Source organism: Thalassospira profundimaris (genome assembly GCF_003326755.1).
GTDB classification, from domain to species: domain Bacteria; phylum Pseudomonadota; class Alphaproteobacteria; order Rhodospirillales; family Thalassospiraceae; genus Thalassospira; species Thalassospira profundimaris_B.
Window position 1 is genome coordinate 1 of the sequence record NZ_JPWH01000029.1, and the last position, 52,728, is coordinate 52,728.

General features: G+C 55.5%; 43 protein-coding genes and 1 tRNA gene. 31 read left to right on the top strand and 13 right to left on the bottom strand.

Going from position 1 to position 52,728, the window contains the following annotated elements:
• The 5 genes from TH25_RS21640 to TH25_RS21660 form a co-directional block, all read left to right on the top strand.
• Positions 1–3,239: beta strand repeat-containing protein (locus TH25_RS21640; RefSeq protein ID WP_147253067.1), on the top strand; the 3,239-nt coding region annotated here is incomplete at its 5' end.
• A 234-nt stretch (positions 3,240–3,473) separates the two neighbouring features.
• Complete coding sequence (locus TH25_RS21645; RefSeq protein WP_181847769.1) at positions 3,474–5,015, top strand: TolC family protein; 1,542 nt, start codon at positions 3,474–3,476, stop codon at positions 5,013–5,015.
• Between the two features lie 57 nt (positions 5,016–5,072).
• The gene (locus TH25_RS21650; protein ID WP_147253069.1) at positions 5,073–5,966 is read left to right on the top strand and encodes an efflux RND transporter periplasmic adaptor subunit; all 894 of its coding nucleotides are present in this window, start codon (positions 5,073–5,075) and stop codon (positions 5,964–5,966) included.
• Positions 5,966–7,309, top strand: coding sequence for an efflux RND transporter periplasmic adaptor subunit (locus tag TH25_RS21655; protein WP_114090359.1), 1,344 nt, complete (start codon positions 5,966–5,968; stop codon positions 7,307–7,309). Before TH25_RS21650 ends, TH25_RS21655 begins: the two co-directional genes overlap by 1 nt.
• An 11-nt stretch (positions 7,310–7,320) precedes the next feature.
• On the top strand, positions 7,321–9,441 hold the full coding sequence (locus tag TH25_RS21660; protein ID WP_114090360.1) for a site-2 protease family protein: 2,121 nt from the start codon (positions 7,321–7,323) through the stop codon (positions 9,439–9,441).
• 279 nt (positions 9,442–9,720) lie between these two features.
• Here TH25_RS21660 and TH25_RS21665 read toward each other — a convergent pair.
• Positions 9,721–9,796: transfer RNA gene (locus TH25_RS21665), tRNA-Ala, on the bottom strand.
• Between the two features lie 119 nt (positions 9,797–9,915).
• The gene (locus TH25_RS21670; RefSeq protein ID WP_114090361.1) at positions 9,916–10,218 is read right to left on the bottom strand and encodes an FYDLN acid domain-containing protein; all 303 of its coding nucleotides are present in this window, start codon (positions 10,216–10,218) and stop codon (positions 9,916–9,918) included.
• A 452-nt stretch (positions 10,219–10,670) separates the two neighbouring features.
• On the opposite strand from TH25_RS21670, the gene aroA reads away from it, so the two are divergent.
• The 9 genes from aroA (at position 10,671) to pyrF (ending at position 19,420) form a co-directional block, all read left to right on the top strand.
• On the top strand, positions 10,671–12,017 hold the full coding sequence (aroA, locus tag TH25_RS21680) for a 3-phosphoshikimate 1-carboxyvinyltransferase (RefSeq protein WP_114090363.1): 1,347 nt from the start codon (positions 10,671–10,673) through the stop codon (positions 12,015–12,017).
• 92 nt (positions 12,018–12,109) lie between these two features.
• The gene (cmk, locus tag TH25_RS21685; RefSeq protein WP_114090364.1) at positions 12,110–12,754 is read left to right on the top strand and encodes a (d)CMP kinase; all 645 of its coding nucleotides are present in this window, start codon (positions 12,110–12,112) and stop codon (positions 12,752–12,754) included.
• A gap of 211 nt (positions 12,755–12,965) precedes the next feature.
• A complete protein-coding gene (rpsA, locus tag TH25_RS21690) occupies positions 12,966–14,669 on the top strand; it encodes a 30S ribosomal protein S1 (RefSeq protein ID WP_114090365.1) in 1,704 nt (567 codons plus the stop codon).
• A gap of 189 nt (positions 14,670–14,858) precedes the next feature.
• On the top strand, positions 14,859–15,551 hold the full coding sequence (locus tag TH25_RS21695) for a helix-turn-helix transcriptional regulator (RefSeq protein ID WP_114090398.1): 693 nt from the start codon (positions 14,859–14,861) through the stop codon (positions 15,549–15,551).
• A 159-nt stretch (positions 15,552–15,710) separates the two neighbouring features.
• On the top strand, positions 15,711–16,085 hold the full coding sequence (locus TH25_RS21700; protein ID WP_114090366.1) for a VOC family protein: 375 nt from the start codon (positions 15,711–15,713) through the stop codon (positions 16,083–16,085).
• Positions 16,086–16,255: 170 nt separating this feature from the next.
• On the top strand, positions 16,256–17,167 hold the full coding sequence (gene sppA / locus TH25_RS21705; protein ID WP_114090367.1) for a signal peptide peptidase SppA: 912 nt from the start codon (positions 16,256–16,258) through the stop codon (positions 17,165–17,167).
• Between the two features lie 78 nt (positions 17,168–17,245).
• Positions 17,246–17,521, top strand: coding sequence for an integration host factor subunit beta (gene ihfB, locus TH25_RS21710; protein WP_073957097.1), 276 nt, complete (start codon positions 17,246–17,248; stop codon positions 17,519–17,521).
• Between the two features lie 443 nt (positions 17,522–17,964).
• Positions 17,965–18,351, top strand: a complete 387-nt coding sequence (locus tag TH25_RS21715; protein ID WP_114090368.1) for a lipopolysaccharide assembly protein LapA domain-containing protein — start codon at positions 17,965–17,967, stop codon at positions 18,349–18,351.
• Between the two features lie 337 nt (positions 18,352–18,688).
• On the top strand, positions 18,689–19,420 hold the full coding sequence (gene pyrF, locus TH25_RS21720; RefSeq protein WP_114090369.1) for an orotidine-5'-phosphate decarboxylase: 732 nt from the start codon (positions 18,689–18,691) through the stop codon (positions 19,418–19,420).
• A gap of 79 nt (positions 19,421–19,499) precedes the next feature.
• Here the strand turns inward: pyrF and TH25_RS21725 are convergent, their stop codons facing one another.
• Positions 19,500–20,567: a LacI family DNA-binding transcriptional regulator gene (locus TH25_RS21725; RefSeq protein ID WP_114090370.1), complete on the bottom strand. Its 1,068-nt coding sequence runs from the start codon at positions 20,565–20,567 to the stop codon at positions 19,500–19,502.
• Between the two features lie 123 nt (positions 20,568–20,690).
• Between TH25_RS21725 and TH25_RS21730 the strand changes: the two genes are divergently transcribed.
• Together TH25_RS21730 and TH25_RS21735 are read left to right on the top strand one after the other, a co-directional pair.
• On the top strand, positions 20,691–21,932 hold the full coding sequence (locus TH25_RS21730; RefSeq protein ID WP_114090371.1) for a phytanoyl-CoA dioxygenase family protein: 1,242 nt from the start codon (positions 20,691–20,693) through the stop codon (positions 21,930–21,932).
• 247 nt (positions 21,933–22,179) lie between these two features.
• A complete protein-coding gene (locus TH25_RS21735) occupies positions 22,180–23,388 on the top strand; it encodes an MFS transporter (protein WP_114090372.1) in 1,209 nt (402 codons plus the stop codon).
• Positions 23,389–23,425: 37 nt separating this feature from the next.
• Here the strand turns inward: TH25_RS21735 and TH25_RS21740 are convergent, their stop codons facing one another.
• The 3 genes from TH25_RS21740 to TH25_RS21750 all read right to left on the bottom strand — a co-directional run bounded on the left by TH25_RS21740 (position 23,426) and on the right by TH25_RS21750 (position 26,091).
• Entirely contained in the window at positions 23,426–24,670 is a 1,245-nt protein-coding gene (locus TH25_RS21740) for a type II toxin-antitoxin system HipA family toxin (protein WP_114090373.1), read from the bottom strand.
• The gene (locus TH25_RS21745; protein ID WP_114090374.1) at positions 24,651–24,914 is read right to left on the bottom strand and encodes a helix-turn-helix domain-containing protein; all 264 of its coding nucleotides are present in this window, start codon (positions 24,912–24,914) and stop codon (positions 24,651–24,653) included. The genes TH25_RS21740 and TH25_RS21745 overlap by 20 nt, the downstream gene beginning before the upstream one ends.
• Before the next feature lie 373 nt (positions 24,915–25,287).
• Complete coding sequence (locus tag TH25_RS21750) at positions 25,288–26,091, bottom strand: TSUP family transporter (RefSeq protein ID WP_114090375.1); 804 nt, start codon at positions 26,089–26,091, stop codon at positions 25,288–25,290.
• A gap of 165 nt (positions 26,092–26,256) precedes the next feature.
• Here TH25_RS21750 and mutM point away from each other — a divergent pair, with 165 nt between their 5' ends.
• The 8 genes from mutM to gyrB all read left to right on the top strand — a co-directional run bounded on the left by mutM (position 26,257) and on the right by gyrB (position 35,696).
• The gene (gene mutM, locus TH25_RS21755) at positions 26,257–27,099 is read left to right on the top strand and encodes a bifunctional DNA-formamidopyrimidine glycosylase/DNA-(apurinic or apyrimidinic site) lyase (RefSeq protein WP_114090376.1); all 843 of its coding nucleotides are present in this window, start codon (positions 26,257–26,259) and stop codon (positions 27,097–27,099) included.
• Between the two features lie 206 nt (positions 27,100–27,305).
• A complete protein-coding gene (locus tag TH25_RS21760; protein ID WP_114090377.1) occupies positions 27,306–28,082 on the top strand; it encodes an enoyl-CoA hydratase in 777 nt (258 codons plus the stop codon).
• A 151-nt stretch (positions 28,083–28,233) separates the two neighbouring features.
• Complete coding sequence (rpsT, locus tag TH25_RS21765) at positions 28,234–28,494, top strand: 30S ribosomal protein S20 (protein ID WP_114090378.1); 261 nt, start codon at positions 28,234–28,236, stop codon at positions 28,492–28,494.
• Positions 28,495–28,991: 497 nt separating this feature from the next.
• The gene (gene dnaA, locus TH25_RS21770; protein ID WP_220151479.1) at positions 28,992–30,509 is read left to right on the top strand and encodes a chromosomal replication initiator protein DnaA; all 1,518 of its coding nucleotides are present in this window, start codon (positions 28,992–28,994) and stop codon (positions 30,507–30,509) included.
• 18 nt (positions 30,510–30,527) lie between these two features.
• Positions 30,528–30,842, top strand: a complete 315-nt coding sequence (locus TH25_RS21775; protein ID WP_114090380.1) for a hypothetical protein — start codon at positions 30,528–30,530, stop codon at positions 30,840–30,842.
• Positions 30,843–30,871: 29 nt separating this feature from the next.
• Positions 30,872–31,990, top strand: a complete 1,119-nt coding sequence (gene dnaN, locus TH25_RS21780) for a DNA polymerase III subunit beta (RefSeq protein ID WP_114090381.1) — start codon at positions 30,872–30,874, stop codon at positions 31,988–31,990.
• A gap of 62 nt (positions 31,991–32,052) precedes the next feature.
• Positions 32,053–33,210 carry a DNA replication/repair protein RecF gene (gene recF, locus TH25_RS21785; protein WP_114090382.1) on the top strand — a complete coding sequence of 386 codons (1,158 nt, stop codon included), beginning with the start codon at positions 32,053–32,055 and terminating at the stop codon, positions 33,208–33,210.
• Between the two features lie 26 nt (positions 33,211–33,236).
• Complete coding sequence (gene gyrB / locus TH25_RS21790) at positions 33,237–35,696, top strand: DNA topoisomerase (ATP-hydrolyzing) subunit B (protein ID WP_114090383.1); 2,460 nt, start codon at positions 33,237–33,239, stop codon at positions 35,694–35,696.
• A 100-nt stretch (positions 35,697–35,796) separates the two neighbouring features.
• On the opposite strand, the gene TH25_RS21795 is transcribed toward gyrB, so the two are convergent.
• Positions 35,797–36,462 (bottom strand): O-methyltransferase, encoded by a 666-nt coding sequence (locus TH25_RS21795; protein WP_114090384.1) that lies wholly within the window; start codon positions 36,460–36,462, stop codon positions 35,797–35,799.
• Positions 36,463–36,560: 98 nt separating this feature from the next.
• Here TH25_RS21795 and TH25_RS21800 point away from each other — a divergent pair, with 98 nt between their 5' ends.
• The 3 genes from TH25_RS21800 to TH25_RS21815 all read left to right on the top strand — a co-directional run bounded on the left by TH25_RS21800 (position 36,561) and on the right by TH25_RS21815 (position 41,778).
• A complete protein-coding gene (locus TH25_RS21800) occupies positions 36,561–37,205 on the top strand; it encodes a TetR/AcrR family transcriptional regulator (protein ID WP_114090385.1) in 645 nt (214 codons plus the stop codon).
• Between the two features lie 184 nt (positions 37,206–37,389).
• Positions 37,390–39,330, top strand: coding sequence for a transglycosylase domain-containing protein (locus TH25_RS21805; protein WP_114090386.1), 1,941 nt, complete (start codon positions 37,390–37,392; stop codon positions 39,328–39,330).
• A 567-nt stretch (positions 39,331–39,897) separates the two neighbouring features.
• Entirely contained in the window at positions 39,898–41,778 is a 1,881-nt protein-coding gene (locus TH25_RS21815; RefSeq protein ID WP_258549266.1) for a transglycosylase domain-containing protein, read from the top strand.
• Positions 41,779–42,012: 234 nt separating this feature from the next.
• Here TH25_RS21815 and argE read toward each other — a convergent pair whose 3' ends face one another.
• Genes argE through TH25_RS21835 form a run of 4 tightly spaced genes read right to left on the bottom strand, consistent with a single transcriptional unit; the run spans position 42,013 to position 46,267 of the window.
• Entirely contained in the window at positions 42,013–43,188 is a 1,176-nt protein-coding gene (gene argE, locus TH25_RS21820; protein ID WP_114090389.1) for an acetylornithine deacetylase, read from the bottom strand.
• Between the two features lie 25 nt (positions 43,189–43,213).
• Positions 43,214–44,704, bottom strand: coding sequence for a tripartite tricarboxylate transporter permease (locus TH25_RS21825; RefSeq protein WP_114090390.1), 1,491 nt, complete (start codon positions 44,702–44,704; stop codon positions 43,214–43,216).
• Between the two features lie 13 nt (positions 44,705–44,717).
• A complete protein-coding gene (locus TH25_RS21830) occupies positions 44,718–45,242 on the bottom strand; it encodes a tripartite tricarboxylate transporter TctB family protein (protein WP_114090391.1) in 525 nt (174 codons plus the stop codon).
• A 35-nt stretch (positions 45,243–45,277) separates the two neighbouring features.
• Positions 45,278–46,267 (bottom strand): Bug family tripartite tricarboxylate transporter substrate binding protein, encoded by a 990-nt coding sequence (locus tag TH25_RS21835; protein WP_114090399.1) that lies wholly within the window; start codon positions 46,265–46,267, stop codon positions 45,278–45,280.
• 148 nt (positions 46,268–46,415) lie between these two features.
• On the opposite strand from TH25_RS21835, the gene TH25_RS21840 reads away from it, so the two are divergent.
• Positions 46,416–47,321, top strand: a complete 906-nt coding sequence (locus TH25_RS21840; RefSeq protein WP_114090392.1) for a LysR family transcriptional regulator — start codon at positions 46,416–46,418, stop codon at positions 47,319–47,321.
• A gap of 26 nt (positions 47,322–47,347) precedes the next feature.
• Here TH25_RS21840 and TH25_RS21845 read toward each other — a convergent pair whose 3' ends face one another.
• The gene (locus TH25_RS21845; protein ID WP_114090393.1) at positions 47,348–47,980 is read right to left on the bottom strand and encodes a LysE family translocator; all 633 of its coding nucleotides are present in this window, start codon (positions 47,978–47,980) and stop codon (positions 47,348–47,350) included.
• A 108-nt stretch (positions 47,981–48,088) separates the two neighbouring features.
• On the bottom strand, positions 48,089–48,805 hold the full coding sequence (locus TH25_RS21850) for a M48 family metallopeptidase (protein WP_114090394.1): 717 nt from the start codon (positions 48,803–48,805) through the stop codon (positions 48,089–48,091).
• Positions 48,806–49,033: 228 nt separating this feature from the next.
• Between TH25_RS21850 and TH25_RS21855 the strand changes: the two genes are divergently transcribed.
• From TH25_RS21855 to TH25_RS25660, 3 genes are all read left to right on the top strand, one after another.
• Positions 49,034–50,254, top strand: a complete 1,221-nt coding sequence (locus TH25_RS21855; RefSeq protein WP_114090395.1) for an argininosuccinate synthase — start codon at positions 49,034–49,036, stop codon at positions 50,252–50,254.
• Between the two features lie 81 nt (positions 50,255–50,335).
• A complete protein-coding gene (gene truA / locus TH25_RS21860) occupies positions 50,336–51,076 on the top strand; it encodes a tRNA pseudouridine(38-40) synthase TruA (protein WP_114090396.1) in 741 nt (246 codons plus the stop codon).
• Between the two features lie 267 nt (positions 51,077–51,343).
• Positions 51,344–52,728 (top strand): methyl-accepting chemotaxis protein (locus TH25_RS25660; RefSeq protein ID WP_114090397.1); only part of this gene is annotated, 1,385 nt, incomplete at its 3' end.

Genomic DNA, 52,728 nt, shown 5'->3' on the forward strand with positions numbered 1-52,728 from the left:
AAACCGACAGCTTCAAGGCGGTGCGGATTGACAGCCTGCCTGCCAGCGGCACGTTGAAGTTTAATGGTACAGAGATCACGGCGCCGGGCAAGGTGGTCTCTGTTGCCGATATTACCGATGGCAAGCTGGTTTACAGCCCGGCGGAAAATGTCAATGGCGACGCGGTGACGACCTTCACCTTCTCGGTCCAGGACAGCCGGGACGGGTTTGACTCCACACCGAAAACGGTGACGGTGAATATCACCCCGTTGAACGATGCACCGACCTTCAACAACACGGTTGGTGTTGTCACCAGCGTGAATGAAAGCACCGATGCCAATAAGGGTGTACCGGCAACGGCGATTATTACCGGTGCGAATATCGGTGATATCGACCTTTCGACGACGGGTGCACTGTCGAGCACGGTTTATGGTGAAGGCACGATCACGGTTGCGATTACCGGTGCCGATGCCAGCGAACAGCTGACGATTGACAGCTCGTTTGTCCTGCCCACCGGTGTGACGCAGAGCGGCGGTGCCGATGGCAGCAACCTTGTGATCACACTTGATAAAGACACGACGGTCGCCCAGGTGAATGCGATCCTGGATGCGATCCGTTACAGCACCAATTCGGATACCTTTACCGGTGGTGAACGCACGATCACAACGACGCTGAGTGATGGCAAGGTTTCGACCGATGACGGCAATGTTCAGGCTGGCGGTGATGCCGGTGGCCCGAATGCGCTGTCGGTTGATCTGGTCTCCAAGATCACGGTTGTTGAGAAGAACGACCCGCCTGTGATTAGCGGATCACCTGCCGTCACCGCAACGGAAGATACGGATTACGCCTTTAAAATTGGCGATTTCCATTATGAACAAAAAGGTGGCGAAAGCACGGTTGATACGGATCTGAACAAGATCACGGTCAAGAGCCTGCCGGACAGCACAAAAGGCAAGCTGTTGCTGCAGACCGGCACCAGTGGTGGCAACCCGGTTTATACGGAAGTCGCCGTGGGCCAGGAAATTTCGGCAGCGGATATTTCGGTAGGCAAGCTGGTTTACCGTGCGGATGCCAACCTGAACGGGCCGGAAGCCCAGACCAGCTTTACCTATAGCGTCTGGGACAAGGGCCATGCCGCGAGCAACAATGTGCCTGCGGAATCTGCTACTGGTACAATGGATATCAGCGTTACGGCGGTGAATGATGCGCCGGTCGTGAGCGGCACGACCACATCACCGGCGATGGTGATCAAGGATGACGGAACAGGCACAACCAGCACGGCAGCCCTTGCCAGCGGTGTGGCGGTATCGGACATCGATATTACCACCGATGGCGATGTCAGCAGTTATGGGGGCGGTAGCATTACCGTCAACTTTACCGACGGGTATCAGCCGGGCGATCGTTTGTCTGTCAAGGGTGGTCTGTTGGCCGGGATGACCGGCGTAAGTGGCGGCAATGGCTCAGCACTGGTGATTTCGCTGGCCAATGATGCGACATCGGCACAGGTAAAGACGATTATTGAAGCCATTCGGTATGGCAGTGTTGATGCCGACCCGACAGCGAACAGGACCGATACCACGCGCGCCTATTCGATTGTTCTGAATGATGGCGACAATAATGCCGATGGCGGGGCCATTGACGGGGTTAACGATGCCGGTGGTCCGACCAGCCTGAATTCGGTGGCGCTGACGGGCACCATTACCTTCCGGTATCCGCCAACTGCAACCGACGATACGGTTACGGTATCGAAGAACACCACCACAGGAACGGGCAATGTCAAAACCAACGACAGTGACCCCGAACATACCGCTGATCCGGCCCATGAAGCTGATTTCAGTGTGACTGAAGTGGATGGTGCGACGGGCAATGTGGGTAAAACCATTACCGGCACCTATGGCACGATCACGATCAAGGCGGATGGCAGTTACAGCTATCAGCTTGATACGAATAACCCGGCTGTGATCCAGCAATTGCCGGGCGATGCGGATTTGACGGAGAGTTTCACCTATCAGATTACCGATAATGACGGGCAAACCGACACGGCCACCGTCCATATCAGGATTGTGGGTAACAACGAACCGCCTGAAGCAACCGATAACAGCAATTCCGTTAAGGTAGGAAATAACGAAACCGCAAGCGGCAATGTTATTTCAGATAATGACGGGGATGGTGTTGATAAAAATACTGAAAATGTCAGCCAGACCCTGTCGGTTGTCGGAATAAATGGCGGCACCGGCAATATTGGAACGGCGGTGACGGGAACCTACGGGACCCTGACGGTCAATGCCGATGGCAAATACAGCTATGTTTTGAATACCGGTAACAGTGCGGTACGAAACCTGCCGGTCGGTCAGACCCTGACGGATAGATTTACCTATACGCTCTCGGACGGGATCGATACCGATACGGCAACTGTGACCATCACCATTGAGGGGCCGAATGCCTCCAAACCGCCGACGCCGCCAAAGCCGCCAAGCCCGCCAACGCCGGGCCCTGGCGAGACACCCGGGACCCCTGACCCGGGTCCTGGCGGTAATCCCGGACCGGGCAATGACCCCTATACACGGGTTGACAATACCTTTGGCTCCAAGGTGGATCTTCATTCATCACTGATCAATCCGGTGCGTTTGACCCTGGAATTGCAGGACCGTGTTGCCACGGCAACGGGCATTCAGTTGTTCCCGCTGCCAGCGACGGCCTTCCAGCATACGGATCCGACGGAAACGCTTGATATTGATGCATCCCAGCCCGATGGATCGCCGCTGCCGCCTTATGTGAACTTCAATGCCCAGAATATGGTGTTTGTTGTTGACGGGGATGCGGCACGTGCTGCCGGGGCGAAAAGCATCGATATTCGGGTGACGGGCCGGGATACCCGCGGCAATGAAGCGACCACGACTTTCACCATCTTGTTTACAGATCGCAATGTGGATGCGCCTGGCGAGGAGAATGGTGAAAACGCCCCGAACCAGGAAGACGGTGCCAAGAATGGTCCGGAGAGCCCTGATGACGGGAATCCCGACAACAAGAACCTGGAAAACGGCAATGCTCCTGATGCGGGGGACACCCCGCCAGACAATGCGAACAACCGTGCCGAGGCCCCGGTGTCAGACGGTGATGCCCTGGCCGGCATGGCGGCAAAAGAACGGATGTTGAGCCGTATTGCGCTTGATGCGCAGGCGATGAATTACGGTCGTCATGCCATTTTGGCGGAACGCGAGGCTTTACTGGCCGATTTTGCCGCCCTGTTTCGGGGATGAAGATGAATAAGTGCATGTGAAAATAAAAAAGAAGGTGATCCGGAGGTCGTGCCAACGGCTTCCGGACAGGATTCGAGTGGGTGGGCCGCGTAAAACGCGACCTTTGAAAGGGGGAGTTCACAGCGTGTTAAAGACGGGTTGTCCGTGCAGCCAGTCGATGCGCTGTTGGACATGCTTCTTTTAAGGGGGAGAAAGAAGCCAATGGTTACGGAAATGCAAAAGAAGAAAAAATCTTTGGGTGAGACGTTTGTGAACAAGGGTTTGCCGGTGATGGCGGCAATCCTGTTTCTGAGCGGGTGTGCCGTGAAAATGGAACCGATCAGCGATGCCGATATTGCCGCTGCCGCGCAACATGATATGGAAATGATCAGGGCGTCGGTACCGCCGATCACCAAGCCGCTGACATTGTCCGACGCGATTGCACGGGCCTTGAAATATAATCTGTCAAACCGTGTCAAGATTATGGAATCCGCGCTTGCCACCAAGAATTTTGATTTGGCAAAGCTCGACATGATGCCGCTTTTCAAGGCGGATGGCGGTTATACCGCCCGAACCGGTAAAAATGCCACCAACAGCCGGGATTATCGGACGGATGTTGAATCCACGTCCTATTCCTATTCCGATGATCCGCAGCATTGGGACGGCAATTTGCGGTTCAGTTTCAATATTCTTGATTTTGGCATCAGTTACTTGCAGGCCAAGCAGGAAGCCGACCGTGCGGTGATTGCCCTTCATGCCCGTACCAAATCAATGGCGCGGCTGATTCAGGAAGTGCGCACATCCTTTTGGCGAGTGGTTTTGCTCGAGCGGATCGCCCCGCAGGTCGATGATTTGCTGGCGCGCGCTGATCAGGCGATGAAGGATCTGGAAACGGCCCGCAAGGAAGGGTTGCGTCCGCCACTGGCCGTGCTTGAAGACAAGCGCGCCCTGATCGAGATCATCCAGCAGCTTGAAACCATGCAGCAATCCATCGGCGCGGCGCGGATTGACCTGGCGTCCCTGATCAATGCGCCCAGTGGCACGCCTTTCAAATTGAAGGCTGCGGGCGATTTCCCGTCCCTGCCGCGCAACAAGCCCGATTTTGACAAGCTGGAACTTTATGCCCTGGTTCATTCGTCGGATTATACTGACGAGATTTATAATCTCCGTATCGCCCGGAATGAGTCGCGCAAGGCGATTGCCCGCCTGTTTCCCTCGCTCGAGGGGTTCGGCTCGTTTAATGCCGATACTAACCATTTTCTGGCCGATCCGTCCTGGTATGAAGCCGGGGCGCGGGTGTCGTGGAATCTTTTTAACGTGTTGCGCCTTGATGATGTCAACGAAACCAATGACGCGCGCCGCAACATGACCGTGGCGCGCCGGCTGGCGGCCAATATGGCGGTGATTACATCGGTGCATGTCTCGTGGCAGGAATATGCCGATTCCAATGCCCGTCTGGACCAGGCAAAGCGCATTGATGATCTGGACAAGGAAATTTCCAGGCTGACCGATCAATCGGTGGCAACCGACGCGGCAACCGGCATGGAACGGATCCGAAGTGAAATCCGGGCCTTGCGCTCGGCGGTGGCGCGCGTTCTGGCCTATTCGGATGCACAGGATGCCTATGGGCGTTTCCTGTTCAGCCTTGGTCTTGTCCCTGATGTCAGTGATTCCCTGAACGCGCCGGAGGCCCAGTTGTCCGCCCGGATCAAAGAATCGCTTGATAAGTGGGATGATGGTGATTTGCCGTCGATCGACACGGTCGGAACCATGCCCGATTTTATCGAAGAGAAATAGAATTTGAACAGGTCGTTCAGGCAGGTATGTGTTGCCTGAGCGCACGGAGAGAATAGCGTGAGCAGACGAAAAACGGGATTTTTCACAATGATGCTGGTGGTGTCTTTGGCACTGCTGCAAACGGTGTGGGGGCTTGGGTCTGTTGCAATGGCAGCCCAGGGAGATGGCATTGGCAAAATTGATTTGCCCGCCCTGGCCCCAATGCCGGATGTCAGTGGAAATTTTCCCGAAACCGACCCGGCAAATGACCGGTTTCAGGGCTCGGTTAGGGCGAAAATTCGCCCGATGCAGCACGCTGTTTTATCCGCCCCCCTTGCCGCAACCCTTTTGACCCTGGGCGCACGTGAAGGCAGCCGGGTAAAAAAGGGCGATGTGCTGATGAAGTTTGACTGCACCCCGCTGGAAGCGCAGTTGATTGTCGCCCAAACCCGCCGCGATGCGGCCCGGACCAAGCTGGATGTCAATGAACGGCTGGAAAAGATTCATAATGTCAGCAAGCTGGATCTGGCGCTGAGCCGTTCGGAAGTTGCCCTGAGCGACGCTGACATCAAGGGCATACGGGCGCAACTGGCGCAATGTACGGTGGAAGCCCCCTTTTCAGGTGTGGTGACACAGCAAATGGTTCAGGCCCGCGAATTTACCAATCCCGGTGATCCGGTTTTGCGGCTGGTGAATATTGATGATCTCGAAATTGAAATGGTCGTGCCCTCCAGCCTTATTCGCAAGCTCCATAGTGGGGATCACTTCATATTGCATGTCGATGAGCTTGATCGCGATATTGAATCGACCATCAAATATGTCGTGCGCGAGGTGGACCCGGTCAGCCAGACCGTGCGCGTGATTGGCATGCCGGTCAAAGCCGACCCCGATTTGCTGCCCGGTATGAGCGGCAATGTCCGGTTTGAATTTGGCAAACAGGTTTCCGCCCTGACGGGGGCGGATATAAACTAATGTCGACACAGGATAACGGGGCGGGCGCACGCGGGCTTGCCAATCTTTTGCTGTTGCAGGACCGCATTCGTGATGCGGACAGCCGGGCGGCCCTGGGCGCGGTTGTGGTGAATGATACGCGCATTATCGTCCCCTTTGATATTGCCGTATTCTGGCAGGGAGAGCGCGGCCGGGGGGATGTGCTGGCAGTATCGAACCTGCCCGAACCCGAACGGCAGTCGGCCTTTACGCTCTGGAGCAAAAAGCTGTGCGGTCATTTGTCGCGCGCCCGCCATCAAAGCCCGACCCGTGTTGAGGTAGAAGATATTGATCAAAGCCTGCAGGTGGACTGGCCCCATTATCTGCCAGCCCATTCGCTGTGGCTGCCTTTGCGCGCGCCAGGGGGCTATGATTTGGGCGGGCTGCTGCTCTCGCGGTCGAAAGCCTGGCAGGATGAAGAATTGCGTGTGCTGGATCGCCTGGCAAAAAGCACGGCGTTTTCGCTGGAATTTCTCATGCGCCGTCGGCGTCGTCGTCACTTGCTGCGCAATCGCAAACGGTTTTTGTTGGCCGGGATTGGTGTGGCTGCCATTGCCGCAGCCATGTTCATCAAGGTGCCATTGACCATTCTGGCCCCGGCCGAGGTCGTGCCCCTGGACCCGTATGTGGTGCGGGCCCCCTTGCGCGGTGTAGTGGAAACCGTGGATGTTGAGGCCAATCAAACGGTCAAGGCAGGCGACAGCCTGGTGCATATGGATGCGACCCAGCTTGAAACCGACCTGGCCGTGGCACGCCAGGAATATGAAATTGCCATTGCCGAATATCGCCGTGCCCAGCAGGCCGCCAGTTCGGACCGGGAATCATCCAGCCAGATGCAGGTTTTGCTCTCGCGCGTGCATCAGAAAAATGCCGAACTGGATTATATCACCAATCAGCTTGCCCGTGCCGACATCAAGGCCCCGCAGGATGGCGTGGTGATTTTACCGGGTAGAACGGAAATGGAAGGTCTGCCGGTATCCCAGGGGGAACGGTTGATGGTGCTGGCCGACCCCAAATCGGTCGAGATGGAGCTGTGGCTGCCGGTCAAGGACCGTATTCCCCTGCATGATGATAACCGGGTGGTGCTGTTTTTGAATGTCGAGCCGGACCATCCCTACGAAGCCAAAATTCATCTGGTGGATTTTCAGGCCAAAAATTCACCCGCCGGGGTACTGTCTTTTCGTGCCCGCGCCAGTTTTGAGGGCAAGGATCGCCCGCGCGTGGGCCTGCGCGGTGTTGCCAAAATATATGGCGACGATGTGCCGCTTTATGTGCTGCTGTTCCGTCGCCCGTGGGCGGCCTTGCGGCCGTGGCTGGAACTTTAGGGAGCCCCGGCATGGCAGCACCGGCACTTTCCTTTGGTCCGCCCGGTCCGCGTTCGGAACCGCCCCCGGTTTTGCGCCGCGATCTGGATATTGTACCGGGTGAGCCGGAGCGAAACGGACGACCGGTTTATATTTTGCATGATGCGGCAGCGGGGCGACATTTTCAGCTTGATCCGGTGACGGTTGATTTGTTGCCGCTGATTGATGGTCGCCCGGCTGATAAAATTTCGCAACTGGCGGAAAAATATCTCGGTCATACCGTCTCGGTCGAGGAAATCACCCGGTTGTTTGGCTTTTTGCGCGCCCATAATCTGGTGCTGTGTGATGATGTGCAGCATGGCCGCCATAAAACCCAGCTTAAAATGAAGCCCGGTATCGCGGCGAAACTGGTGAAATCCTATATTTCGTTTCGCATTCCGCTGGTGACACCCGACCTGTTTTTAAACCGCACCATTGGTTATGTGCGCTGGCTGGCCTCCGCGCCGATGGTGTTTTTGCATGTGTGTGCCGCCCTTGCCGGGATTTATCTGGTTTCGCGCCAGCCTGATATTTTCCTCCATACCCTGCGCGGGTTTTTGTCGTTTGAAGGCATTGTTGCCTATGGTTTGGCGGTAACAGCAGTCAAGGCCTTTCACGAGCTGTCACATGCCTATACCGCCAAGGCACATGGCTTGCGGGTGCCGGTGATCGGCGTGGCCTTTATCGTGTTTTGGCCGGTACTTTATACCGACACCACGGATGCCTGGCGCCTGCCCAGCCGACGTGACAGGCTTGAAATCGGCGCGGCCGGGGTCTTGTGCGAACTGGTGATTGCCGCCTGGTCGATGCTGCTATGGAATCTGTTTCCCGACGGGCCCATCGGTTCGATCCTGTTTTTGTTTGGCACCAGCACCTGGATTCTCAGCCTGTTTGTCAATTTGAATCCGCTGATGCGCTATGACGGCTATTACCTGTTTTCCGATCTGGTGCGCGAACGCAACCTTGAAAGCCGTGCCCATGCCGTTTGCCGCTGGAAACTGCGCGAGGTGGTTTTGGGCCTTGGCGCACCCCCGCCCGAAAAGCCGACTTTGCTGCTGTTGGGTTTTGGTTTTACCATTTGGGTTTACCGGTTCCTGCTGTTTTTTGGCATTGCGCTTGCGGTCTATCACCTGTTTTTCAAAACACTGGGGATCGTGCTTTTCCTGGTGGAAATCTATTTCTTCATCGCCCGGCCGATCATAAAGGAAATCGTTGTGTGGTTTTCATTTGGCAAATTGCTGAAATTCAATTTTGCGCTGATACGGTCGCTTGCGATATTGGGGCTGTTTCTGGCGTGGCTGTTCATTCCCTGGCAGGGCGAGGTCAGCGCGCCAGCAGTTTTGACCCTGCCCTATAATACGGTCTATGCGCCAATGGCAGCGAGGGTGGAACAGGTTTTGGTGACAAGCGGGCAGGTGGTGAAAAAGGGTGATGTAATTGCCCAATTGCAATCGCCGGAGCTTGATGAACAAATCCGCATTGCCGAACTCAAACGTGCCGAACTGGCCTGGGAAAATGCCAGCATTGGTGTGGATGCCCTGCGCCAGAATCGGGCGCTGGTGCTGGCAAGCCAGCTTGCCACCCAGGAACGGGTCTTGCGCGGCCAGCAGGCGCAAAAGGCACGATTGGAGCTGCATGCCCCGGTTTCGGGCAAAATTGTCGATATGAATCCCAACCTTAACCAGGGTGGCTGGGTGGCTGCCGATGAACAGGTTTTATCGGTGGTGGGGAACGGGGCGGAAATTATCGCCTATCTTGATGAAATCTCCCTGCCGCGGATCGAACCGGGGGCGAAGGCGCGGTTTTATTCCGAAGATGGCGTGATGAAACCGGTTTCGGCCACTGTGACCCGCATTGATGCCACCGGTGTCACCAACCTGACCGAGCCCTATATGCGCTCGCAAAATGGCGGGCCGATTGAAACACTGGAACAGCCCGATAAAAGCTTTGTTCCCGGCCGCGCCATTTATCGCGTCGTCCTGCATAACGATACCGGTGCCACCGTGCCCAGCGCTATGCGCGGCAAGGTCATCATCACCGCCCGTCCCGAAAGCCAGTTTGCCAAACTCTCGCGCCGGATGATGTCGCTGCTGCAACGTGAAAGTCAGCTTTAGGCGTTTGGTCTTCCGTGATTTGCTTCCTGAAGCGGCCACCAATCGGCGAATCTTCGTCGAATGTGAGAGGACATGTGAATCTGCCTGTGGTCATCCGGTGCGCGGACGTACTTTTGCATGCCGTAGCTTTGAGTATCTTGGCGGTCAGGGCATAGCGGCGGGAGGAATAGGTCTGCTGGCTGCGTGGGGAAATTAAGGCGTGTTCATGGACGATTTTCTGCAATAATCGCCAGACTCCGAAAACGACAAAACCCGTCGCTTTAGGCAACGGGTTTTGATTGGTGGAGCCGAGGGGAATCGAACCCCTGACCTCTACAATGCCATTGTAGCGCTCTCCCAACTGAGCTACGGCCCCATTATATAAACGACCTTTGGGAAGATCGTCCGCGCTGCAATTTTCAGTGTCTGTCCGTTGCAGCGCGGGGATATTTAGAAGGTTCTTTGATGCTTGGCAAGACCTAATTTCAAAAAAAATTAGCGGTCTTCGTCATCATTTTCGACATGTTCAAGAACCTCGCCGAGATCATCATCGTCTTCACCCAGATCGGATGCGTCTTCGAGAAGATCGTCGTCGATATCGGTATCGACATCATCGTCGAGATCCGAAACATCATCGATGTCATCGTCCTGTTTTTTCGGCTTTGCTGCCGCGACCCGTTTCGGTTTCGCAACCCCGTCCGGTGTGCCGCATTTCGGGCAGACCACCGGGGTGCGGTTAAGGTCGTAATATTTCGTGCCGCATGCGAGGCAATGCCGTTTCTTACCGCGAGCTGACATTACGGTAGACCCTCTTTAATACCATTTTTTACAAAAGTGGGACGAAGGACTACCGCCCTTCATTCTGAGTGGCCCAATTGCCATCTTGTTACAGGCTTGTCAAAAGGAAATTGCACCTGTTTAAACAATGGTGACGCAAGACCTTGATAACCAGAGGAAGGATGCCATTTTATACCCGCCAAAATCGCGGGGGCCTGCACCTTGCAGCGTCAAATCGGCCTGGTGCCGACCGGGGTGGGAAATGGATGTACTGGGCCGGTTTTTCACGGGGCGGGGGATCAAATTTTTGTCTCAGGAGCGCAAAAACCGCCCGGCGGAGGATTTTGCGTGATTTTACCCGGTTTTCGTCGCGCCATTTTCGTGCATAGTGCCGGGCAGATGATTCACGACGTGGCGCACCGGTGTTTAATTTATTCAAGTCGTCGGTGTGCCCTAAAAGACAGGCAGTTCAAATGAGTTCAGCGCAAAGCAAACGTCCCCTCCAGTCAGCCAAATGCGGTGCCCTTGTTGGCGATGTGCGGGTCCCCGGTGACAAGTCGATTTCGCATCGCTCGCTGATGTTTGGTGGACTGGCCGAGGGCGAAACCCGCATTACCGGCCTTCTGGAAGGTGAAGATGTGCTGGCAACGGCTGATGCTATGCGCAAGCTGGGGGCCAAAGTAACCCGGGATGAGGACGGCACCTGGCATGTGCGCGGGGTGGGCGTGGGCGCGTTGCGCGAACCTGACTCTGTTATTGACATGGGCAATGCCGGTACCGGGATTCGCCTGCTAGCCGGGATTGTGGCAACGCATCCGATTACCACCTTTTTTACCGGCGATGCGTCACTGTGCAAACGCCCGATGGGCCGCGTTGCCGACCCGCTGGCGCAATTTGGCGCGAAATTCGTTACCCGCGATCAGGGTCGTCCGCCAATGGCGGTGATTGGCACCGACGAAGCCCTGCCGATAACCTATACATTGCCAATGGCATCGGCCCAGGTGAAATCGGCCGTTTTGCTGGCGGGGCTGAACACCGCCGGAACCACCACGGTGATTGAACCCAAACCGTCGCGCGACCATACCGAACGCATGCTGCGCCATTTTGGTGTCGAGGTGGATGTGCAGGTCAATGATGATGGTGGCCGCACCATCAGCCTGACCGGCCCCTGCACGATGACGGCGGCCGATATTGTGGTGCCGACAGATCCGTCCTCGGCGGCGTTTCCGCTGGTGGCGGCCCTGATCAACCCGGAATCGAAGGTGACGATTCGCGATGTGTGCCTCAACCCGCTACGCACGGGCTTGATCACCACCCTGATTGAAATGGGGGGTGACATCACCATTACCAATGAACGCGAAGAAGCCGGTGAAACCATTGGCGATCTGGTCGTAACGGGCAAAAACCGCCTGAAGGGCATTACCGTGCCTGCGGAACGTGCGCCGTCGATGATTGATGAATATCCGGTGCTGGCGGTGGCGGCGGCCTATGCCGAGGGCGAAACCCGCATGTGTGACCTTGCGGAATTGCGTGTTAAGGAATCGGACCGTCTGGCGGCTGTGGCGGCCGGGCTTGCGGCCAATGGCGTGATCCATCGCATCGAAGGCGATGATTTGATTGTCACCGGCGGGGTTGTGCCCGGTGGCGGACTGGTGGAAACCCATCTGGATCATCGCATTGCCATGTCGTTCCTGGTGCTGGGGATTGGCGCGGAAAAGCCGGTCAAGGTGGATGATGCCGCACCGATTGCCACCAGTTTCCCGGTCTTCGAGGAAATGATGGCCGGGCTGGGCACCAGCTTTGCGCCCTCCAACCGCTAACGGAATGGTCTGTGGCGCCGCCGGTCTGCGGGTTGCGGGTACGGGCGGAACGAGAATATTGGATTTAAACGCAAGCAGGATTGGGAACGGCTATGATTATCGCCATTGATGGACCGGCAGCATCGGGCAAGGGAACACTGGCCCGTCGAGTCGCTGCGGCCATGAACTATGCCTATCTTGATACCGGGCTTTTATACCGGGCAACCGGGGCAAAGGTTCTGGCATTGGGGGGCGACCCCGACGATGTTGATATGGCGGTTATGGCGGCTGAAAAATTGCAGCCCGAAGACCTGGAAAATGAAGATCTGCGCCGCGAGGAAGTGGGAAATGCGGCCTCGCGCGTGGCGGCGATTCCCAAGGTTCGTGCGGTGTTGCTGGATTTTCAGCGCCATCTTGCCAAAAACCCGCCCGGTGGCAAACATGGCGCTGTCCTGGATGGTCGCGACATTGGAACCGTGGTATGCCCCGACGCCCCGATCAAGTTTTTTTTGACCGCAAGTGTCGCCGAACGGGCAAACCGACGGTTCAAACAGTTGCAGGAAAAAAATCCCGCTGTTATATACGAGCGCGTTCTCAACGAGCTTGAAGAACGGGACGCCCGCGACAGTGCCCGCGACATTGCACCGCTGAAAATGGCAGACCATGCGATCCATATCGATACGGACCGTTTAAATGCCGATGCCGTGTTTAACGCCGTGATGGCCCACATCCGCACCCATATGGGTGAGGATGACTGACCGGGGGACGTTTCAAACCGTCAGGCGATAGAGCCGGGCTGCAAGGTGAACGACCCTGTCGTTCGCCTTTTCGTGCATGTGAAGTCCTTTGGATTTGACCTGTGCCAGCCTGTTACATCATTTGGCAAAACCCGCCGTAATTTTGCGGCAAGACCATCGGATACAACCGATTGGCCGGAATAGTGACGATACTCGAAAGGAAGTCTGCTTAATGGCAACCGCTGAAGAAGCACAATTTACCACCGGCGAAAATTTCGCCGACCTGCTGGCCGAAACCCTTGGCTCGGAAGACGAGGGCTTTGTTGGCCGCGTGATGACCGGTACGGTCGTCAAGAAAACCGACGACGATGCAATTGTTGACGTTGGTCTGAAATCCGAAGGCCGCGTACCGCTGAAAGAATTTGGCGCCGGCGAAGTCACCATCGGTGACACCGTTGACGTTTACGTTGACCGTTATGAAAACAAGGACGGTTTGATCGTCCTGTCGCGTGAAAAAGCCCGTCGTGAAGAAGCCTGGGTTGAACTTGAAAAGCAGTTCAACGATGGCAAGCGCGTCGATGGCACCATTTTTGGTCGCGTCAAGGGTGGTTTCACTGTTGATCTGTCGGGCGCTGTGGCATTCCTGCCGGGCAGCCAGGTTGACATCCGTCCGGTCCGTGACGTTACCCCGCTGATGAACAACCCGCAGCCGTTCCAGATCCTGAAAATGGATCGTTCGCGCGGTAACATCGTGGTTTCGCGTCGTGCCGTTCTCGAAGAAACCCGTGCTGAACAGCGTGCAGAGCTGATCCAGAACCTCCAGGAAGGTCAGGTTCTTGACGGCGTTGTCAAAAACATCACCGATTACGGCGCATTCGTCGATCTGGGTGGCGTTGACGGCCTGTTGCACGTTACCGACATCGCCTGGAAACGTATCAACCACCCGTCTGAAGCTCTTCAGATCGGCCAGACCGTCAAGGTCCAGGTTATCCGTTTCAACAGCGAAACCCAGCGTATTTCGCTTGGCATGAAGCAGCTTGAAGCTGATCCGTGGGAAGGCGTTGAAGCCAAATACCCGGTCGGTTCCAAGTTTGAAGGCCGCGTTACCAACATCACCGATTACGGCGCATTCGTCGAACTCGAAGCCGGTGTTGAAGGCCTGGTCCACGTTTCTGAAATGTCCTGGACCAAGAAAAACATCCACCCGGGCAAGATCGTTTCGACCTCGCAGGAAGTCGAAGTCATGGTCCTGGATGTTGACAGCCAGAAGCGCCGCATTTCGCTTGGCCTCAAGCAGTGTACCTCCAACCCGTGGGATGCTTTCCTTGCCGCTCATCCGGTTGGCTCGGAAATCGAAGGCGAAGTCAAGAACATCACCGAATTCGGTCTGTTCATTGGCCTGCTCGGCGGTATCGACGGTATGGCTCACCTGTCCGATCTCTCCTGGGATCGTCCGGGCGAAGAAGTCATCAAGGAATACAAGAAGGGCGACGTCGTCAAAGCCAAGGTTCTTGACGTTGACGTTGAAAAAGAACGCATCTCGCTGGGCATCAAACAGCTCAACGAAGATCCGTTCAAAGAAGCTGCTTCGGGTATCAAACGCGGTGACACCGTTACCTGTGAAATCACCGAAACCAATGACGGCGGCATCGAAGTTTCCGTTGGTGATGGCGAACTGAAGGGCTTCATCCGTAAGGCTGAACTGGCTCGTGACCGTTCTGACCAGCGTCCGGAGCGTTTCGCTGTTGGCGAAAAGATCGACGCACGCGTTGTTTCGGTTGATCGTAACTCGCGCAAGGTTTCTCTCTCGGTCAAGGCTCTGGAAGTCGCAGACGAGAAGAAAGCAATGGCGGATTATGGTTCGGCTGACAGCGGCGCATCGCTCGGTGATATTCTGGGTGAAGCACTGCGTAAAAAACAGCAGGACGCTGAATAAGCCTCTTTTGCTGACTGATTTTCCCTTCGGGGATATGAACGGGTCGTGCTTTGCACGGCCCGTTTTTTTTGGTCTTATCTTTGACAAGACCAAAATCGGCGTTCCGGTTTGGCAAGAACCGGCATGAACGGACAGAGATGCCCTGGCAGTGTACATAGCCGGGGTGTTGGGAAAATGTTTTGCAAGGGGATGATTGTGTCGCGTGCTGAACGGCTGTTGGCATTGATGCAGCTTTTGCGCCGTTACCGCTTTCCGGTGAGTGGTCGGGTTCTGGCATCCGAGCTTGGCGTCAGTTTACGCACGCTGTATCGCGATATTGCCACCTTGCAATCCCAGGGGGCGGTGATCGAAGGGGAACCGGGCATCGGTTATGTGTTGCGGCCCGGTTTCATGTTGCCCCCCCTGATGTTTGCCGAAGAGGAAATCGAGGCGCTGATGTTGGGAACGCGCTGGGTGACGCGGCATGCAGATGCCGATCTTGCATCGGCGGCGGACGACCTTATTGCAAAAATTGCGGCGGTTCTGCCATCCGATTTGCAGGACCGTCTGGAAACGGCCCCCCTGTTTGTCGGTAGCCGGTCACAAAGCGACCATAACATTGATGTGGCAGGGATTCGCGATGCCATCCGGCGCGAGATCAAACTCACTATTGCTTATCGCGATGAACATGGGGCTGAAACACGACGGACAATATGGCCGGTGGCGATTGCGTTCTTTGATAATGCCCGGATTGTTGCGGCCTGGTGCGAAACCCGCCAGGCCTTTCGCCATTTCCGGACCGACCGGATTGTTTCGCTTGATGTGCATGAGACCCGCTATCCGCAATCGCGTCGGGTGTTGCTGCAAAAATGGCGGCGGCAACAGGGCATTTCACAGAAATAGCAATCCATTATGCCATTTTGAAATATGCGTTGAAGGCATATTGGGTCTTGCCCTGTTTCATGCTGCCATAAACTGGCAGCATGTCAGGTTAGGGTTTCCCTGCACGCCATCAGAACTGCTTCTGATGGCGCTATTTGGTAAATATATGAGGGAAATCAAATGCTTCAGCCGTCTTATGTGCTTCTTTATGTTGCCAGTGCGCCGCGAAGTGCGGCTTTTTATCAGGATATTTTAGATTGCGAACCCGTGGAGTCTGCCGCGACATTTGCGCTTTTCGTGACGGAAAAGGGTCACAGGTTCGGCCTTTGGGGGCGTGACGGGGTTGAACCGGCGGTCGCCCCCGATGTTCAGGCTGGTTGCGGGGAAGTCGGATTTCCGGTTGAAAGCCGGGCGGTGGTGGACGGGCTATATGCCCGGTGGCGTGAAAAGGGGCTGGTAATTTTGCAGTCACCGACAGAGATGGATTTTGGCTATACATTTGTCGCCGCTGACCCCGATGGGCACAGATTGCGTATTTTTTCCCCGGCGATCTGAAGGCTTGAAGGGACGGGAAAATGTTTTGGGGCGCACTTTGATGCGCCCCTTTTTCGTCATTTTGCGGTGATATGTGCGGCGGAATGTATTTTTTGCTTGCCAAGCAGGGGCAGAGAAACCATTTCAAAAGATATGTTTTTGTTTTCTTTCAGTGAGGTAGTAGGACCGCGATGGCCCTTGATGCCGATTTCATTCTTGATCGACGCCGTTTGAAAAGATCCATCCTGCGCTGGCGTGTTCTGGCCGGTGTTGCGGTGGTGATTGCCATTGTGGTGGGGCTGGCGCGCAGTGGCGTTTTTAGCACCGCAGTCGGCCCCTATATTGCCGAGGTCACGGTAGAAGGGGTTATTGCCAGTGATCCGCTGTTTTTGGACGCATTGGACAGGTTGGAAAAAGATGACAATGCGGTTGGCGTGATTGTTCATATCGACAGTCCCGGCGGCACGATGGTGGGCGGCGAGGAGCTTTACGAATCGCTGCGCCGGATTGGCAAAACCCGGCCAATTGTTGCCGAGATGGGCACAGTGGCGGCATCGGGCGGCTATATGACGGCGATCGCGGCAGACCATATTCTGGCCCATCGCGGCACCATTACCGGCTCCATCGGGGTGATTTTTCAGTCGATGAATGTGACCGGCGCGCTTGAAAAGCTGGGTGTCGAGCCCGTTACCGTCAAAAGTGCGCCGCTCAAGGCGGCACCCAATCCGTTTGAACCGACCACCGAACAGGCCCGCGATGTGATGAAAGGCCTGATTTCTGACATGTTTAACGTGTTTGTCAGCATGGTTGCAGAACGTCGTGACATGACTGTCGAACAGGTAAAGACGCTGGCGGATGGCCGGGTTTATACCGGGCAGCAGGCCGTGGCCAATGGCCTGATCGATGCGATTGGTGGTCGTCGCGAGGCGCTGCAATGGCTGGAACAGCAGAAAGGCATTGCTTCCGATACGCCAGTGGTTCCCATGCAGGTTGAGGACCCTGACAGCTCAATCATCATGGATCTGTATAAAGGCACGATCGGAAATATGCTGCCATCAGAAGGGCTTAAACTTGACGGGTTGCTAACTGTCTGGCACCCTTAAAGAAAGTGCCGACTTTCCAAGCGTGAACCTGAAGTTGACTTCCCACAACTGTGTAATCGAACTGGATGGGGCTTGAATATGACGAAATCAGAACTGATCGCCCGGTTGGCCGAACTGAATCCGCATTTGTACCAGCGCGATGTGGAACGGATTGTGGCCACCATTTTCGATGAAATCACCGAGGCACTGGCACGCGGCGATCGGGTCGAATTGCGCGGATTTGGCGCTTTTTCTGTTAAGGAACGTGAATCGCGCGTCGGGCGGAACCCGCGCACGGGCGAGGCCGTTCCGGTCAGTGAAAAACGTGTTCCGTATTTTAAAACCGGTAAACAATTGCGTGAACGGTTAAATTGATACTGGCTTAAGGCACCGGCCAGAAACGGGTGGCTCCGTAGCTTGCGGGTCACACAAATTAACCTGCCAAAAATTCGGCTCCGTCGGCTTATTCATCTGGCAAAATTTGTTTTCGGCAAAATCGGAACTGATTGTCGCATCCTCCGTCCGGTTTGATGCCGGACCACAGGGGTGGTGTCGCGCAAAATCAGGTTGCCGGTTCCAATATGGTGCCGGAACCCGGATGCCGGGATTTAATCGGTTATGACGTGCGGATGCGGGTTGACTGGATCAGGTGTGTTTCCCGGTGCTGCTTTCGCCGATCTGCGGGCAGATATTGTATGCGGGGGTGACGCCGCCTTGACGACACGATAAAATCGGCAGCCAAACCGATGACGGCTGTGATCATGGGTGGGGAGTCCCCCGCTTTCAGACATCGCGACGCCGGAAAGCAGGAGGTAAATTTGCGCGTTCTTTACTGGATCATTGCCATTCCCTTGACGATTGTGATTACGGTTTTTGCTGTTGCCAACCGTCAGGCCACCACCCTGTCGTTATGGCCGTTGCCCTTTGAAATGGATCTGCCGCTTTTTGTGCCGGTCCTGGGGGCGTTGTTGCTGGGGCTTTTGATCGGCCTGCTGTTTGAATGGCTTTTGACGGGCAAACACCGCCGTGCAAATCGCAAAATGGAATCCGAACTTTCCCGCCTCCGCCGCGAGAAGGAGGCCGCGCGCGAACAGGAACGTGCCGCCATTGCCAACCAGAAACAGGCAGGGCAGCCGCCGATGGTCGATGCACAGTCCGGGGCTGATAAAACCAATACCGCCCCTGTTCAGCCTGCCGGGGTTTAACCGGTCAGGCGTGTTTTGCCTTCCCTGTTTTTGGGGGGCCGAAAAATCCTCAAATAGGTAGCCCTTGACCACGGGGGCTGCCTTTTGTTTTGGCGATGGCAAAAAGGGCCAATAAGGAATGGTTTTTGGCTTCCGAATCGACTAAAGCCTGTTCACCTGATCCATGCGGGGGCCGGTTTGCCAAGGTTACGGGGACAAGGGCTGATTTTAAGGGGCATCGGGGCGAGAATGTCGTGTGCGCTGTTTTGCCTCTGTTTGCCGATTGGTCCGAATTTTGTGCGCCAGGTTTGATGCGCCTGCCCCAATCGGATCATTTATGTGTCAACCGGAGGATGCCATGACCGCCCAGAATTCCCAGATTGCTGCGAAGGACCGGATTTTTTGCGCCATCGATACTACTGATCTTGATCATGCGATTGATTTGGCAACCCGGTTATCGGGGGTGATTGGCGGGGCAAAGCTGGGCAAGGAATTTTTCGCCGCCCACGGCCCGCAGGGGGTGAAGGCGGTTGCAGCAGCCGGGATGCCGGTTTTTCTGGATGTCAAATATCACGATATTCCCAATACGGTGGCCGGGGCCATCCGTGCGGTAACGCCGCTGGGCTTGCGGATTGTCAATGTGCATGCCGCTGGCGGGCTGGAAATGATGAAACGTGCCGGCGAGGCTGCCCGCGAAGCAGCGGACAAAGCCGGTGTGGCTGCCCCCTGGGTAATTGCCGTGACCATCCTGACCAGCCTGGATGAAAATGACCTCGACGAGATCGGTCTGCGTGGCCCGTTAAGCGAGCGGGTGGTTAAAATGGCCGAACTGACGCAAAAATCCGGCCTGGATGGGATTGTGTGTTCGGCCCAGGAAATTGAGCCGGTGCGCGCGGCTTGCGGCCCCGATTTCAAATTGATCACGCCAGGCATTCGCCCCGCCTGGGCCAGCAGCGATGACCAGAAACGCATTGTCACCCCGCGTGATGCCGTTGCAACGGGGTCCGATGTGTTGGTGATTGGCCGCCCGATTACCAAGGCCGAAGACCCGGTGGCCGCCGCCCGGCGCATTGTGGATGAACTGGCATAACGGGTCTGATCCGGTTGCCGGGTGACGTTTTTCACCCCCGGTAACAGGGCGGATGAACCGCCTGTGATGTCAGTGAATTTTAGGCCAGGCCCGTCTTGAATGTGCGGGCCTGTTCTTTGGCAAAGGCCGGGATATTGGCTGGCGTAATGATTTGAATGTCGCTGGCGGGGGCAATGGCCCCGTGCGGGAGCAAGCCGTGCCACGCCATCAGGTGATGGCATGCCGTGCGCATGTCCTGGCGCAAATCATGATGCAGAACGGCGGTCAGTTTGCCCTGTTCCAATAGCGTGATGTTTTCGGCATCCAGGTCGTGGGCGATATAAATGGCAGGGGATATGCCATGATCGGCCAGGGTTTTTAATATGGCCCGGTTGCCCCCACCCATCGAATAGACGGCGGCAATATTCGCCGTTTGACCGATGATGGATTTCACGCGGTCGGCCGTGTCATGGTCCAGGCCAGCACCACCACTGGCATCAATAATCTGTCGTTGAGGGGCCAGCCTGGCCAATGCTGCGATAAAACCCTCCTTGCGGGCTTCTTCGCCGCGAAAACGTTCATTGCTAAGCGTGATCAGAATGGCACCTTTATTGGGCCTGCCCGCCAGAAAATGATGCAGCAGATAAGCCGCTGTTTCGCCTGCTGCTTTATTATTGGCCCCGGCATAGGCGATTTGCCCGGCATCGGGAATATCGGTAAAAATGGTCAGAACCGGGATGTTTCGGTTGCGCAACATGGACAGGGCATGGCGAATATCGGGCTGGTCCTGCGCCTTGAGCAACACGCCCTGGCTGCCCCGTTTGGCAATCCGCGCAAGAATGGCAACCACATCGCCTGATCGCATGCGTTCCTGCATCATATAACGCGGGCGAATTACCGCCGGGTGCAGGCTGGGAAGTTCGGCCTCCAGGGCGGTGCGGATGGCATTGCTAAAACGGCTGGGGGCCTCGACCACAACATCAATGAACAGCCGTCGCCCGCGTGCGGCAAGTTGTCCTTCCTGACGGGTCAGTTCCTCTATGGCATCGCGGACCTGGCGACGGGTTTGGGCGCTGACATTGGGGCGGTCATTTAATACCCGGTCAATCGTGGCGGTGCTCAGGCCGGATTGCCGGGCAATTTCCTTGACGGGGAAACGATGGGTCATGCTGCCTTTTCCTTTGTTGATGTATTTTTGATGGATTCCAATCCCCCAGGCAAAGCATTTTCGCTCTAGCATTCAGGCATGGGCGGGCATTTCAACGATCCGCCGTGATCAGGAGGAAAAGCCATGCCATCCCGTCAACCGAAACAGAACACGCAGCCCGATCCCCATTCTTATCCACTGACCGGACGACAAAAGGCCGGGCTTGGTACGGGATATTACCGCGAGGCGGCATGTTCGACGGATGACCTTTTGCCCCTGATTAACCGGGAAACCCGGGCCGATGATGTGCCTCATGCCTGCGAAATCCTGCGAAATGTGCCGGTTTATGATGGTGATGTGCTGCGCCACATCATGACCCGGCCTGATCAACGCCAGGCCGTGATGGCGGAATGGGCCAGGGTGATGCTGGACGGGGCGGGTGTGCTGGTGATCAAGGCCGCCTATGCCGATTGCAGCATCCTTGATGACGCAACCCGGAGTTATATGGATATTATTGCCGATGAAAAGGCGGCCAATGGCACGGCGGCGGATCATTTTGCCAAGGCCGGAGCTAATGACCGCATTTGGAATTCGGCGCAAAAACTATGTTTGCGCGCGCCGGATGTTTTTGCCCGTTATTTTGGCAATCCGCTGATTGATATGGTGTGCGAGGCCTGGCTGGGCCCGTGTTACCAGATGACGGCACAGGTTAATCTGGTGCGGCCGGGCGGGCAGGCGCAGCAGATGCATCGCGATTATCACCTGGGGTTTCAAACTGCCGAAATGTGCACCAAATTCCCCGCCCATGTGCATCATCTCTCCCCGGTATTAACGCTTCAGGGCGCGGTGGCGCATTGCGATATGCCGCTTGAAAGCGGGCCGACATTGTTGCTGCCTTTCTCGCAGCTTTATCGCGAGGGTTATATGGCATGGCGTCGCCAGGATTTTCGCGATCTGTTTGATGCGCGCCATGTGCAATTGCCGCTGGCAAAAGGCGATGCGCTGTTTTTTAACCCGGCGCTGTTTCATGCGGCAGGCAGCAATAGCAGCCAGAATATCCAGCGAATGGCGAATTTATTGCAGGTTTCGTCGGCTTATGGGCGGGCAATGGAATCGCTGAGCCGGATTGCCATGTGTAAGGCGGTGTATCCTGTCATTTGCGCCATGCGAGGCAGGGGGGCGATGACAGAAGCCGAACAGGCCGCCGCGATTGCTGCCTGTGCCGAGGGATATTCCTTCCCGACCAACCTTGATACCGATCCACCCGTAGGCGGGTTGGCCCCGGAAACACAAAACCAGCTTTTTCATCGTGCCCTGGGCGATGGCCTGACGGCGGATCAATTCAACAGTGCCCTTGATGCCCTGTGTGGGCGACAGATGCCATGATGTGCCGGTTTTGGGCGCGCGGTGGGGGCAAGTCAAACCGCGAGACAATGATCCATTTCCGGGCAGAGCGTCGATATTTGCCAAAATCGCATAGATTCTATGCGTAGAAAGCGATAGTTCCCGGTTTCGTTTACAGGCAGTTTTGAATCGGTTCAGAGAATTCTCTGGGAGTGCGGTGTCCGCCGAATGCAGGGCACCGCCTTTTTTGATTTTATGCTGTTTTTGTCGCCAACGTAACGGGTGCCCCATGTCCTTTGCTCATTCCCGCCAGGCTTTTTTGGCCCGTTTGCCTATTCTGGCGCTGGCAATGGCGTCCTTTGGTATCGGGACGACGGAATTTGTCATTATGGGGCTTTTGCCCGATGTGGCCGCTGATTTGGGTGTCAGTATTCCCAGTGCCGGGTTGTTGGTGACGGGCTATGCGCTGGGTGTGACCTTTGGTTCGCCCTTTTTGGCAATGGCAACGGCAAAAATGGAACGCCGCCGGGTTTTGCTGTTTTTGGTGTCGCTGTTTTTGCTGGGCAATATTTTGTGCGCGGTTGCGCCCAATTACAGCCTGCTGATGGTGGCGCGTGTGATTACCGCGCTGGGGCACGGCGCGTTTTTTGGTCTGGGCTCGGTTGTGGCCGCCGGGCTGGTGGCCCCGCATAAACGGGTACAGGCGGTTGCCCTGATGTTTTCCGGTCTCACACTGGCGAATGTGCTGGGTGTGCCATTTGGCACGGCAATGGGCCAGGCATTGGGCTGGCGTTCCACTTTCTGGGCGGTTGTTGCCATTGGGGTTGTGGCCTTTATCGCACTGTATTTGTTTGTACCGCGCAATATCAAGGCAGAGCGGACCAGTTTTATGGCCGAAGCCCGCGCCTTGGGCAAATTGCAGGTGTTGCTGGCAATGGCGCTCAGTGTTCTGGCATCGGCCAGCCTGTTTAGTGTTTTTACCTATATCACGCCGATTCTGACCGACGTGACCGGCGTTTCACCGCAAAATGTAACGGTGGTTCTGCTGCTGTTTGGTGTGGGGCTGACGGTGGGTAATTTCATTGGCGGCCGCCTGGGCGACTGGCGATTGATGCCTGCCATTATTATCACCCTGGTGGCGTTGGTGCTGGTTTTGATGATGCTGACCGAAACTGTCTATCAGGTGTGGCCAGCCCTTATATCCCTGTTTGTTTGGGGTGTGGTGATGTTTGCCCTGGTATCGCCCTTGCAAATTCGCGTGGTGAATGAAGCCACAGGGGCGCCGAATTTGGCCTCAACCATTAATCAGGGGGCCTTTAACCTTGGCAATGCGGGCGGCGCATGGCTGGGTGGCCTCGCGATTAATGCCGGTATCGGTTATGCCCAAATTCCCTGGATTGGTGCGCTGATCGCGGTGGCTGCTCTGATGCTGGCTGTTTTTTCCTATTTGCTGGACCGTAAAACCGAAATCGACCCGCAAACCGCCATTGGCGTGTAAGCGGGAGCATGGGGCTATCAATGCACGGTGGTTGATCTCAGGTTGTGGCCGAATGGGAAATCAGACGATCAGATGCCAAAGCAGTGTTTTTTAAACCGTCCTCCCATGCGCTTATGATCTTCGGTGCGATCTGGGAGAAAGCCGGTGAAACATGCTGGTATGCGGCCAGTTCTGTGCGGGTTGAAGCAACAGCTTCGGCGACCTGATCAATCATTTCGCCGGTCCGGCGTGCATTCAGTCCTGTCCGCTGGCCAAGTTTAATCAGCCGTGCCCGATCTGGCCATTTTGAACTGCCATCCAAAACCAGAGCCATCTGATCTTTTGGCAGATATGCGGCTGTTGTGACAACATCATAAACAGGAGCAAGACGCAAATCGCCATTGACGTCGTCATATAGCAGCGCAAAGTTCTTCAGGTGCGCGTCCCCGTTGCGAACCAGGCAATTTAATACGATAAGCCTGAAGAGATCTGGCCCCTGTTTTGACCATTGCTCAAGCCCGAGAAAGTCTGCGGCCCTTTTCATGATGGCTGTTTCGTAACTGCCGTCGTATTTTCGATTGGTGTTGCGGCCGTTAAGGACGCAAAAATCTTCCATCCCGATATATTGGCCGTCCTCTTTCAAATCAAAACGATCAATAACGAGGGCTTCGCCGCCTTCTGACAAACGGTGTCTTGGCACCTCAAGTCCGGCTCTGGCGGCAGCCATCAGGCAAAAAAATTCGTTCGCCGCAAGTTCAGGGTATTCCTTCGGATCCCAAAGTTTGACGATATGCGTTGCACCGCGGAAGCTGGGCGAAAGCCAGGTACCTGCGTCGCTCATATTGTCTCTGATCAGAACTTTAGGCTGAACGCCGCTGATACCGGAGTAGCTGGTGAATTTCTCGAGCAGATAATCAAAAAGCTGCCCATCGCGACGGCTCTTCAGAATTTCATCAATTGATTGAAAAGGAACATCTTCGCTTGGTTTGTCTTTATCCCCACTGTAACGCAGGCGCCCCATTTGCGTTCTGCCGATCACAGAGAGGAGATCAAGATCGTCAAATTTCCCAAGGGCCTTGGAAAATTGCCGTGAAATGCGATCACGCAAATATCCTTCAGGCAAATTTTGCTCGAAGATCGGAAGCAAACCAGTTTGCCATTCCCAGGAGGGAAGGCGAACCGGCATTGACACCGAAACAGCGCTGTCATGCGACGCCTCTGGATCATAAGAAAAGCTGCTGCCACGGTCGCCACGTCTTACAAGCCGACCTGAGAGTTCTCCGTCACTCCAAACCCTGATCATCTTCGGCCATCAACTCCTCTAGCGTCGGTCGATTATTATTGGCGGCTATTACCTTCAGTTCGAGCCCAAGCAGGTTAAGCAGCAAAGAGATTTTCCCAAATCCCAGCTCCGTAACCTGTCCCCGCTCAAGTGCACTTAATGTTGACCGGGCGATGCCGGCATCACGGGCGAGGTCTTCCTGCCGGATCTTCCGAAATTTCCGGGCTGCCTGAATTTCTCTTCCTATTTGCCAAAGATTCAGCATCGTAACGTCATCCTAAAATGCCCTGTATATAGGACATTTTAGGATTTTTATGTGTATATGTCCAATATATCGTACATTTTTCGCGCTTCTCAGTCAGAAAAACCGAATATCTAAAATATCCAGCTCCCTTCAAACATAACCACCAGATGTTTGGTCCAGGAATTTTCTGGAGCGGATGATGACGGAATCTGAACGGCTCTTGTCGCCAGGTTTTGCAAATGGCCTTGATAGAAGTGAGATCGCGTGGGGTCTTCAAACGACACTTGATGACCATCTCATGACGACTTGCGACTGGCGCGACTGCAGAATTTGCCAACGCCTCAACCGGTTTGCATAGTTTGCGCCGCAGGATTGGTTGGCAGATGTTTTTGCGTTAGCTGAATGCCAGGCCAACCGCGCGAAACGACGCACCGATTTGGCCGCCATATTGTTCGATGATCAGTTTGATCGAAATGGCGATGGAGACAAAAACCAGCAGCGGGCGAACCAGCCGGGCGCCGACCCTCATCACCATATGGGATCCCAGTGTTGCGCCGATCACCTGGCCGACCGCCATTGCCAGGCCAATTTTCCAGACCACTTCGCCGCCGACAATAAAGGTTGCCAGAGAGGCGACATTGGCGGTGAAGTTCAAAACCTTGGTATGCGCGGTGGCCTTGGTCAGGTTGTAGCCCAGCAGGGCGACAAAGGCGATGGAGAAGAAAGACCCCGTGCCGGGACCAAAAAAGCCGTCATAAAAGCCAATGCCAAAACCGGCGGTAAAGGCAAACAGGGTTTTGCCGATTTTTTGCTGGGCATCAATGTCGCTGGCACGCGGGGAAAACAGAAAATACAGGGCAATCGCAATCAGAAGGCCCGGCAGCAGCGTCATCAACAGGCCGGGATCAAGCATTTGAATAAGGGTGGTGCCCAAGACTGCGCCCAGCAAGGTCAGAATAATCGCCAGCCCCATTTCACGCGGATTGACCAGGCCGCGCCGGGCAAAATTAAGGGCAGCGGAGAAACTGCCACAACTGCTTTGCAGTTTGTTGGTTGCCAGGGCCTGGGTCGGGGTGATGCCGGCCCATAACAGGGTGGGAATGCAAATAAGGCCGCCGCCTCCGGCAATTGAATCCACAAACCCGGCAACCAGGGCGACGGCAAACATGATCATTAAAAGATCAACACCAAATTCCATGCGTATATTCCGCTTGTAAATGCGATAAATTTCAAAACAGGGTCAGCATAAGCCTTTCTGTTTTTTGTGCTATTTATAATTTGTCATCGTAACAATCTGGCATTTGTGCCCGTTGCGGATTACATACTGTCTCCGTTTGATCCCCAATGCCGTGACGAGGTTGTTATGCCTGAATTGCCAGAAGTCGAAACAGTTTGCCGCGGGCTTGCCCCGGTTATGGAAGGGCGGGTTCTGGCTTCGGTTGTGCAGCGGCGGCCCAATTTGCGCACGCCGTTCCCTGACGACTTTGTCGCGAAACTGACAGGGCGGCGTGTCAATCAACTGACCCGACGGGCCAAATATGTGATGGCTTACCTGGATGACGGGCAGGTATTGCTGATCCATTTGGGCATGTCAGGTCGCATGACGGTGATTGAACCAAAAAATGACAGCGACCTGCCCGAAGCAGGCAAGCATGATCATGTGGATTTTGTCATGGATAGTGGCGTTTTGGTGCGGTTTAACGACCCGCGCCGGTTTGGCCTGATGGCGTTAACCGATATGGATGCGTTGCCCAATCATCCGATGCTCGTGGGAATTGGGCCGGAACCTTTGGGCAACCAGTTTAATGCGGCCATGCTGGCCGAAGCCCTTGTCAAACGCAAAAGCCCGATCAAGACCACGCTGCTCGATCAGCGGCTGGTGGCGGGGCTTGGCAATATATATGTGTGCGAGGCGCTGTTTCGCTCCCGGATTGATCCGCAACGCCTGGCAAACAGCCTGACGCGCGATGAAATTGACCTGCTCTATCGTGAAATTCGCGCGGTGTTGGAAGATGCCATTCGCGCCGGCGGGTCATCCCTGCGCGATCATCGCCAGGCCAATGGCGAATTGGGCTACTTCCAGCATAATTTCCGCATTTATGGCCGCGAGGGCGAACCCTGCATCACGCCGGAATGCGGCGGGACTGTGGGACGTTTGGTGCAGGGCGGGCGTTCGACCTTTTATTGTCCGGTTTGCCAGCATTAGGGTTTGATCCGAGGTCCTGGCAATGTTCTGATTTCGCGGGCGTGAAAGATGGTTGCCAGGGTACTTTGTCGGGTCTCCTTAATGGTTTGCCGTGGGGTGTTCCTTGCTTGATGGGGCCAAAATCGGTAAAACAGTATGCAATTATGGTTTCAGGCGATGGACTGCGAAATAGCGGTCGAAACATCGTCATTTGAAAAGGATTTTCCATGACTTACGAAAATATCATTGCCGAAGTGAAGGGGAATGTCGGTTTGATCACCCTGAACCGTCCCAAGGCCCTGAATGCCCTGTGCGATGCCCTGATTGCCGATTTGGCTGCTGCGTTGGATGCGTTTGAGGATGACGAATCGGTACGGGCCATTGTCATTACCGGGTCGGAAAAGGCCTTTGCCGCCGGGGCCGACATCAAGGAAATGATCGATCGTGATTATATGGATGTTTATAAAGCCGACTTTATCACCAAAGGCTGGACCCGGATGGCGGCCTGCCGCAAGCCGACCATTGCGGCTGTCAGCGGATTCGCCCTTGGCGGTGGCTGTGAACTTGCCATGAGCTGCGACATCATGATTGCGGCCGATACGGCGAAGTTTGGTCAGCCGGAAATTACCATTGGCACGATTCCTGGTGCAGGTGGTACCCAGCGTTTGACCCGGGCCATTGGCAAGGCCAAGGCAATGGAAATGTGCCTGACCGGGCGGATGATGGATGCGCAGGAAGCCGAACGTTCCGGCCTTGTGGCCCGTGTCGTCCCTGTCGATTCGCTGATGGATGAGGCGATGAAACTGGCAGAAAAGATTGCCTCCTTCTCGGCCCCGGTGGCGATGAAGGTGAAGGAAAGTGTCAACAAGGCATTTGAAATGACCCTGGCCGAAGGCCTGATGTTTGAGCGCCGCGAGTTCCATTCGACCTTTGCCCTGGAAGATCGGGCCGAGGGCATGAAGGCCTTTGGCGAAAAACGCAAACCTGAATTCAAGCATCGCTGATGCCGGTTTGCCGCGAGATTCGGTCAATCGACTCGGAAAGCGCGGAAAAACGCGGATAATAGCGGTATCGGGGGTTGACGGCCTCCCGGGAGGGAGCTATAAGCCGCGCTCCGAATTACGTAACATTTTTGTTTTAAGAGACAGGTTCGCAATGGCTCATCATAAATCGGCCAAGAAGCGCATTCGCCGGAATGAAACTCGTGCCGCCGTTAACGGTGCGCGTATCAGCCGCATTCGTACCTTCGTCAAGAAGGTCGAAACCGCGCTGCAAGCTGGCGACAAGGATGCCGCTCTGGCTGCGTTTAAGGCTGCCGAGCCGGAACTGGCGCGTGGTGCGCAGCTTGGTGTTCTGCATAAAAACACCGTTGCTCGCAAAGTTTCGCGTTTGTCCGCTCGCGTCAAAGCGCTTTAATTTTATCCTTCGGGATGGCGAGTCGAAGGCCGCGTTTCATGCGCGGCCTTTTCGCTGCCGGAATTCCAGGAATTCACCTTTCGTTCTTTGATTGCGAAAGTGAAAAAGTCCCGCAATTCCGCGAACGTTTTGGGGGCGAAATCCTTTTAACGTTCTGTTAAAGATCGCCTTGCCTGATGCGGGACGCATCAGTACAGTGTTTCGACTTCGATCGCGGTTTCATATCGCGACTAATGAAGAATGAAAAACAAGGGCGCGAGTACGCTTCCATTTTCTTGTAGCAAGACGGGCGTGTTGGTCAGTTTTCGGTCAACGCGGCAATGCTTTGTATCGTGTTGTATCCGGTGTTGCGTTGGGAAACTGGCGTCGGGATTTTTAGTCAATAGCGGGGAAAGGTCTTGAAAGTGCAGCACGCCTTAAGGGGAGCACCATTTGGCGCTGAGAACGACGGGGATAATACGCCCGGCCGCCAGCAGGCTGCACTCGACGATCATGTAATGACCACCTGGAAGATTGTTCGCGAAAAATTGCGTAGCGAGTTTGGGGCTACGGCCTATCGTTACTGGCTGGACCCGGTCGCCCTGATCACGGTTGAGGCGGGGGTTGCCCGTCTTGGTGCGCCCAATCGGGCGATGCGGGACTGGGTCTCACAGCATTATCTGGATCGTATCCAGGCCTTTTGGCATGCCGAAGATCCCAATGTTCATTTTGTCGAGGTGGTGGTAGCCGCCCCGGACTCCAGCGGTGATTCTTCCTCTGCGTCCGCATCTTCCGCCTCCTCTGCCGCTCCACGTCCGGTTTCGACTAATCCGGAGGGGAGCCGTGCCCCTTCCTATAATGAACCGGCAAAGCAGTCGCCGCGTTACACCGCTGAAAATTATGACGCCCCGGGCAACCGCAAGGCGCCGTGTCATCCTGCCCCGGTTTCAAATGGGTTTCAGTCGGCATCGTCTGCCGGACGGGGTGCGATTGGCAGCATGTCCGATGATGGCATCAGTGCGGCCCTCGACCCGCGCTATACCTTTGACAATTTCGTGATTGGCAAGCCCAACGAATTTGCCTATGCCGCTGCCCGCCGTTTGGCGGAGGCCGAGTCGGTGCCGTTCAATCCGCTGTTTTTGTATGGCGGTGTTGGCCTGGGTAAAACCCACCTGATGCACGCCATTGCCTGGCATATCCGCCGTACCCAGCCGCATCGCACGGTGATTTACCTGTCGGCTGAAAAATTCATGTATCGTTTTATTCGGGCGTTGCGCGATAAAAACACCGTGGATTTCAAGGACCAGTTCCGGTCGGTCGATGTTCTGATGGTCGATGACGTGCAGTTCATTTCCGGCAAGGATTCCACCCAGGAAGAGTTTTTCCATACCTTCAATGCGCTGGTTGATCAGGGCCGCCAGATTATTGTGTCGGCCGATAAATCGCCATCCGACCTTGAAGATATTGAAGAGCGGTTGCGTTCCCGTCTGGGCTCGGGCCTGGTGGCTGACATTCATGCCACCACCTATGAGCTGCGGTTGGGGATTCTCGAATCCAAGGCCGAACGCCAGCGGGTGGAACTGCCCCAGCGGGTGATGGAATTTCTGGCCCACAAGATCACGGCGAACGTTCGTGAACTTGAAGGGGCGCTTAACCGTGTGATCGCCCATTCCCAGCTTGTTGGCCGCGAGATCGGCCTGGAAATGGTACAGGATGTGTTACACGATGTGTTGCGCGCATCCGAACGCCGGGTGACGATTGAGGAAATTCAGAAACGCGTGGCGGAGCATTTCAATATCAAGGTCTCCGACATGCACTCCGCCCGGCGCGCCCGTGCGGTGGCCCGCCCGCGTCAGGTGGCGATGTATCTGTCAAAACAGCTTACCACCCATTCCCTGCCGGAAATTGGCCGCAAATTTGGCGGACGTGACCATACCACCGTGATGCACGCGGTCCGCAAGGTTGAGGAGCTGCACAAGGCGGACCCGTCTTTGTCCGAAGATATTGATCTGCTGCGTCGTATGCTGGAAAGCTGACCTTTCAGCACGGATGTGATGGGTTTGAAAAACGGCAATTGGCCTGATTGTGCTGATTGCCGTTTTTATTTGTGCGGTTTTAGAAATGCGATTGTAATTTTTGCCGTTTGGCGGAGCGAATTTGCAGCAGGGTTTGCGTGGTTTGGTGTGCTGAAAACCGCAGAAAACCGGGCCTGTCATTTTCGGGGGTTTTCAATGGCTCGACTCCGTTCAATCGCTTGGTTTTTTGCACTAAAAATCCTTCGGTTTTGGGGCTGCCATGTTATAATGCGCCCAACCCAGCCAAAAGGGGTGGGGGTAAGTCGAAAAAATGAAGAAAAATCAATTCATTAAGTAACTGCAGACAGACGGATAGGACGGGCATGAAGCTGACCATCGAACGCGCGGCTCTGTTAAAATCTCTCACACATGTTCAAAGTGTGGTCGAACGGCGCAACACCATTCCGATTCTGTCCAATATCCTGCTGCGGGCCGAAGAAAATACCCTGTCGCTGACCGCAACCGATATGGACCTGGAAGTTATCGAAACCACCACGGCGGAAGTTTCCGAACCCGGTGCAACGACAACGCCTGCGCATACGCTCTATGAAATTGTGCGCAAATTGCCCGAAGGGTCCCAGGTGCAGATCGTTCTGGAACCCGGTGCAGGCCGTTTGACCCTTTCGGCGGGCCGTTCAAAATTCAATCTTGCCGTTCTGCCGGTCGATGATTTCCCGGTTATGTCCGGGGGCGACCTTCCGGTCAGCTTTGGTTTGGCGGCTGCCGAACTGCGCGGCCTGATCGACCGTGCCGAATTTGCCATTTCGACCGAAGAAACCCGGTATTATCTGAACGGGATTTATTTTCACGCCGCCGATGCCGAAGGTACCAAGATTTTGCGTGCCGTTGCCACCGACGGGCACCGTTTGGCCCGTATCGAGGCCCCGCTGCCCGATGGCGCGGAAAATATGCCGGGGGTGATTGTACCGCGTAAAACCGTTGGCGAATTGCGCAAGCTGATTGATGAAACCGGCGAAGCGGTGGATATTGCCCTGTCGGACACCAAAATCCGCTTTGGCTTTGGCAAGGCGGTTCTGACCTCCAAGCTGATTGACGGCACCTTCCCGGATTACGAACGGGTTATTCCGGCGGGTAACGACAAAAGCCTGGATCTGGATTGCAAGCCCTTTGCTGATGCGGTTGATCGCGTTTCGGCGATTTCGATTGAAAAATCCCGTGCAGTCAAGGTTGTCATTTCCGGCAATACCCTGACGCTTTCGGCCTCCAGCCCGGAACATGGCACAGCATCCGAAGAACTTGAAATCAATTACGATTCCGATGACATCGAAATCGGTTTCAACTCCCGCTATCTTCTCGACATTGCCAAGCAGGTCAAGGGCGATACGCTTAACCTTCTGATGTCTGACGGGCAGTCGCCAACCATTCTGCGTGATACCGATGACCTGTCGGCATTGTATGTTCTGATGCCGATGCGCGTCTGACCCGCGATTTCCTTGTTGTGGCTTTCCTTGCCCATAATCATGACCGGCAAGACGGTGCGCTTATGACAAACCGTCTTGCTGTTTCCCGTCTCGATCTTGGCGATTTTCGCTGTTATGCCCGGCTGCGTCTGGATATTGGGGCCGGGCCGGTGGTGTTGACCGGGCCGAACGGGGCAGGGAAAACCAATTTGCTGGAGGCCGTTTCGCTTTTGGCGCCGGGCAGCGGTTTGCGACGGGCCAAGTTGGGCGAAATCAGCCGCAATGTGCCGCCCGCCGATGATGGTGCGTTGCGCGCCTGGGCGGTAAGTGCCCAGCTTGAAACGCCAGACGGGCAATATCAGGTCGGATCCGGGCTGGATCCGCAGGCCTTGCGCCAGGGGCGTGAAAGACGGGCCGTTAAAATTGACGGTGAAGCCCAGCGCGGGCAGGCGGCTTTGGGCCGGGTTTGTGCCGCGGTTTGGTTAACACCGCAAATGGACCGCCTGTTTCTGGATGGGCCATCGGCGCGGCGACGGTTTCTGGACCGCCTGGTATACGGTCTGGACCCGGACCATAGCAGCCGGGTTGCCGCATTCGAGCATGGCCTGCGCAGTCGGGCCAGGCTTTTGAAGGAAGGCAAGGCCGATGACAAATGGTTAAACGCCATCGAGGATTCGATGGTGCGTCATGGCATTGCCGTTGTGGTGGCCCGGGCGGACCTATTGGAACGGCTGGTACGGGCTGGAACAATGGCGGTTGGGGCTTTTCCGGCGGCGCGTCTGGCGCTGGCGGGGGACCTTGAAAACTGGCTGGAAAAATTTCCGGCAATCGAGGTTGAAGACCGCATGCGCGCCGCCCTGCGCGACGGGCGGGAACGCGATGCGATGTATGGAGGTGCCGCTGTCGGGCCGCAAAGAAGCGACCTGATGGTGTGGCACGATGCGAAAAACCAGCCCGCGGCGCAATGCTCGACGGGTGAACAAAAGGCGCTTTTGCTGTCCATCGTGATGGCAAATACGCGCCTGCAAAGCCGGGCCCGGGGTGCGGGTCCGCTTTTACTGCTAGATGAAGTGGTTGCCCACCTGGATGCCGAAAGGCGGGGGGACCTCTTTGACGAAATCGTGGCGCTTGGCGTTCAGGCCTGGATGACAGGTACGGACCGGGCGCTTTTTAATGGTCTTGCCGGGCGGGCGCAGTTTTTCAGGGTCGAAGAGGCCCGTGTTTCGCCCGACGAGATGTGATCTGTGACTGCCGAGGTTGTGACGCTATGACCAACGAAACAGAAGCCCCGATTGCTGCCGGACTTAACCCGGAAGAATACGGTGCCGAATCCATCAAGGTCCTGAAGGGCCTGGAAGCGGTGCGCAAGCGGCCGGGCATGTATATCGGGGATACCGATGATGGAACCGGTCTGCATCACATGATCTATGAGGTGGTTGACAACGCCATCGACGAAGCCCTGGCCGGCCATTGTGACCTGGTGCTGGTGCAGCTTAATGGTGATGGTTCGGCAACGATTCGCGACAATGGCCGTGGCATTCCGACCGACATCCACAAGGAAGAAGGCGTTTCCGCCGCCGAGGTCATCATGACCCAGCTTCATGCCGGTGGCAAGTTCGACCAGAATTCCTACAAGGTTTCCGGCGGTTTGCACGGCGTGGGTATTTCGGTGGTGAATGCCTTGTCCACCTTGCTGAAATTGCGCATCTGGCGCAACGGCAAGGAACATTACATGGAATTTTCCGGGGGGGATGCGGTTAAGCCGCTTGAAGTGGTGGGCGATGCACCGATCATGGAAGATGGCAAACCGCTAACCGGCACGGAAGTCACCTTCTATCCCGATGCCGAAATTTTCACCAATACCGAATTCAGCCTTTCCACCTTGGAACATCGCCTGCGCGAACTGGCGTTTTTGAATTCCGGCGTGTTTCTGTCGTTGCGCGATGAACGCAGCAGCGAGCCGACCGAAATCAAATTGCATTACGAAGGCGGGATTCGGGCGTTTGTCGAATATCTCGACCGTTCCAAAACCCGTCAGATCGAAGAGCCGATCAGCATTGAAGGTGAAAAAGACGGCATTACCGTTGAAGTCGCCCTGCAATGGAATGACAGCTATCACGAAACCACGCTGTGTTTTACCAACAATATTCCCCAGCGCGACGGCGGGACGCATATGGCCGGTTTTCGGGCTGCGTTGACCCGTCAAATCAACCATTACGCCCAGGAAAGCGGGATTGCCAAAAAGGAAAAGGTCTCGCTGTCGGGCGATGATGCCCGCGAAGGCCTGACCTGTGTGATCTCGGTAAAGGTGCCGGACCCCAAATTTTCGTCCCAGACCAAGGACAAGCTGGTGTCGTCTGAAGTGCGCCCGGTTGTGGAAAACATCCTCAATGACAAGTTGTCACAATGGCTGGAAGAGCACCCGCAGGATGCCCGCAAGATTGTCGGCAAGGTTGTCGAGGCGGCAACGGCCCGCGAAGCCGCACGCAAGGCGCGCGAACTGACCCGCCGCAAAGGGGCGCTGGATATTTCATCCCTTCCCGGCAAACTTGCCGATTGCCAGGAACGCGACGCGTCCAAAGCCGAACTGTTCATCGTCGAGGGTGATTCCGCAGGTGGATCGGCCAAACAGGGCCGCGAACGGGGGTTCCAGGCGATTTTGCCGCTGCGTGGTAAAATCCTGAACGTGGAACGGGCGCGGTTTGACAAAATGCTGTCCAGTCAGGAAATCGGCACGCTGATTACCGCCCTGGGGACTGGCATTGGCCGCGATGATTTTAATATCGAAAAAATCCGCTATCACAAAATCATCATCATGACGGACGCCGACGTTGACGGTGCGCATATTCGTACACTGCTCTTGACGTTCTTCTATCGTCAGATGCCCGAGCTGATCGAACGCGGCTATCTTTACATCGCCCAGCCGCCGCTTTATCGCGCGAAACGCGGTAATTCTGTCCAGTATCTCAAGGGCGACCGCGAGATGGAACAGTATTTGACCGCGCAGGGCACCGAGGATGCGGTGCTGACCCTTGCCAATGGCACCCAATATGCCGCAGCCGACCTTATTCGTATTGTCGAACTGGCGCGCAAGGCAAAGGGGCTGTTGGAACCGCTGTCGCTTAAACTGCCGATTTCGGTTCTGGAACAGGCGGTGCTGGCGGGGGCGCTGAACCCGGCATTGCTTGATGACGACCAGAAGCGTCTTGAATCAGCCCAGACTCTGGCCGCCCATCTTGATACTCTGGCCGAAGACTTTGACCGCGGCTGGAAAGGCGAGGCGCCGCTTGATCAGTTGGTGGTGTGGCGGATGTTGCGCGGTGTTGAGGAACGCTATGTGATTGATGCCAATATCCTGCGTTCGGCAGAAAGCCGTGCGCTGGCCGGTTTGATTGGTGATCTGCGCGAGATTTTCGAGGAAGGGTCGGAATTTGGCGCCAAGGACAAGGTCTGGAAAATCCACGGCCCGGTCGATCTCGTCAATGCGGTGATGGAATATGGCCGTCGTGGCATTGCGGTTCAGCGTTATAAAGGTCTGGGAGAAATGAACCCGGACCAGCTTTGGGAAACCACGCTGGACCCGAATGTCCGTTCGCTGTTGCAGGTGAAAGTCGAACATGCGGACGAAGCCGAAGAGGTTTTCTCGACCCTGATGGGCGATATTGTTGAGCCGCGCCGCGACTTTATTCAAAGCAACGCCTTGAAGGTTGCCAACCTGGACGTGTGATGCGTCAGGAAACCTCTTGTAAGGTCTTCGCTTTTTGTCGGATTTGATGACCCTTTGCCGGACACGGTAAAGGGTCATTTTTTGATGTGATATCCAATAATTAGAGCCGGACAGAAAGTTCGACATCTTCATCAAACGGCAGCGACAGATAGCCTCGTGAGGGGGAGCGTACGATTTCGAGGTAATCGGGGCAATAATCGACATTATCCGCAAAGATCAGCGCCCCCGGGGCCAGGTGCGGTTCCACCAGTGCCAGAATTTCGGGATAAATCGCCTTGGCCCCATCAAGTAGCAATAGATCAATCGATTCCGGCAAATCTTCCGCCAGGGTTTTCAGGGCATCGCCCTGGCGAATTTCGACCAGATCCAGCAGTCTGGCTTCTGTCAGATGATCGCGGGCGCGGGCCAGTTTGGTGGGCTCAAATTCCGTCGTTAGCAAATATCCACCGCCGTTATCGCGCAGGGCGGCTGCCAGGTGGATGGTGGAAATGCCAAAGGATGTGCCAAATTCGACAATCGTTTTGGCTCCTGAACTGCGCGCCAGCATATAAAGCAGCATGCCGGTTTTGCGCGAAACGGGCAGGGCCAGGTTTTTAAGCTGGCCATACAGGTCCAGATAGTCGGTTTTGCTGCGCATCAGGCGGTCGCGTTCCTCTTTTCCGACTGCCGCAATGGCCGGGTCTGCTGATGGCGGGTTTTCTGCTGCCGCACGAAACAGCCGGTCGAGCAGGGGGGCGACGGGGGCGCTGGTCAGGGTATTGATCATCGCATTTAATTCTCCGGTTTGCTTGTGCGTTGTTTTGCGCTAGAGCTAAAAATACGACGAATTATTCGCGTTTCATATTCGCATTGCCGGAGACCCTTATGAGTAAAGCTGAAAACGCCCGGATTTCTGCGCGGAAAACGCCCAAACAGGCGCGATCAGCCGACCTTGTTGCCACCATTCTGGAGGCGGCCACTCAGGTTTTGGCGCAGGAAGGCGCACAGCGTTTTACAACCGCCCGCGTTGCCGAGCGGGCCGGGGTCAGCATCGGCTCGCTTTATCAGTATTTTCCCAACAAGGCGGCGATCCTGTTTCGGTTGCAAAGCGATGAATGGCGACAAACCCATGACCTGCTTTTGGAAATTCTCAAGGATGCCAGCCAGCCCCCTCTGGCGCGGTTGCGCGCACTGGTGCATGCTTTTGTGCGTTCCGAATGTGACGAGGCCGATATGCGTGTGGCCCTGAATGACGCGGCCCCGCTTTATCGCGATGCGCCCGAGGCCCACGCGGCGCGCGCCCGAGGAAGCCAGGCGATGATGGATTTTCTGGCAGAAACCCTGCCTGATTGCCCGGCGCACACACGCGAACTGGCAAGCGAGCTGATCGCCACGACCCTGAGTTCGGTTGGGAAAAATTTTTCGGAAACACCACGCAGTGCGGATGAAATCACCGCCTATTCCGAGGCCCTGGCCGACATGTTGTGTGGATATGTTGCCAGCCTTGCCATTCGTGTTGACTGGCAGTAACGCCCTTTGCCAATGAAGCCTTTGCCCGAAAGCATCCAGATACGCGCCCTTATCCCGGTTTGACTTGAAGCATGGTGGGATCGGCCCTTGTCTGCTACGATTTGTTAAGCCATTGAGCGTTTACTCGAAAAAGCAAAATAAACCGGCGATATAAGCGGATTGGGCAGATTGGGCAGATTGGGACGTGGACGAAAATAACCAGACGAAAAAAAGCGGCGTTGCGGCCGCGCAAGCAGCCGTCAAGGAAATCGAAGATCGGGAGCGACGTGAAATCCGTCGCCGTAAAAGGCGTATCCTGCTGGCGATAATCGCCTTTATTTTGCTGATATTGGCGGGCATTGCGACATTATTGACGCTATCGATCCGCAGTCAGCTTGATTTCAGTCGCAAGGCCGACCGCAGCCCCACTGTGCAGATTGCCGATTTTAGTGGCACCATCATGACAAATGTTCAGGGGCATTATAGCCAGGATGTGTCGCTGATAACCTTTCCCGAGCGATTGCAGCGTGTTTTTATTGTCGCTGCGGATCCCGGTTTTTATCATCATTTTGGCGCAGGTTTTAGCGATGTCATGCGCATCCTGTCGGGGGATGCGGCACCGGGCTCCACCATTACCATGAAGGTGGCACGCAGTTTTTTTGAGGTGCCGGCGTCCGGGTCAATCCGCAATCTGGAGGAAATGCTGGTTGCTTTGTGGCTGGAAGCGCGTTTTGACAAGGATACGATCCTGCGGTCCTATCTGGAACGTCGTTATGTTGGCTCCGGCATTTTTGGCATTACGGCGGCCTCGCGTATTTTCTATGGCGTTCCGGCCCATAAAATGTCTTTGCATCAGGCGGCCGTGTTGGCCGCCGCGATGAATGACCCTGCCCGTCTTAATCCCCTGCAGTTTCCCAGGGCATCGGCGCAGGCGGCCAATATTATTTTGCAAAAAATGGCGACCGGCAACACATTGACCGCAGCGCAAATTAACGCCCTGATGCGCGATGTTCCGCAACTGGAGCCGCGTTCCGCACGCGAAGACGGCCAAGAGCAATATGTGATAGATCTGGTGATGGATGAAGTTGCCCGGCGTGTGGGCTATACCAGCAAGGATTTGCAGGTTGTCACCAGCATAGACCATGATCTGCAGGAAATGGCGCAAAGTGCTGTCAACGAGGTCAGTCGTGTGCGCCTTCGGCCCCGTGGGGCGGACCAGGCCGCCCTTTTGGCAATCAGCCCGGACGGCCGGGTGCGGGCAATGGTTGGCGGCACACAGTATGACCCGGTATCGCGCAATCGGGCCTGGAATGTCGGGCATTATCCGGGGCGGATGATTAAGATTTTGCCCTATTATTATGCCCTGAATGAAAACCCGGACCCGGCGCAATGGGTGCCCGATACCCGCAGGGAAGTAGAAGGCTGGAAACCGGTAAATCCGGACCGGCAATATCGTGGTCAGGTTCCGTTGCGCGATGCCTTTGCCCGCGATGTCAATACCGTGCCGGTGGAACTGACCCATAAATTCGGCTTGGAAAACATGCGTGATTTTGCCAGAAAGGTTGGCATCCAAAGCCCGCTTTCCAATGATATTCGCACGGTGGTTGGCCTGGACCCGGTAACGCTGCCCGATATTGCCCGCCTGCATACGCTGTCGCTGAATGGCGGGATTTCGCCCGATATTACCCTGATCAATGAAATTCGATCGACCGCAGAAGGGCACCCTTTGCTTTATGAGCGTGTGACACGCAAAAAAGACAAAGTGCTGACCGATGAGGCGATGCTGGCGGTGAACAGTATGCTGGCTGGCGTCACGGACCCGCAGGTGCGTCTGGATCGGCCCTTTGTTGGTTTTGGTGCGCGGGCCGGGCGCGGGAGTGATGCGTGGTTTGCCGGTTTCACGGCCGATCTTTATGCAGTTGTGTGGGTGGGCAATGATGACGGCAGCCCGGCGCAGTCCATTCGCCCGGATGTCGAGGTGGCATCACTCTGGCGCTTATTCATGCTTGATGCGTCGCAGGGATTTTCCATTCGTTCGGTGGCGCGCGGCACCAGCCAGCGCCTGATCGAACAGGATGGCGTGAGTGACATGTGGAAGCGCCACTGGGTTGATCCCAATCCGCCGCTGCAAAATAATAATCCATAACGTCATGACAATTATTGTCATACTGTTTCTGCCTTTCTGCCCGCTTCGGCTGGCAGCGGGACGCATTCTCATTGTTCAAATTTTAGATCATCGTGACGATACGTGTGTTAAACTGTTGCGTGTTTTGGGGTAAGGGGGGCTGCGGATGGCTCGGGCTTCAGGTTGATGGCGCTGGCCCGTCCGGACAGCGAATATCTTCAAGACATGGAACAGTGATTGTGCGATGAAGGTCATCCGGTTTTCGGCATTGGCCCGGGTCAGTATGTAATTTTTGATGCTGTCCTTCCGGGCAATGGGCGAAACAGCCGGTCTGGTTTTGTGTGAAACCGGGCCTTTGAGGGTGATGTGCCCTTCCGGGATATTGCATGTGCATGTGTTTCTTTTTGGGGGCCTGTATTGACGGGCTTTTATGCCTGTTGGCGATGAATTCAGGTTTTGAGGACGATTTTGGCGAAGCGACCAACCCGTAACAGTTCCACGACGCCCCGCCGCCGGGCACCGCGGAAAACCGCAGGACGCAGCTCTTCGCGCAGGCGCCGCGGGCAGAAAAAATCACTGGGCAGTCTTTTGCGGGCTTTTGTTCCGCGCCCGATGATGCTGGCCCGCGTCATGATGGTGTTGGCGATCTGGTCGGTGGTGCTGTGTGGCGGGCTTGTGGCCTATTACGGGTATGATCTGACCAACAAGATCGATTTCAATGTTGCCACTCAGCGAAAACCGCTGGTGCGCATCATGAGCATTGACGGGGTTAATCTGGCCAATTACGGCGACCGTTATGGCCGCCCGGTGGAAGTTGGTGATTTGCCCGATTATGTCGGCCAGGCCTTTGTCTCGATCGAGGATCGGCGATTTTACCAGCATTTTGGCATTGATGTGATCGGCATTGCCCGCGCCTTTGTGCAAAATATCTGGCGTGGTCGCATTGCCCAGGGGGGCAGCACCATTACCCAGCAGCTTGCCAAAAACCTGTTTTTGTCGCCCGAACGCAGCTATGGCCGCAAGGTCGAGGAAGTTTTGCTGTCCCTGTGGCTGGAGATCAAATTTACCAAACGCCAAATCCTGTCGCTGTATCTGAATCGTATTTATTTTGGCTCTGGCGTGTATGGCATTGATGCGGCGGCCCGGCAGTATTTTGGGGTTGATCCCCGCCGTTTGTCGCTTTACCAGGCCGCAGTCCTGGCCGGTTTGCCCAAGGCACCCAGCCGCTATAACCCGCTGATCGCCCCCAGGGAGGCGGCAAAGCGGGCCAATCAGGTGATTGCCGCCATGCGCGATACCGGTGCCATTACGGCCCGGCAGGCAGATGCAAACCGTTTTGATAGCGTTACAACATCATCAGCCTCGGGCCGGGGCGGGCCGAATGTGCGCTATTTCACCGACTGGGTTCTGGACCGTGTGACCGATTATGTCGGGTATCATGACCAGGATATGGTGGTGTATACGACCCTTGATTCCGGTTTGCAGGCCTCGGCCGAGGATGCAGTCAACCGTGTGCTGGATAGCCGGGAAGCCGACAGGCGCAAGGTTTCGCAAGGGGCACTGGTTGCCATGACACCCGACGGGTCGGTGCGGGCGATGGTGGGCGGAAAGAACTTTTTCCAAAGCCAGTATAATCGCGTCACCCAGGCCAAACGGCAGCCGGGGTCGGTGTTCAAGCTGTTTGTCTATCTGGCGGCACTTGAAGACGGCATGCGTGCCGATGACTGGATGCGCGATGAACCTTATAGCGTCAATGGCTGGAGCCCGCGCAATTTTGACCGGCAGCATCATGGCACCCTGTCACTGCGCGATGCGGTGGCCTCGTCCAATAACGTGATTGCGGTTGAAGTGGCGATGAAAACCGGGCTTGGCCACGTTATTGATATGGCCCACAAACTGGGGGTATCGTCGGATCTGCCTGCCGAACCCAGCCTGGCGCTGGGGACCAGTGAAGTCTCGCTTTTGGAAATGACAACTGCCTATGCCATTGTTTCGAATGGCGGATTTAATATTTATCCGCACGCGATTACCAAAATTGTCGGGCAGAATGGCGAGGTGTTGTATGAACGCGAGGGGGGCTATATGACCCGCATTCTCAACCCGGTGACAGCCGGGGAAATGAACAATATGCTGGCCGCCGTCATGGCGAAGGGAACCGGCAAAAACGCCCTTCTGGACCGGCCGGCGGCAGGTAAAACCGGCACCACATCGGATTATCGCGATGCCTGGTTTGTCGGTTACACCGCAGACCTGGTGGCGGGTGTGTGGCTGGGTAATGATAATGGATCACCGATGGATAACGTTACGGGCGGGGGCCTGCCGGCTGAAATGTGGAAATCCTTTATGCTGCATGCCCATCAGGATTTGCCGGTGCGATCGCTGGGCAAGGCGGCCTCCATGCGGGCCATCCGTATGGGGGAGGATGATAGCTGGAAGCAATTCAATTCCGGCTTTACCGGTAAACGTTGATCGCAAAAGACCATAATGGGGGGTGTTGACGCCCGATTGCGCCCCGCAAAAAAAGGGCCGGATGCCAATGGGAGGCAATCCGGCCAAGGGAAGGCATTGCAGGTTTCAGAAGGGAGTTGTCTGAAACCCGTAGGAAGGCCTTGACGGTGCATTAATCCGAGGGGGCACGCGGGGAGAAGTGCGTGAGATCAGATTAACGGGGTGTCACATCATCAAAGCCCTGTTCAGGTGGTTTTAGGCAACCGCCTGATCACCCAGCTTTTTCAGAAAAGCCAGGCATTCGTCGAGCTGGGAGATCTCGACAAATTCGTTGCGTTTGTGGGCTTGCGCGATCGAGCCGGGACCACAGATGATCGAGGGAATATTACCCTGCTTTTCAAAGATCCCGCCTTCGGAACCATAGGAAACCTTGCCCGAAACCTCGTCGATGATGTTGCGCACAAAGGCGAAGCTTTCGGCCCCGGTGCAATCGCCCATGCCGGGATAATGAAAGATTTCTTCCCATTCAAAGCCGGTATCGGCTTCGCGGGCTTTCATTTCGGTTTCGAGCGTTTCGGTGACACGCGTCTTGATCTGTTCGATCACGCTGGCGGCATCGTGGTCGGGCAGATGGCGAATTTCAAAGGTGAATTCGCAGCAATCCGGTGTCACATTGGTGGCCGTCCCGCCGGAAATGGTGGTGGTCAGCATGGTGCTGTGTGGCACGGTGAAATCGGGGTCAAACGGACCATTGGTTTCAAATTCGCGTGCGACATCGGAAATCATGGCAATGGCGCGCGAGGCATATTCAATGGCATTGACGTGATGTGGCGCAAAGGACGAATGCCCGGCGGTGCCTGTCACGGTCACGCGCATGGAATATTTGCCCTTTTGGCCGTTAATCACCTTCATTTCGGTTGGCTCGCCAATGACGGCCAAACGCGGCGGATGATCGATTTTTGCCAGATGATCTACCATGCTGCCAACACCCAGACACCCGACTTCCTCGTCATAGGACAGGCAAATATGAAACGGAATCGCCAGATCCTGTTTGACCAGGTCGGGCACGGTGGCCAGCACACAGGCGGCAAAGCCTTTCATGTCGGCCGTGCCACGGCCAAACAGTTTGCCGTCGCGCTCTGTCATGTCAAAGGCGGGGCTGATCCAGCCCTTTTCCAGGGCAGGCACCACATCGGTATGGCCGGAAAGAACAATACCGGGCACGTCCTTGGGCCCAATGGTGGCCAGCAGATTGGCCTTTTCGCCTGTTTCATCATAAAACAGGGTCGTTTCGATATCGTATTGTGCCAGGTAATCCTGCACATACCGGATCAGGCCGAGATTCGAGTTTTTGCTGGTCGTGTCAAACGCCACCAGTTTGCCAAGAATATCAATGGCAAGATGCAGGCGGGACATGTTTGTTTGTGTCATTTTTTTCAGCTTCTTGTGTCTCGAATTAATTGGTGGCGCGGCTTGTGCTGCGCCATTTTTGCCATTCGCGGCGAATGGTCAGGGCCACGAACAGAATGGTCAGGGCAAAGAAACCCCATGAAATCCAGGACTGGAAGAACACGCCAATATCCCCGCGCGAAATCGCCAGCGACCGGCGCATATTGTCTTCAAACATCGGGCCGAGGATGAAGGCGATCAGGAAGGGGGCGGCCGGGATGTTCAGCACCATCATGACAAAGCCGACAATCCCCATCACCAGCAGCACCGCGACGTCAAACGGGCTGGATGCCACCGAATAAATGCCAAACACACACAGAATGACGATGCAGGGCAGCAGCAATTGCTGGGGAATGCGCGAGATCTTGGCAAAGCCAAAAGCAGTGAGAGTGCCCGCGACAAACAGGAAGGCCGAGCTAAACAGCATGCCGATAAACAGCGAATAAACCTCGCCGATATTGTTCTGGAATAACATCGGGCCGGGGGTCAGGCCGTGGATCATGAAGGCACCAAGCATCACACCCGTAATCACATCGCCCGGCACACCAAGGGCCAGAAGCGGGATCATGGTGGCACCACAGCAGCCGTTATTGGCTGATTCCGATGCGGCAATGCCTTCCAGCTCGCCTTCGCCAAAGCGGTCGCCGTTTTTCGAGGTCCGGCGCGCTTCGCTATAGGAAAAGAAGGCGGCAGTGGACGGGCCAATACCGGGTATGGCCCCCAGGATCACACCAATAAAGCTGCCGCGGATGATGGATTTTATGCTGCCTTGAAATTCCTTGAAGCTCAGGCGGTTATCGCCCAGTTTCATGGCCTGGGTGTCTTCCTCGGGCCGGAAAACCGCCAGTTTGATCATTTCGGGCAGGGCAAACAGGCCAATCAGAACCGGCACAACGCCAAGGCCGCTTTTCATGTCTTCGGTTACGGCAAAACGGAACGAGCCATACATGTCCTCGCCAACCGTTGCCAGCAGCAGGCCAAGGCAGGCCGAAATAATACCCAGCAACAGCGAACGCCCGGAAATACTGGCAACGATGGTCAGCGAAAAGGCCATCAGCATGAAATATTCCGGCGGACCAACCCGCAGGGCAAACATTGCCAGTGGCGCTGCCAGAAAGATCAGCGAAATGTTGGAAATAAAGTCGCCAATGCAGCTTGAGACCAGCGCCATGTTCAGCGCCTTGCCACCTTTGCCAGCGCGGGCCAGTGGATAACCGTCCAGCACGGTACAGGCCGCCGATGCGGTGCCGGGTGTTTTGATCAGGATCGCCGAAATCGAGCCGCCATAGGTTGAGCCTTTGTACAGCGCAACCAGCAGCAGAAGGCTTGTGACCGGTGGCAGATAAAAGGTAAAGGGCAGTGCGAGGGTAACAGCCATTGTCCCGGTCATGCCGGGGATGGCACCGATAATGACCCCACCCCAGATCCCGGCAGCCATTGCAACAAAATTGGGCAGTGTTGCGACGGCGAAAAAAGCGCCTAGCAATTCATTCCACATGGTTATTTTCTCGTCAGATCAGGTGCAGCAGACGGGCAAGGGAAAACCATTTGCCGTGCGGGAAGGGGGTGTGGGTGATTTCGGTGAAAATCACATAAAGAAAAATCGGGAAAAGCAGGGTCAGGCCGATCATCCATGCCCGTTTGGAAAAATCACCGGTCATGATGAACAGGAAGGCCAGCAATGCCATTGTCGCCGTCAGAAAGCCGATTTTGGGCATCAGATAGACAAAAATCGCAAAACCGAGGCCCATCCAGATAAAGCGGTAAATGAAAACGCGATTGGCGCGCAAATAGGCCCCAACGGAAAGAACTTTTTTGCCCGATTGGCGGCGCATTTTCGGCACCGCCAGTACCAGGGCCATCACCCCCATGACAAGGCCGACCCAGCCAATAACGCGGGGCCACATGTCAGGGGGTGGGGCAAACCCCGGAATAAAAGACGGAACCCGAACATAAACCGGGATCAAAACAAACAGAACAAGGGCAAAAAATGCCGTCGCCACCAGTCCGGTGTAAAAATCGCGGTTCGGGGTCATGGTTCCGCCTCGCATCCTAAAAACGGGGTGAAATCTTACTGGATATAGCCAAATTTCTTGGCCAGACCGTGATACAGGTCGTATTGCGACTTGACGAAAGCCGACGGGTCTTCATCACCGATAACCGAGATGGAACCGCGTTTTGCTGCCAGATCAAGCCACTGTTCGTTGGTGGCAACCTTGCCCAGAATGTCTTTCCATTTGGCAACGACATTTTCCGGCAGGCCTTTGGGGGCGTAAAGGCCGCTCCAGCCGCCAACCTGGGCTGCGGTGGCGTAACCCAGTTCCTTTGCGGTCGGAACGTCGGGCAGGTCCGCCATGCGTTTGGGCGCATAAACCATCAGGGCCCGCATTTTGCCAGCCTGGATATGGGGCATCAGCGAACCGGCCGAAATGGCAAGGAAATCAACATGGTTGCCCAGAAGGGCTGCTGCCAGGGCGCCGCCGCCTTTATACGGCACCAGGGTGGATGCGCTTAACGGGTCAAGACCGGCATCCGACAGCAGGGCCTGGACCGAGAAACCGTCAATCGCGGTCGGGCCGGAGGCAGCATAGGTGGTGCCACCATTGCTTTCCTTGATCTTGGCGATCAGGTCATCAACCGTTTTGATGTCGGATTCGGCATTAACAGCCAGGATCATCGGGGTGGCTTCGAGAATACCAAGGAAGGTGTAGTCATCCCAGCCAACCGGGCTGTCGGTGTAAACCGCCGGATAAAGGGCCATGCCTACGCGCGAGAGCAGCAGGGTGTATCCATCCGGGTCGGATTCGGTGACAAAGCGGGCGCCGTTCATGCCGCCATTGCCGGTTTTGTTGACCACAACGATGGGCTGGCCATCAGTGTAGTTGCGTGCGGTTTCTGCCAGCGCACGACCAGCCAGGTCCGATGCCCCGCCGGCCCCATAAGGCACGACCAGGGTAATGGCTTTGTCAGGATAGGAGTCTGCCTGTGCCGATGATGCAAAGGCTGTTGCAGCTGCAAGGGCTGCAACACCCAATGCAGCTTTCTTCAGATGACGAAACATTTTCATGTCTCCCTGTTGATGGTGGCGTTATTGCCGGGTCGATACTTCTTGTTTTGTGTCTGAAAGATGGCAAACTATAACTAGATAAGCAAAAATTTAATTTCAGTATTACTTATGTAAATACTGAACGAAAGTGGGGGATGCCACCATGAATTTGCGCGAGCTTGAAAGCTTCAATGCTTTCATGACCTATGGCACCGTCAGCAAAGCCGCCGAGGCGATGAATATCAGTCAGCCGATGGTTAGCCGTATGCTGGCAAACCTTGAAAAATCAGTGGGTTTTGCCCTGTTTATCCGCAAGCGCAACCAGCTTGTGGCGACCGAGGAAGCCGTGCAATTCCATTACACGGTCCTGCGCACCCTGAATGGCTTTCGCGATCTTGAAAGCAGTGCGCGTGCCATTGCCAACCAGCAGCTCGGCAGCATTCGCATCGCCGCCCAGCCGATATATGTTGATACCTATCTTCTCGATGTTATTGCGAAATTCAAGGCACAACATCCCAATGTTGCGATCAGTATTACCGATTCGGGCATGGAGGGGGTTTTGGAAATGGTAACACGGCGTGATTGTGACCTGGGCATTGGCATTACGCTTGATCTGATGGACCGGGACGTTGCCATGACTCCCCTTGCGCAATGCCGGGCGGTGTGCCTGGTCCCGCGCGATCACCGGCTGGCCGGGTTTGAAACCATCGATATTGACCTTTTGCGCGGTGAAAAATTTGTTGAACTGACCATTGGCAGCCCGCTGCGCACCAAGGTGGATTATATTTTCCAAATCGCCGGGCGATTGCGCCACATTGCGGTCGAGGCCCGCACGGTGCGCACCATTTCCCGGTTGGTGGAACGCGGTGTGGGCATCGCGATCAGCGATCCGTTTGCGGCCCTGCTGGTTGATCAGGACCGGGTTGTCGCCCGGCCCCTGACCCCGGAAATTTCCTGGGATGTGGCCCTGTTTCATGCCAATCGGGAACTATCAAACGTGCAGCGCAGCTTTTTGGCCTTTTTGCAGGCGGAAATTCCGCATTTGCGGGCCGAAGGCTGCGTTTTGTAACTGAAGGCTGAAGGCGGCGTTCTGCCCTATGCCTTGCGATCAAATGCCAGTTTGGCGGCCAGGGTTAAAAACACACAGCCGGTAAAAATCTGAAAGGCCCGGGTGATTTTGGCAGATCGGGACAGAAATTGCCCCAATTGCCCGGCAAAGCCCCCGACCAGACAATTGATAATGGTGCCGCCGATATTGAGGATCAGACCCAGGATCAGAAATTGCAGCAACACGGACCCGCGTGCCGGATCAACAAATTGCGGCAGAAAGGCCAGCACAAAGACAATGATTTTCGGGTTGAGCAGATTAACGATAATGCCGTCCCGCCATGCGCGCAAGGCCGTCCCGCGCCGGGTTTCGGTGGCAGAAAGTTTTTCGGCTTTACTGCGAAAGGCCTGGATTGCCAGCCACACCAGATAGGATATGCCCGCCCAGCGTAAAACCTGAAAGGCGACAGGATGGGCGGCGAGCAAGGCCGCCAACCCGAGACCGGCCAGAAGTGTGTGAATAAGCGCCCCTGTCGAAATGCCAAAACTGGCCGCCAGCCCCGCCCGCGGCCCGGATTTGATGCCCTGGCCCAGGCAAAACAGCATGTCATTGCCCGGCGTCATGTTTAGGGCCAGCGCCGTTGGCACAAAAATCAGCAATGTTTCATAGGGAATGATCATGGGGGCACCTATTTCGATGGCTTTGATTTGGTGCCTTGATCATGGCGCTGGCCCATGATCAAGGCAAATTGCTTTTTTGCCAGTTCCAGTCTGGCAGGTTTGTCATGATCAATTATCTGCCCCAAACCGGTGCAGGCCGGACCCGTTGCGTTTCAGCCAGTGTTGCTGGCGTGATGACGGGCCATACAGGTCTTCGACCACCTTCCAGAAACGCGCACTGTGGTTGAGTTCCTGCAAATGCGCCACTTCGTGGGCGACAACATAATCCAGCACATCTTCGGGGGCGAGGATCAGCCGCCAGCTAAAGGACAGATTGCCGCCGGACGAACAACTGCCCCAGCGCGTGCGGGTATCCTTGATCGAGATGCGGTTGATTTTTTTGCCAATTTCCCGGGCATAGGCATGGGCACGCGGGGCAATTTCCAGCTTGGCCTGCTTTTTGAGCCAATCGGCGACTCGCCGGTTGCTGTGTTCGGGCGAACCCGAAACCCAGATCACTCCGGCTTCGGCCCAAACGCCGCGTTTGGCATCGGGCACGGCGCGAATGGCATGTTCATGGCCCAACAGCGGTACCCAGGCCCCGGGCACAAACAAAACCCGGTCGGGCAGGCGCGATAAATGTGCCTCGATCCAGTCGGTATGCTGGCGCAGCATGGACAGGGCGGCCTTGCGCGATATGCCGGTCGGGATTACCACTTCGACGCCGTCAAAGCCCGGATCGATGCGCAATTTCAGCCGTGATGCGCGCGCACTGCTGCGCAATCGCACGGGAACAGGGCCCAGGCGTGGCAGGTCAATTTCGGTTTCTTCGATGTTGTGTGTCATATTGCGGTGAATAATCGCCGAATCTGTTAAAAAAGCAGCAAGAATTTACGCGTTTTTACCGGCAGGTGCATCTTGGCCCTTGCCCGCCTCACGGGTTTTCCTATACTCCGCGCGCAAGGTCCAGGGTCCAGATTGGCGAATGTTTCGTTTTGGCCCCCGTGACGATACGGGATGACAGCGAAACCACGCTGCCCCGGCACAACATCGGAAGAAGAAAGGCGTCACAGCATGAGCGATCCGGTTAAGAAGGTGGTGCTTGCCTATTCGGGCGGGCTGGATACCTCCATTATCCTGAAATGGCTGCGCGAACAATATAACTGCGAAGTCGTTACATTTACCGCCGACCTCGGCCAGGGCGAGGAACTGGAACCCGCCCGCAAAAAAGCCGAAATGTTTGGTGTGAAGGAAATTTTCATCGAGGATCTGCGCGAGGAATTCGTGCGCGATTATGTGTTCCCGATGTTCCGCGCCAATGCCCATTATGAAGGTGTTTACCTGCTGGGTACCTCGATCGCGCGTCCGCTGATTGCCAAACGCCAGATCGAAATTGCCGAAATGGTGGGCGCCGATGCGGTGTCGCACGGTGCAACCGGCAAAGGTAACGACCAGGTGCGTTTCGAGTTGGGCTATTACGCCCTGAAACCGGACGTAAAGGTGATTGCGCCGTGGCGCGAATGGGACCTGAATTCCCGTACCATGTTGCTGGATTTTGCCAAAAAGCACCAGATTCCGATTTCGGCAGACAAGCTGGGTGGCGATGAACCCCCCTATTCAACCGATGCCAACCTGCTGCACATTTCCTATGAAGGCAAGGCACTGGAAGACCCGTGGGTGAAGCCGGATGAAAAAATGTTCATTCGTACGGTTTCGCCGCAGAATGCACCCGATGAAATCACCACCATCGAGATTGAATTCGAGCAGGGGGATCCGGTTGCCGTCAATGGCGAACGCATGAGCCCGGCCACTTTGCTGACCAAGCTGAACGAGGTTGCCGGTAAAAACGGCATTGGTCGCCTTGATCTGGTGGAAAACCGTTATGTCGGCATGAAATCGCGTGGCATTTACGAAACCCCGGGCGGCACCATTTTGGCAACGGCGCATCGTGCCATGGAATCGATCACGCTGGACCGTAATGCGGGCCACCTGAAAGACGAGTTGATGCCGCGTTATGCCGAAATGATTTATAACGGTTACTGGTGGTCGCCGGAACGTCAGGCCATTCAGCGCCTGATCGACGAAACCCAGAAAACTGTTAACGGTACCGTCCGCCTTGACCTTTACAAGGGCAATGTCACGGTAACGGGTCGCAAGTCGCCCAATTCGATTTATTCGGAAGCCCATGTGACCTTTGAAGCCGACACCGTTTACAACCAGCGCGATGCCGAAGGCTTCATTAAACTGAACGCCCTGCGCCTGCGCCTTGGTTTTGATCGCAACAGCGTTAAATAAACGCCTGCTGCGATAATATGGTTTTGTGGACGAGGGGTGTTTTGCACCCCTCGTTCTGTTTTCATTCCCCGGATACAGATCATGCAAAGATACAAATGCACCGTCGAATATGATGGGCGCCCCTATCACGGTTGGCAGTATCAGGATGAAGTCATTTCGGTTCAGCAGGTGTTTGAAACGGCACTGGAAAAGCTGGCGGGAACCTTTGTGCGCGTTTATGTATCCGGCCGCACCGATGCCGGGGTCCATGCCCTGGGCCAGGTTGTGCATTTTGACCTGGAAAAAACCTATCCCGCCGATGTGGTGATGAATGCGGTCAACCATTACCTGAAACCCGACCCGGTAGCGATTGTGGATGTGGAGCTGGTTGATCAGGAGTTCCACGCCCGTTTTGCCTCGAAAAAGCGGTATTACATGTATCGCATCATCAATCGCCGCCCGCCCCTGACATTTGAGGCCGGGCTGGCCTGGGGGGTGTATAAACCGCTTGATATTCCGGCGATGAATGAAGCCGCACAGTACCTGCTGGGCACGCACGATTTTACCACCTTCCGTGCCACCGAATGCCAGGCCAAAAGCCCGGTCAAAACGCTGGAGCGGCTGGAAGTTGTGGCCGCCGAAGGCCAGGAAATACGCATTTATGCCGAAAGCCGGTCCTTCCTGCATCATCAGGTGCGCAATATGGTGGGCACCCTGGTGCTGGTGGGCAAAGGCAACTGGAAACCGGTGGATGTGAAAACCGCGCTTGAGGCTTGTGACCGTCGTTCTGGTGGTCCAACAGCCCCCGCCGACGGGCTGTATTTTGTGCGCGTTGATTATTAAAGAAAAAGGCGTTAACGCCTGAAATCATCAATCGGATGGTGATTTATTCTTTGATGGTGATCTGGTTTCTTTGTGTTTTTATTTTCTAATTTATCAAAATAGAGCCAGTTTTTTTGCGCAGTTCCTGGTTTTACCTGTGTAAAGTTTCAATTTCTCCTGTACTATAAATTTCTCACCCGATCCCAATAGGTAAGAAATCCGGGAAATGTGCTGCAATGTTATTTGCGGGGGGCAGTTTTACCGGGGTGCGAATGGGAGACATCCAAAATGAAAAATAGCATTGTTTTTAAAGTTACAACGGCGTCGGTTGTAATTTTAATCGTGGGTATCCTGATTCTGGGCGGCGTCATCATGCAGCGTGTTGACCAGCAGGTGAATGATACCAGCCTGCAATCCCAGAAGCTTAATTTGCGTGTGGCATCCATTATCTTTCAGAATGCCTATCCCGATCTGAAAGTGACGATTGATAAATCAGGGGAAACCACCAAACTGGTTATTCCCGCCATTCCCGATCTGTCATCCCATCAAATGATTGATAAAATTGGCCTGGCGACGGGTGAAACCGCAACGGTGTTTCAGTGGGTGCCAGAGAAAAACGATTTTATTCGTGTTTCCACCAACATAATCAAAGCAGATGGCAATCGTGCTGTTGGGACATTTCTGGGTAATGGCAGTGCGGCTTACGGACCGGTGATATCGGGTAAAACCTTTCGCGGTGAAGCGGTTATTCTCGGCAAGGCATATGTGACGCAATATACACCGATCTTTGATCCCGCCGGCAATGTGCAGGGTATTTTGTATGTCGGTATTGAAAAGGCCAAGGTGGCGGCTGTTGCGGGCGCCATTCAAATGCGCATTGCCATTGCCGGGCTGATTGTTGCGGTATTGGCTGCTGTTTTGCTTGTGGTGTTTTTGCGCCGTCAGCTTGGTCCGTTTCATGATCTGGGCGATACGATTGAACAGTTTGTCGATCGCGACTTTTCTGGTGAAGTGCCCCACAGTGATCGTGGCGACGAGGTTGGTATTATTGCCAAGGGGCTGATGCGCTGGCGTGAAACCGCACAACAGATCAATGCTGCCGAGGAAGCCAAATTGCAGGCCGAACGCCAGGCGGCCAAAGCCCGGCAGGACCAGCGCGAGGCCCTGGCAACCGAACTGGATGCGTCGGTCGGTGAAATTATTGCCTCGGTGCGTAAGGCAACGCAGGGCATGGTCAAATCGGCCCGGCAAATGAGTGAATCGGCCCATCATTCCATCACCCAAAGCCGCAATGTCAGCAACGCGGCCAACAATGCCGCCGGGAATGTTCAGACCGTGGCTTCCGCGACCGAGGAACTTTCGGCCTCCATTAACAATATCGGCGGGCAGGTTGATGAATCGACCTCCATTACCACGACCGCTGTCGAGGAGGCCTCGCGGGCCAATGACATGGTCAGTGGCCTGGCGGTTGCGGCCGAACGCATTGGTGAAGTGGTTAATCTGATTAACGAGATTGCCGCGCAAACAAACCTGCTGGCGTTAAATGCCACCATCGAGGCGGCCCGGGCGGGCGAGGCGGGCAAGGGCTTTGCCGTTGTTGCCCAGGAGGTTAAAAATCTGGCCAGCCAGACGGCGAAGGCAACAGATGGACACCCGCAAAAACCTATCGTCAG

Bases quoted from the DNA above. Each gene is read 5' to 3' on its own strand.
- TH25_RS21655 (WP_114090359.1), top strand. From the start codon at position 5,966: ATGTCGACACAGGATAACGGGGCGGGCGCACGCGGGCTTGCCAATCTT.
- TH25_RS21660 (WP_114090360.1), top strand. From the start codon at position 7,321: ATGGCAGCACCGGCACTTTCCTTTGGTCCGCCCGGTCCGCGTTCGGAA.
- TH25_RS21670 (WP_114090361.1), bottom strand. From the start codon at position 10,218: ATGTCAGCTCGCGGTAAGAAACGGCATTGCCTCGCATGCGGCACGAAA.
- aroA (WP_114090363.1), top strand. From the start codon at position 10,671: ATGAGTTCAGCGCAAAGCAAACGTCCCCTCCAGTCAGCCAAATGCGGT.
- cmk (WP_114090364.1), top strand. From the start codon at position 12,110: ATGATTATCGCCATTGATGGACCGGCAGCATCGGGCAAGGGAACACTG.
- rpsA (WP_114090365.1), top strand. From the start codon at position 12,966: ATGGCAACCGCTGAAGAAGCACAATTTACCACCGGCGAAAATTTCGCC.
- TH25_RS21695 (WP_114090398.1), top strand. From the start codon at position 14,859: ATGATTGTGTCGCGTGCTGAACGGCTGTTGGCATTGATGCAGCTTTTG.
- TH25_RS21700 (WP_114090366.1), top strand. From the start codon at position 15,711: ATGCTTCAGCCGTCTTATGTGCTTCTTTATGTTGCCAGTGCGCCGCGA.
- sppA (WP_114090367.1), top strand. From the start codon at position 16,256: ATGGCCCTTGATGCCGATTTCATTCTTGATCGACGCCGTTTGAAAAGA.
- ihfB (WP_073957097.1), top strand. From the start codon at position 17,246: ATGACGAAATCAGAACTGATCGCCCGGTTGGCCGAACTGAATCCGCAT.
- pyrF (WP_114090369.1), top strand. From the start codon at position 18,689: ATGACCGCCCAGAATTCCCAGATTGCTGCGAAGGACCGGATTTTTTGC.
- TH25_RS21725 (WP_114090370.1), bottom strand. From the start codon at position 20,567: ATGACCCATCGTTTCCCCGTCAAGGAAATTGCCCGGCAATCCGGCCTG.
- TH25_RS21730 (WP_114090371.1), top strand. From the start codon at position 20,691: ATGCCATCCCGTCAACCGAAACAGAACACGCAGCCCGATCCCCATTCT.
- TH25_RS21735 (WP_114090372.1), top strand. From the start codon at position 22,180: ATGTCCTTTGCTCATTCCCGCCAGGCTTTTTTGGCCCGTTTGCCTATT.
- TH25_RS21740 (WP_114090373.1), bottom strand. From the start codon at position 24,670: ATGATCAGGGTTTGGAGTGACGGAGAACTCTCAGGTCGGCTTGTAAGA.
- TH25_RS21745 (WP_114090374.1), bottom strand. From the start codon at position 24,914: ATGCTGAATCTTTGGCAAATAGGAAGAGAAATTCAGGCAGCCCGGAAA.
- TH25_RS21750 (WP_114090375.1), bottom strand. From the start codon at position 26,091: ATGGAATTTGGTGTTGATCTTTTAATGATCATGTTTGCCGTCGCCCTG.
- mutM (WP_114090376.1), top strand. From the start codon at position 26,257: ATGCCTGAATTGCCAGAAGTCGAAACAGTTTGCCGCGGGCTTGCCCCG.
- TH25_RS21760 (WP_114090377.1), top strand. From the start codon at position 27,306: ATGACTTACGAAAATATCATTGCCGAAGTGAAGGGGAATGTCGGTTTG.
- rpsT (WP_114090378.1), top strand. From the start codon at position 28,234: ATGGCTCATCATAAATCGGCCAAGAAGCGCATTCGCCGGAATGAAACT.
- dnaA (WP_220151479.1), top strand. From the start codon at position 28,992: ATGACCACCTGGAAGATTGTTCGCGAAAAATTGCGTAGCGAGTTTGGG.
- TH25_RS21775 (WP_114090380.1), top strand. From the start codon at position 30,528: ATGGGTTTGAAAAACGGCAATTGGCCTGATTGTGCTGATTGCCGTTTT.
- dnaN (WP_114090381.1), top strand. From the start codon at position 30,872: ATGAAGCTGACCATCGAACGCGCGGCTCTGTTAAAATCTCTCACACAT.
- recF (WP_114090382.1), top strand. From the start codon at position 32,053: ATGACAAACCGTCTTGCTGTTTCCCGTCTCGATCTTGGCGATTTTCGC.
- gyrB (WP_114090383.1), top strand. From the start codon at position 33,237: ATGACCAACGAAACAGAAGCCCCGATTGCTGCCGGACTTAACCCGGAA.
- TH25_RS21795 (WP_114090384.1), bottom strand. From the start codon at position 36,462: ATGATCAATACCCTGACCAGCGCCCCCGTCGCCCCCCTGCTCGACCGG.
- TH25_RS21800 (WP_114090385.1), top strand. From the start codon at position 36,561: ATGAGTAAAGCTGAAAACGCCCGGATTTCTGCGCGGAAAACGCCCAAA.
- argE (WP_114090389.1), bottom strand. From the start codon at position 43,188: ATGACACAAACAAACATGTCCCGCCTGCATCTTGCCATTGATATTCTT.
- TH25_RS21825 (WP_114090390.1), bottom strand. From the start codon at position 44,704: ATGTGGAATGAATTGCTAGGCGCTTTTTTCGCCGTCGCAACACTGCCC.
- TH25_RS21830 (WP_114090391.1), bottom strand. From the start codon at position 45,242: ATGACCCCGAACCGCGATTTTTACACCGGACTGGTGGCGACGGCATTT.
- TH25_RS21835 (WP_114090399.1), bottom strand. From the start codon at position 46,267: ATGTTTCGTCATCTGAAGAAAGCTGCATTGGGTGTTGCAGCCCTTGCA.
- TH25_RS21840 (WP_114090392.1), top strand. From the start codon at position 46,416: ATGAATTTGCGCGAGCTTGAAAGCTTCAATGCTTTCATGACCTATGGC.
- TH25_RS21845 (WP_114090393.1), bottom strand. From the start codon at position 47,980: ATGATCATTCCCTATGAAACATTGCTGATTTTTGTGCCAACGGCGCTG.
- TH25_RS21850 (WP_114090394.1), bottom strand. From the start codon at position 48,805: ATGACACACAACATCGAAGAAACCGAAATTGACCTGCCACGCCTGGGC.
- TH25_RS21855 (WP_114090395.1), top strand. From the start codon at position 49,034: ATGAGCGATCCGGTTAAGAAGGTGGTGCTTGCCTATTCGGGCGGGCTG.
- truA (WP_114090396.1), top strand. From the start codon at position 50,336: ATGCAAAGATACAAATGCACCGTCGAATATGATGGGCGCCCCTATCAC.